Source organism: Sporosarcina sp. SAFN-015, from assembly GCF_059415085.1.
The window spans coordinates 376,997-434,667 of sequence record NZ_JBPFDR010000001.1 but is presented as its reverse complement, the minus strand read 5'-3'; the positions used below and the strand labels follow the sequence as shown (position 1 = coordinate 434,667).

53 protein-coding genes (2 of these 53 running past the window's edge) are annotated in these 57,671 nt (G+C 46.9%); 42 read left to right on the top strand and 11 right to left on the bottom strand.

Annotation, left to right across the window (positions count from 1 at the left end; all coding sequences use genetic code 11):
* The 6 genes from ACR65H_RS01980 to ACR65H_RS01955 form a co-directional block, all read left to right on the top strand.
* A protein-coding gene (locus tag ACR65H_RS01980) for a sensor histidine kinase (protein WP_440498379.1) crosses the window boundary here: on the top strand, positions 1 to 499 show its 3' end. The gene continues 569 nt to the left of window position 1, outside the view; only the last 499 of its 1,068 coding nucleotides appear in the window; the start codon falls outside the window, past its left edge; it ends in the stop codon at positions 497 to 499.
* On the top strand, positions 496 to 1,143 hold the full coding sequence (locus ACR65H_RS01975) for a response regulator (protein ID WP_440498378.1): 648 nt from the start codon (positions 496 to 498) through the stop codon (positions 1,141 to 1,143). The genes ACR65H_RS01980 and ACR65H_RS01975 overlap by 4 nt, the downstream gene beginning before the upstream one ends.
* 15 nt (positions 1,144 to 1,158) lie before the next feature.
* Positions 1,159 to 1,686 carry a hemerythrin domain-containing protein gene (locus ACR65H_RS01970; RefSeq protein WP_440498377.1) on the top strand — a complete coding sequence of 176 codons (528 nt, stop codon included), beginning with the start codon at positions 1,159 to 1,161 and terminating at the stop codon, positions 1,684 to 1,686.
* A 65-nt stretch (positions 1,687 to 1,751) separates the two neighbouring features.
* Complete coding sequence (locus ACR65H_RS01965) at positions 1,752 to 3,242, top strand: nitrate/nitrite transporter (protein ID WP_440498376.1); 1,491 nt, start codon at positions 1,752 to 1,754, stop codon at positions 3,240 to 3,242.
* 68 nt (positions 3,243 to 3,310) lie between these two features.
* The gene (locus ACR65H_RS01960) at positions 3,311 to 4,330 is read left to right on the top strand and encodes a ThiF family adenylyltransferase (protein WP_440498375.1); all 1,020 of its coding nucleotides are present in this window, start codon (positions 3,311 to 3,313) and stop codon (positions 4,328 to 4,330) included.
* 15 nt (positions 4,331 to 4,345) lie between these two features.
* Complete coding sequence (locus tag ACR65H_RS01955; RefSeq protein ID WP_440498374.1) at positions 4,346 to 4,858, top strand: MogA/MoaB family molybdenum cofactor biosynthesis protein; 513 nt, start codon at positions 4,346 to 4,348, stop codon at positions 4,856 to 4,858.
* Between the two features lie 11 nt (positions 4,859 to 4,869).
* Here the strand turns inward: ACR65H_RS01955 and moaC are convergent, their stop codons facing one another.
* Positions 4,870 to 5,367: a cyclic pyranopterin monophosphate synthase MoaC gene (gene moaC, locus ACR65H_RS01950; RefSeq protein ID WP_440498373.1), complete on the bottom strand. Its 498-nt coding sequence runs from the start codon at positions 5,365 to 5,367 to the stop codon at positions 4,870 to 4,872.
* 61 nt (positions 5,368 to 5,428) lie between these two features.
* Between moaC and ACR65H_RS01945 the strand changes: the two genes are divergently transcribed.
* The 11 genes from ACR65H_RS01945 (at position 5,429) to ACR65H_RS01895 (ending at position 13,806) form a co-directional block, all read left to right on the top strand.
* Complete coding sequence (locus ACR65H_RS01945; protein WP_440498372.1) at positions 5,429 to 6,685, top strand: molybdopterin molybdotransferase MoeA; 1,257 nt, start codon at positions 5,429 to 5,431, stop codon at positions 6,683 to 6,685.
* On the top strand, positions 6,673 to 7,194 hold the full coding sequence (gene mobB, locus ACR65H_RS01940; RefSeq protein WP_440498371.1) for a molybdopterin-guanine dinucleotide biosynthesis protein B: 522 nt from the start codon (positions 6,673 to 6,675) through the stop codon (positions 7,192 to 7,194). The genes ACR65H_RS01945 and mobB overlap by 13 nt, the downstream gene beginning before the upstream one ends.
* Positions 7,181 to 7,627, top strand: a complete 447-nt coding sequence (locus tag ACR65H_RS01935; protein WP_440498370.1) for a molybdenum cofactor biosynthesis protein MoaE — start codon at positions 7,181 to 7,183, stop codon at positions 7,625 to 7,627. Before mobB ends, ACR65H_RS01935 begins: the two co-directional genes overlap by 14 nt.
* A complete protein-coding gene (moaD, locus tag ACR65H_RS01930) occupies positions 7,624 to 7,857 on the top strand; it encodes a molybdopterin converting factor subunit 1 (RefSeq protein WP_440498369.1) in 234 nt (77 codons plus the stop codon). The genes ACR65H_RS01935 and moaD overlap by 4 nt, the downstream gene beginning before the upstream one ends.
* Positions 7,857 to 8,429, top strand: coding sequence for a molybdenum cofactor guanylyltransferase (gene mobA, locus ACR65H_RS01925; RefSeq protein WP_440498368.1), 573 nt, complete (start codon positions 7,857 to 7,859; stop codon positions 8,427 to 8,429). The genes moaD and mobA overlap by 1 nt, the downstream gene beginning before the upstream one ends.
* A 5-nt stretch (positions 8,430 to 8,434) precedes the next feature.
* Entirely contained in the window at positions 8,435 to 9,445 is a 1,011-nt protein-coding gene (moaA, locus tag ACR65H_RS01920; protein WP_440498367.1) for a GTP 3',8-cyclase MoaA, read from the top strand.
* Between the two features lie 85 nt (positions 9,446 to 9,530).
* On the top strand, positions 9,531 to 9,665 hold the full coding sequence (locus ACR65H_RS01915; RefSeq protein ID WP_440498366.1) for a hypothetical protein: 135 nt from the start codon (positions 9,531 to 9,533) through the stop codon (positions 9,663 to 9,665).
* 25 nt (positions 9,666 to 9,690) lie between these two features.
* Complete coding sequence (locus ACR65H_RS01910) at positions 9,691 to 10,653, top strand: 2-hydroxyacid dehydrogenase (RefSeq protein ID WP_440498365.1); 963 nt, start codon at positions 9,691 to 9,693, stop codon at positions 10,651 to 10,653.
* A gap of 193 nt (positions 10,654 to 10,846) precedes the next feature.
* On the top strand, positions 10,847 to 12,589 hold the full coding sequence (locus ACR65H_RS01905; protein WP_440498364.1) for a carbon starvation CstA family protein: 1,743 nt from the start codon (positions 10,847 to 10,849) through the stop codon (positions 12,587 to 12,589).
* 18 nt (positions 12,590 to 12,607) lie between these two features.
* Positions 12,608 to 12,865 (top strand): cory-CC-star protein, encoded by a 258-nt coding sequence (locus ACR65H_RS01900; RefSeq protein ID WP_440498363.1) that lies wholly within the window; start codon positions 12,608 to 12,610, stop codon positions 12,863 to 12,865.
* Positions 12,866 to 12,879: 14 nt separating this feature from the next.
* Complete coding sequence (locus ACR65H_RS01895) at positions 12,880 to 13,806, top strand: ArsA family ATPase (protein ID WP_440498362.1); 927 nt, start codon at positions 12,880 to 12,882, stop codon at positions 13,804 to 13,806.
* 58 nt (positions 13,807 to 13,864) lie between these two features.
* Here the strand turns inward: ACR65H_RS01895 and hutG are convergent, their stop codons facing one another.
* Positions 13,865 to 14,797, bottom strand: a complete 933-nt coding sequence (gene hutG, locus ACR65H_RS01890; RefSeq protein ID WP_440498361.1) for a formimidoylglutamase — start codon at positions 14,795 to 14,797, stop codon at positions 13,865 to 13,867.
* 29 nt (positions 14,798 to 14,826) lie between these two features.
* On the opposite strand from hutG, the gene ACR65H_RS01885 reads away from it, so the two are divergent.
* Complete coding sequence (locus ACR65H_RS01885) at positions 14,827 to 16,314, top strand: helix-turn-helix transcriptional regulator (RefSeq protein WP_440498360.1); 1,488 nt, start codon at positions 14,827 to 14,829, stop codon at positions 16,312 to 16,314.
* A gap of 53 nt (positions 16,315 to 16,367) precedes the next feature.
* Here the strand turns inward: ACR65H_RS01885 and ACR65H_RS01880 are convergent, their stop codons facing one another.
* Positions 16,368 to 16,943 carry an ECF transporter S component gene (locus tag ACR65H_RS01880; RefSeq protein WP_440498359.1) on the bottom strand — a complete coding sequence of 192 codons (576 nt, stop codon included), beginning with the start codon at positions 16,941 to 16,943 and terminating at the stop codon, positions 16,368 to 16,370.
* A 203-nt stretch (positions 16,944 to 17,146) separates the two neighbouring features.
* On the opposite strand from ACR65H_RS01880, the gene ACR65H_RS01875 reads away from it, so the two are divergent.
* The 5 genes from ACR65H_RS01875 to ACR65H_RS01855 all read left to right on the top strand — a co-directional run bounded on the left by ACR65H_RS01875 (position 17,147) and on the right by ACR65H_RS01855 (position 24,593).
* Positions 17,147 to 17,992 carry a pyridoxamine kinase gene (locus ACR65H_RS01875; RefSeq protein ID WP_440498358.1) on the top strand — a complete coding sequence of 282 codons (846 nt, stop codon included), beginning with the start codon at positions 17,147 to 17,149 and terminating at the stop codon, positions 17,990 to 17,992.
* Between the two features lie 196 nt (positions 17,993 to 18,188).
* Positions 18,189 to 19,853, top strand: a complete 1,665-nt coding sequence (gene hutU, locus ACR65H_RS01870) for a urocanate hydratase (RefSeq protein WP_440498357.1) — start codon at positions 18,189 to 18,191, stop codon at positions 19,851 to 19,853.
* Positions 19,854 to 19,858: 5 nt separating this feature from the next.
* Positions 19,859 to 21,112 carry an imidazolonepropionase gene (gene hutI / locus ACR65H_RS01865; RefSeq protein ID WP_440498356.1) on the top strand — a complete coding sequence of 418 codons (1,254 nt, stop codon included), beginning with the start codon at positions 19,859 to 19,861 and terminating at the stop codon, positions 21,110 to 21,112.
* A gap of 89 nt (positions 21,113 to 21,201) precedes the next feature.
* Positions 21,202 to 22,521 (top strand): YjiH family protein, encoded by a 1,320-nt coding sequence (locus tag ACR65H_RS01860; protein ID WP_440498355.1) that lies wholly within the window; start codon positions 21,202 to 21,204, stop codon positions 22,519 to 22,521.
* A gap of 248 nt (positions 22,522 to 22,769) precedes the next feature.
* Positions 22,770 to 24,593 (top strand): tetratricopeptide repeat protein, encoded by a 1,824-nt coding sequence (locus ACR65H_RS01855; RefSeq protein WP_440498354.1) that lies wholly within the window; start codon positions 22,770 to 22,772, stop codon positions 24,591 to 24,593.
* A gap of 152 nt (positions 24,594 to 24,745) precedes the next feature.
* Here ACR65H_RS01855 and ACR65H_RS01850 read toward each other — a convergent pair whose 3' ends face one another.
* Both ACR65H_RS01850 and ACR65H_RS01845 read right to left on the bottom strand, forming a co-directional pair.
* Positions 24,746 to 25,543: a TIGR00266 family protein gene (locus tag ACR65H_RS01850; protein WP_440498353.1), complete on the bottom strand. Its 798-nt coding sequence runs from the start codon at positions 25,541 to 25,543 to the stop codon at positions 24,746 to 24,748.
* Positions 25,544 to 25,604: 61 nt separating this feature from the next.
* Entirely contained in the window at positions 25,605 to 26,480 is an 876-nt protein-coding gene (locus tag ACR65H_RS01845; RefSeq protein WP_440498352.1) for a TetR/AcrR family transcriptional regulator, read from the bottom strand.
* 197 nt (positions 26,481 to 26,677) lie between these two features.
* Here ACR65H_RS01845 and ACR65H_RS01840 point away from each other — a divergent pair, with 197 nt between their 5' ends.
* From ACR65H_RS01840 to ACR65H_RS01785, 12 genes are all read left to right on the top strand, one after another.
* A complete protein-coding gene (locus tag ACR65H_RS01840; protein WP_440498584.1) occupies positions 26,678 to 28,207 on the top strand; it encodes a DHA2 family efflux MFS transporter permease subunit in 1,530 nt (509 codons plus the stop codon).
* Positions 28,208 to 28,377: 170 nt separating this feature from the next.
* Positions 28,378 to 29,856 (top strand): aldehyde dehydrogenase family protein, encoded by a 1,479-nt coding sequence (locus ACR65H_RS01835; protein ID WP_440498351.1) that lies wholly within the window; start codon positions 28,378 to 28,380, stop codon positions 29,854 to 29,856.
* A gap of 136 nt (positions 29,857 to 29,992) precedes the next feature.
* Positions 29,993 to 31,159 (top strand): saccharopine dehydrogenase family protein, encoded by a 1,167-nt coding sequence (locus ACR65H_RS01830; protein WP_440498350.1) that lies wholly within the window; start codon positions 29,993 to 29,995, stop codon positions 31,157 to 31,159.
* Positions 31,160 to 31,187: 28 nt separating this feature from the next.
* Positions 31,188 to 32,378: an acyl-CoA dehydrogenase family protein gene (locus tag ACR65H_RS01825; protein WP_440498349.1), complete on the top strand. Its 1,191-nt coding sequence runs from the start codon at positions 31,188 to 31,190 to the stop codon at positions 32,376 to 32,378.
* A 513-nt stretch (positions 32,379 to 32,891) separates the two neighbouring features.
* Positions 32,892 to 34,139 (top strand): serpin family protein, encoded by a 1,248-nt coding sequence (locus ACR65H_RS01820; RefSeq protein WP_440498348.1) that lies wholly within the window; start codon positions 32,892 to 32,894, stop codon positions 34,137 to 34,139.
* A 70-nt stretch (positions 34,140 to 34,209) separates the two neighbouring features.
* A complete protein-coding gene (locus ACR65H_RS01815) occupies positions 34,210 to 34,332 on the top strand; it encodes an RAxF-45 family protein (protein WP_440498347.1) in 123 nt (40 codons plus the stop codon).
* 113 nt (positions 34,333 to 34,445) lie between these two features.
* Positions 34,446 to 36,308 (top strand): ribosomal protection-like ABC-F family protein, encoded by a 1,863-nt coding sequence (gene abc-f, locus ACR65H_RS01810; RefSeq protein WP_440498346.1) that lies wholly within the window; start codon positions 34,446 to 34,448, stop codon positions 36,306 to 36,308.
* A 196-nt stretch (positions 36,309 to 36,504) separates the two neighbouring features.
* On the top strand, positions 36,505 to 36,870 hold the full coding sequence (locus ACR65H_RS01805; RefSeq protein ID WP_440498345.1) for a DUF2089 domain-containing protein: 366 nt from the start codon (positions 36,505 to 36,507) through the stop codon (positions 36,868 to 36,870).
* A gap of 12 nt (positions 36,871 to 36,882) precedes the next feature.
* The gene (locus ACR65H_RS01800; RefSeq protein WP_440498344.1) at positions 36,883 to 37,266 is read left to right on the top strand and encodes an SHOCT-like domain-containing protein; all 384 of its coding nucleotides are present in this window, start codon (positions 36,883 to 36,885) and stop codon (positions 37,264 to 37,266) included.
* A gap of 15 nt (positions 37,267 to 37,281) precedes the next feature.
* Positions 37,282 to 37,548 (top strand): hypothetical protein, encoded by a 267-nt coding sequence (locus ACR65H_RS01795; RefSeq protein ID WP_440498343.1) that lies wholly within the window; start codon positions 37,282 to 37,284, stop codon positions 37,546 to 37,548.
* A 95-nt stretch (positions 37,549 to 37,643) separates the two neighbouring features.
* Positions 37,644 to 38,216, top strand: a complete 573-nt coding sequence (locus ACR65H_RS01790; RefSeq protein ID WP_440498342.1) for a TetR/AcrR family transcriptional regulator — start codon at positions 37,644 to 37,646, stop codon at positions 38,214 to 38,216.
* A 70-nt stretch (positions 38,217 to 38,286) separates the two neighbouring features.
* Positions 38,287 to 40,488: a YhgE/Pip family protein gene (locus ACR65H_RS01785; RefSeq protein WP_440498341.1), complete on the top strand. Its 2,202-nt coding sequence runs from the start codon at positions 38,287 to 38,289 to the stop codon at positions 40,486 to 40,488.
* Positions 40,489 to 40,858: 370 nt separating this feature from the next.
* On the opposite strand, the gene ACR65H_RS01780 is transcribed toward ACR65H_RS01785, so the two are convergent.
* The gene (locus tag ACR65H_RS01780; RefSeq protein WP_440498340.1) at positions 40,859 to 41,737 is read right to left on the bottom strand and encodes an SDR family oxidoreductase; all 879 of its coding nucleotides are present in this window, start codon (positions 41,735 to 41,737) and stop codon (positions 40,859 to 40,861) included.
* 130 nt (positions 41,738 to 41,867) lie between these two features.
* Here ACR65H_RS01780 and ACR65H_RS01775 point away from each other — a divergent pair, with 130 nt between their 5' ends.
* From ACR65H_RS01775 to ACR65H_RS01765, 3 genes are read left to right on the top strand one after another with little or no spacing between them, the layout of a single operon-like run.
* Positions 41,868 to 42,647, top strand: a complete 780-nt coding sequence (locus ACR65H_RS01775; RefSeq protein WP_440498339.1) for a hypothetical protein — start codon at positions 41,868 to 41,870, stop codon at positions 42,645 to 42,647.
* Positions 42,644 to 43,951: a glycosyltransferase family 2 protein gene (locus ACR65H_RS01770; RefSeq protein WP_440498338.1), complete on the top strand. Its 1,308-nt coding sequence runs from the start codon at positions 42,644 to 42,646 to the stop codon at positions 43,949 to 43,951. Before ACR65H_RS01775 ends, ACR65H_RS01770 begins: the two co-directional genes overlap by 4 nt.
* A 36-nt stretch (positions 43,952 to 43,987) precedes the next feature.
* On the top strand, positions 43,988 to 44,590 hold the full coding sequence (locus tag ACR65H_RS01765; RefSeq protein WP_440498337.1) for a pyroglutamyl-peptidase I: 603 nt from the start codon (positions 43,988 to 43,990) through the stop codon (positions 44,588 to 44,590).
* Between the two features lie 46 nt (positions 44,591 to 44,636).
* Here the strand turns inward: ACR65H_RS01765 and ACR65H_RS01760 are convergent, their stop codons facing one another.
* Entirely contained in the window at positions 44,637 to 46,121 is a 1,485-nt protein-coding gene (locus ACR65H_RS01760; RefSeq protein WP_440498336.1) for a DASS family sodium-coupled anion symporter, read from the bottom strand.
* A gap of 162 nt (positions 46,122 to 46,283) precedes the next feature.
* The gene (locus ACR65H_RS01755; RefSeq protein WP_440498335.1) at positions 46,284 to 47,597 is read right to left on the bottom strand and encodes a short-chain fatty acid transporter; all 1,314 of its coding nucleotides are present in this window, start codon (positions 47,595 to 47,597) and stop codon (positions 46,284 to 46,286) included.
* Between the two features lie 138 nt (positions 47,598 to 47,735).
* Between ACR65H_RS01755 and ACR65H_RS01750 the strand changes: the two genes are divergently transcribed.
* Positions 47,736 to 49,892 carry a beta-propeller domain-containing protein gene (locus ACR65H_RS01750; RefSeq protein ID WP_440498334.1) on the top strand — a complete coding sequence of 719 codons (2,157 nt, stop codon included), beginning with the start codon at positions 47,736 to 47,738 and terminating at the stop codon, positions 49,890 to 49,892.
* Between the two features lie 181 nt (positions 49,893 to 50,073).
* On the opposite strand, the gene ACR65H_RS01745 is transcribed toward ACR65H_RS01750, so the two are convergent.
* Positions 50,074 to 51,726, bottom strand: coding sequence for a sensor domain-containing protein (locus ACR65H_RS01745; RefSeq protein WP_440498333.1), 1,653 nt, complete (start codon positions 51,724 to 51,726; stop codon positions 50,074 to 50,076).
* A gap of 131 nt (positions 51,727 to 51,857) precedes the next feature.
* On the opposite strand from ACR65H_RS01745, the gene ACR65H_RS01740 reads away from it, so the two are divergent.
* From ACR65H_RS01740 to ACR65H_RS01730, 3 genes are all read left to right on the top strand, one after another.
* Entirely contained in the window at positions 51,858 to 52,778 is a 921-nt protein-coding gene (locus tag ACR65H_RS01740) for a DMT family transporter (protein WP_440498332.1), read from the top strand.
* Positions 52,779 to 52,923: 145 nt separating this feature from the next.
* Complete coding sequence (locus ACR65H_RS01735) at positions 52,924 to 54,666, top strand: ABC transporter ATP-binding protein (RefSeq protein ID WP_440498331.1); 1,743 nt, start codon at positions 52,924 to 52,926, stop codon at positions 54,664 to 54,666.
* Positions 54,647 to 56,476 (top strand): ABC transporter ATP-binding protein, encoded by a 1,830-nt coding sequence (locus ACR65H_RS01730; protein WP_440498330.1) that lies wholly within the window; start codon positions 54,647 to 54,649, stop codon positions 56,474 to 56,476. Before ACR65H_RS01735 ends, ACR65H_RS01730 begins: the two co-directional genes overlap by 20 nt.
* Positions 56,477 to 56,525: 49 nt before the next feature.
* Here the strand turns inward: ACR65H_RS01730 and ACR65H_RS01725 are convergent, their stop codons facing one another.
* Positions 56,526 to 56,996: a YusW family protein gene (locus tag ACR65H_RS01725; RefSeq protein ID WP_440498329.1), complete on the bottom strand. Its 471-nt coding sequence runs from the start codon at positions 56,994 to 56,996 to the stop codon at positions 56,526 to 56,528.
* Between the two features lie 301 nt (positions 56,997 to 57,297).
* Positions 57,298 to 57,671: the 3' portion of a DUF2804 domain-containing protein gene (locus ACR65H_RS01720; RefSeq protein WP_440498328.1), read on the bottom strand. 646 nt of this gene lie beyond the right edge of the window; the window shows 374 of its 1,020 coding nt (coding positions 647-1,020); its start codon lies off the right edge, out of view — the gene reads right to left on this strand; the stop codon is at positions 57,298 to 57,300.

The window sequence follows — 57,671 nt, the reverse complement described above, 5'->3', positions numbered from 1 at the left end:
AGTGCAGCAAACAGAAGGTTCGCTCATGCGGTTATTGGATGACATTCGCCACCTATCCGTCGAGCTGCGTCCTGCCACTCTGGATGATTTAGGGCTGGAGGCGGCTTTCCGTACTCATTTCAAATGGGTGGAAAAAAATTACGGACTCGTCATCCATTTTAATCCGGAGCTCGAATCAAAACGGTATGAAGGCGAAATCGAGACGGTCGTCTACCGGATCTGCCAGGAAGCTGTATTCAATGCGTTAAAATATGCAGATGTCGATGAAATGGTTGTCCGCTTGTACGAAACGGAAGGGTTGCTTCATTTATTGATCATGGATGAAGGAAAAGGATTCGAGCTGAAAAATACGGATCCGAAAGGTACGGGTTTAGGTCTCTATAGCATGAATGAGCGTGCAGAACTTGTTGAAGGGCGCCTTCAAATCCGTTCCGAGATCGGGAAAGGGACGGTCATCCAATTGGAAGTCCCGATTGCTAAAGGAGGGGTTGACGATTGAAGATCATCATTGCAGATGATCATGCGGTCGTCCGCAGCGGGTTCATGCACATTTTGAATTATCAAGACGATATGGAAGTCGTAGCGACCGCCGCTGATGGATTGGAAGCGTATGAACTAGTGGCGAAGCATCGCCCAGACATTTTGCTCATGGATTTGAGCATGCCTCCCGGGGAGAGTGGTTTGATTGCCACAGGGAAAATTAAAGAGGATTTTCCTGAAACGAAAGTCGTCATTCTGACAATGCACGATGACGAAGAATATCTTTTCCATGTATTGAAAAACGGAGCTTCCGGGTATGTATTAAAAAACTCTCCCGACGAAGAACTGCTTTCCGCGTTACGAACTGTATATGACGGGGGGACTTACATCCATCCTTCGATGGCGACCTCTCTCGTGCGTCAATTCGTAACAAAGGATTTCAATGAAGCCGAAACGGATCCTTATAAAATCCTTTCGAGAAGGGAAATCGAAGTCCTTCCGTTAGTCGCGAAAGGCTATGGGAATAAGGAGATTGCAGAAATGCTGTATATCTCCGTCAAGACAGTTGAGGCGCATAAATCGAAGATCATGGAAAAATTGGATTTGAAGAGCAGGCCGGAGCTTGTGGAATATGCATTACGCAAGAAGTTCCTGAACTTCTAACAGGAGGTGCAAAGTTTGACGACAGCGAAACAATTCAAATTTGAACTGCCTGCATTGCGGGTGCTCGAAAACGAACATAATTATTTGTCTTATTTAATGGATGGCTGGCATGCAATCGTCCTTGGTTTCGAGAGGGATATTTACAATGCGGAAGAAGCGAGGGAAGCTTTGCAGACGTTGCGAAAACTTATCATTGAATTTATCGATCCGCTAAAAAATCATACGGAGAAAGAAGAGGAGTTCCTTTTTCCGATGCTATCAAAATATATCGGAGATGAGCAAGGCCCAATCCTGGCGCTAGAAGAGGAACATGAAGAGATCGATGCGTATATCGGCCATTTCCTCCATCATACACGCGGGAATCTTGAAGAATTGTCCTTGCAGGAAATGAAGGACGTCGTCAAGGATGCCGGTGAAGCGTTTGAAGTGATTACGATCCACTTCGTAAAGGAACAGTCGATCGTCTTCCCGATGGTTATCAACACGCTTCGGATTACGGAGCAGGATCAGCTATTCAATGAACTGTACACATCCATCATTTGATTGTCGGTAAGCCTATGAGCCAATGGTTAAAGTAGTTCACTACTTTCAGAAATGGACTGATTTACATGAATAAAAAAATCCAATTACCTTTACAAACAGCTAACTTAGTAGTCGGTTTCATGGTATGGGTATTGATTTCCTCCCTCTTGCCATTCATTACAGAGGATATCTCCATTCCGCCTGAAAGACTGGCAATCGTAACAGCCGTCCCAGTAGTGTTGGGATCCATTTTACGGATTCCTCTAGGATACTATGCAAATATTTTCGGAGCAAGAATCATCTTCATGATCAGCTTCATCCTCCTTCTGTTCCCGGTGTTTTACATAAGTGAAACGTCTTCATTCACCGGGCTCATTATCGGGGGAACTTTCCTCGGAATCGGGGGAGCCGTATTCTCGGTAGGTGTAACATCCTTGCCGAAATATTATCCGAAAGAGAAGCACGGACTCGTCAACGGAATTTACGGGATGGGGAATATCGGTACAGCAGTATCGACGTTTGCCGCTCCCGTCATTGCGACGCAAATCGGATGGTCAATGACCGTTAAACTCTATTTGGTGCTATTGCTCATTTTTGCCGTCTTGAACTTCATTTTCGGCGATAAGCAAGAAACAAAGATTAAAACTCCGATTGTTGAACAGATCAAAGGCGTCTATAAGAATGAAAAGCTATGGTTCTTCTCTTTGTTCTACTTCATCACATTTGGCTCGTTCGTTGCATTTACAGTGTTCCTGCCGAATTTCCTTGTAACGTATTTTGGATTGGAAAAAGTCGATGCAGGTATGCGGACAGCAGGTTTCATTGTCGTGGCGACATTGCTTCGTCCTGTAGGCGGTTGGCTTGCGGATAGATTCCAGCCGTTGTTCCTATTGATGGGCGCTTTCGCAGGACTGACGTTGGCGGCGATCGTCTTGGCATTCTCGCCTGGCATCGGTCTCTATACAGTCGGCAGCATCTTAATTGCGGCTATGGCGGGGATCGGCAACGGTGTCATCTTCAAGCTCGTCCCATTCTATTTCAATAAACAAGCAGGGATTGTGAACGGGATTGTTTCCATGATGGGTGGACTCGGCGGATTTTTCCCTCCACTCTTGCTTGCAACAATCCATTCCATCACAGGTTCCTATTCGATCGGATTCATGGCTTTTTCCCAAGTCGCGCTAGTGAGCCTTGTCCTCGTCATCTGGCTGTATTATATGGATCGGTTGACGCTTGCAAAGGAAGTTTTTGATTCGACAGGACAAGGGATTCTTGTTACGAGTCCGAATGGTACAATATTGTCAGTAAATCCTGCATTTACACAACTTACAGGCTATACTGAAGAAGAGGTGATCGGCAGCAATCCGAATGTCCTCAGTTCCGGAAGGCAATCCAAGCAATTTTACACTACTATGTGGAGCATCATTGGTGAAGAGGGGTCTTGGCAAGGTGAAATTTGGAACAAGCGAAAAGACGGAACGGAATATTTGGAACTGTTGACAATCAATGCCGTTAAAAACGATGCGGGTGAAGTCGAGCGGTATGTCGGTACTTTCAGTGATATTACACCTTCATGATAAAAGGGCCGCCAAAGAAGGCGGCCTGCTTAAATTAGATATAGAGAATGTAAGGGAGTGAAGGGGAAGTGGGAACGAGATATTCACGCCAGACGCTTTTTAAGCCGATTGGCGAAGAAGGGCAAGAACGTTTGAAACATGCACACGTCATAGTCATCGGCTGCGGGGCGCTCGGATCCCCTATTTCCGAGACGCTAGTCAGAGCCGGAGTCGGCAAGCTGACGATAGCTGACCGCGATTATGTGGAAATGTCCAATTTGCAAAGGCAGCAAATGTTCACTGAACAGGACGCGCTAGACGGTGTCCCGAAAGTCGTCGCTGCGAAACGCAGATTAAAAGAGATTCGGCAAGACTGCGAAATACGGACTGTGCTTGATCATGTCGACGGTCCGTTGCTTGAACAGCTTACGGAAGATGCCGATTTGATCATGGATGCAACAGATAACTTTGAAACGAGACTACTTATGAATGATGTAGCCTGGAAGAAGGGAATTCCTTGGATTCATGGCGCGTGTGTCGGCAGTTCGGGAACTGTATTTCCATTCGTCCCGGGACGGTCGGCTTGTTTCCGTTGTCTGCTGCCAGTCCTCCCTTCGGTAAATGAAACTTGCGATACTGCTGGCATTATTGCACCTGCTGTCCAAATTGTAGCCGCTAGGCAGACCGCGGAGGCACTGAAGTGGCTGACGGGCAATAAGAATGCGATGATGACGAAACTGCTGCATTTCGATGTTTGGAATAACACACAAGTGGAAGCAGGCATTTCGCGGATCCGCAACGAACATTGCGAAACTTGCGGAGAATCACCTACATATCCTTCATTGAATCAACCGGAAGGAACGCATTATGCCATCCTATGCGGTAGAGAGACAGTCCAAATCATACCCGACAGCAGCCGGACGTTGTCTGTCGCGGACGGAGTGCAAGTGGCGGAACGACTGGGTTCAACATATCGGACAACGCCATTCTTCGTGGAATTCCATGCGGAAGGGTATCGATGTGTTTTATTCCAAAACGGTCGTTTGCTCATTCACGGGCTTAAAGATATGAAGCAAGGACGGAAGCTATACCATCAATTTTTCGGCTAATAGGGGGTGGATTGGATGTCGAATCTTACGGATAATGAAAAAAAGAAATCGATCGCCATCGCCGTCTTGACGGTGAGCGATACGCGGGATAAAGATACGGATAAAAGCGGGGGGACGATCATCCAGATGGCTGAGGATGCAGGTCACCATATTGAGGATTACCGGATTTGTACGGATGAATCGGTGGAAATCGCTCGAAACGTGGAGGAATGGCTAGGCAATTCCTCAATTGAAGCAATCATTATAACGGGTGGTTCAGGAATCGGCTTCCGCGATGTCACAATTGAGACGGTGACGCCGTATTTCACGAAGACGATCGATGGATTCGGGGAATTGTTCAGGTTCTTGAGCTACACGGAAGACGTGGGGTCAAAGGCGTTGCTGAGCCGAGCGACTGCGGGGTCGATCGACGAACATGTTTTATTCGCATTGCCGGGATCGTCGAAAGCGGTGAAATTGGCGATGGAAAAACTGATCCTTCCGGAGCTTCATCATATCGTGCATGAACTGACGAAGCATCGGAAGTAACCTAAAAGTTCTCATTCCATCGGAGATCGTTCGAAATCGCCGTTTTTTCCGCCGGTCTTTTTCAAAAGCATCGTCTGGCCGATGACCATCTCTTTGCCGGCCGCTTTACACATATCGTAAATCGTGAGGGCTGCTGCAGAAGCGGCGGTCAATGCTTCCATTTCAACGCCGGTCAGGCCTTTCGTCTTCACTTCGGCTTCGATGAGCACTTCGTAATGCGCCTTTGCTTCGTCGATTTGCCATTCAAAGCGGACGTCGACGCCGGTAAGGGCGAGCGGGTGGCACATCGGAATGATGGAAGATGTATTTTTCGCAGCCATAATTGCAGCGACTTGGGCGACGGCGAAGACATCGCCTTTTTTATTCGTCCCTTCCGTAATTTGGGAGTGGATCGTTTCATTCACGATGATGGAAGAAGCGGCGATGGCGGTTCTTGTCGTCACCGACTTATCGGAAACGTCAACCATCTTAGCGCGTCCCTGCTCGTTGAAATGCGTCAATTCGGACATTGGATTCAATCCCTTCAAACATAGTACATTTAGTATAGCAGAAGATAGGAGAGGAAACGTAATGGTGGAAATGAGAAAACCGATCCCCGTGGCAGAAGCTGTCAGGCTCGTAATGGAGCACGCAACACCTGTAGGGACAGAAATGATCGACCTCGAGCACGCATACGGAAGGATACTAGCTGAACCGATAATTGCAAAACACGATGTACCTCCTTTTGACCGATCACCTTATGATGGATTTGCAATTCGGTCGACCGATTCTGAAGGAGCATCTGGCGACAACCGGATTTCATTCAAAGTCATCGGGGAAATCGGCGCCGGTTATGTCGGAGACAAGCCGATCGGTGAAAAGGAAGCATATCGAATTATGACAGGCGCAAAAATTCCAGAAAATGCGGATGCTGTCATCATGCTTGAGCAGACAGTCGAAATGGAAGACGGATTTACGCTGCGGAAACCATTTGAGGCTGGCGAAAACATTTCGTACAAAGGCGAGGATGCGAAGGAAGGGGAGCTGCTAATCGAAGCAGGCTCACTCATCCATCCGGGGACTGTCGCATTGCTAGCAACGTTCGGGTATGCAAAAGTGGAAGTGGCGAAAAAGCCGGTTGCAGGAATATTGTCGACAGGGACAGAATTGTTAGAGGTGACGGATGAACTAGTGCCAGGAAAAATTCGGAATTCAAACGGTCCAATGATCCGCGCACAATTAACACGGATGGGCATCGAATGCCGCTCATATGGCATGATGGCGGACGACTTGGATGCATGTACGGCTGTCGTCGAGAAGGCGATTGCTGAAACCGATCTTCTGATTACGACGGGCGGTGTGTCGGTCGGTGATTATGATTATTTGCCCGCCATTTATGAACGGCTCGGCGCGAAGGTTTTATTCAACAAAGTCGCAATGCGTCCGGGCAGTGTAACGACTGTCGCAGTGCTTGGAAATAAATACTTATTCGGTCTTTCGGGCAATCCATCCGCTTGCTTCACAGGGTTTGAACTGTTTACTAGGCCTGCAATTCTTGGGATGATGGGAGGAGCAGCCCCTTATATGCCGAGAATGACGGCGAAATTGGGCGAGGACTTTACGAAGCCGAATCCATTTACGCGCTTCATCCGTGCGACTTGGAAATTGATGCCGGACGGAGTTGTTGCGGTGCCTGCGGGATTCAATAAATCAAATGCTGTATCGTCGATTGCACGAGGAAATTGCCTGATTGTCTTGCCTAGTGGAACGAGAGGATTTTCCGAAGGCGATGAAGTCGATATCCTGTTAATCGGCAGCGAACAAGGCGTCAGCGAATGGACGCTATGAAGACGTTGCACGTCGTCGGCTATAAAAATAGCGGAAAGACGACGTTGATTGCGAGATGGGTTTGTTTATTGAAAAAGAACGGTTTGTCTGTCGCGGTGCTGAAGCATCATGGGCATGGCGGGAAGCCGGATATGAGTGATTCCACAACCGACACAGCTCAGTTTTTAGCAAACGGAGCGGATGCGACGCTCGTAGCGGGTGGCGGAGCGATTCAATTCAGTTGGAATGAAGAGCCCGATTTTGAAAAACTTAAAGAATTAGCGACGATCGGAAAGCCGGATGTGTTATTAATTGAAGGATATAAAGGCGAGGTTGGAGATAAAGTAGTTTTGCTGCGGGATGAGGAAGATTGGGATACGCTCTGTCATTTGCAAGGGCGGCAGCTCGTGGTCGGGTGTCCGGAAATTTTAACGGATTACCCCCATATTCATTCGCGAGAGCAGATTGAACAGATTGACGAATGGTTTGTGAAGTGGATAGAAAGGGGAGATGGCGATGAAACAATATGAAATCGTAGAAACTCCGATAGAGGTTCAAAAATATATGGATTATGTGCTTCATCCTTCAGCCGGCGCAGTCACAGTTTTCACAGGCAATGTTCGGGAGTGGACGCACGGGGTAAAGACGCTTTACCTGTCGTATGAAGCCTACGTCCCGATGGCTGAAAAGAAAATGGCGGAAATCGGGGCGGAGATGGAAGAGAAATGGCCAGGTGTACGTGTCGCAATCGCACATCGAATCGGAGAACTACAAATATCAGATATTGCTGTCGTCATTGCTGTTTCTTCACCACACAGAAAAGCCGCTTACGAGGCGAATGAATATGCTATCGATCGCATCAAAGAAGTCGTGCCTATATGGAAGAAAGAAATTTGGGAAGACGGGGAAGAATGGATCGGTGCTCAGAAGAAATATCCTGAAAAGGGGGTAGAACAGTTATGATCAAAGTGAACTATTTTGCAAGGCTGCGGGAACTGACGGGAAAAGGTGAAGAGATGCTTAACCGTGATTCGATGACGGTATCTGAGTTGCTTGATTGGGCAGAAACGACTTACCCTGGCTTCGGAGCGGATAATGTCCAAGTGGCAGTGAATGAAGAATATGCATTGAAAGATGATGTCATAGAGTCAGGTGATGTTTGTGCATTCATTCCTCCGGTGAGCGGTGGCTGATGAAGACGGCTGGAATTGTTCTTGCTGGAGGTTTGTCAAGACGATTCGGTTCTCCAAAGGCATTTGCCGAGTGGGAGGGGCGTCCTTTCTATGAGTGGTCTCTGGAGGCTTTGTCTCCGTTTTGCGAAGATTGCATTGTCGTGACGCGCCCTGAATTGGTGGATCGTTTCCCTGAAAGCCTGCTTGTCACGACAGATAGGGAGCCTTTTGTGGGGCAAGGTCCGATTGCAGGAATTTTGTCTGGGATGGAAAGGCTGCCCGCCGAACGCTATCTCGTTCTTCCATGTGATATGCCTTTCATGACAGCTGACGTGATCAGGAGGTTGCTTGACTGTCATAGTTCTGGTGTGACTGCCGTCGTATTGGATGGAAAGCTTCACCCGCTCGTATCGGTGTGGGACGCTGTTGTCCTCCCGGATCTGCGCGAAGCGCTTGAAAATGGGAGGCGACGGGTAATGGATGTTCAAGAGAAACACGGTGTCCGGTGGATTGAAGGTGGATTGTTGACAGAAGACGACGCTAGTAAGGTTTTCATGAATGCGAACACTCCGGATGTCTTGGAAAGGAGTTGACGAGGATGAATCCGATTGTAGATAAATTAGGCCGGCCGATTCGAGATTTGCGAATTTCGGTGACAGACCGTTGTAATTTTAGATGCACATATTGCATGCCAAAAGAGATTTTCGGTGATGATTATATGTTCTTGCCAAAAAATGAGCTGTTATCATTTGAAGAAATGGAGCGATTCGCAAGGTTATTTGCGTCGCTCGGTGTGAAAAAGCTTCGATTAACAGGCGGAGAGCCTTTAATGCGGCGCGACCTTCCCGACTTGATTGGGAAGCTGACGAAGATTGAAGGAATCGAAGACATCGGATTGACGACGAATGGTGTTCTGCTCGGTCAATATGGGCAACCATTGTATGACGCGGGACTCCGTCGGTTGAATATGAGCCTTGACGCGATGGACCCCGAGCTGTTCGGGAAAATGAATGGGCGCGGCATTAAACCTGAGCTTATCTTAAAGAATATCGATCGCGCGAAGGAAATCGGCTTCACGATTAAAATGAATATGGTCGTGCAAAAAGGTGTGAATGAAAGCGAAATCCTTCCGATGGCGGCATATTTCAAGGAACGTGGCATTACATTGCGTTTCATCGAGTTCATGGACGTCGGCAATGACAACGGCTGGAGCTTCGAAAAGGTCGTGACGAAGAAGGAAATTTACGAAATGTTGCGCGTGGAATACGAAATGGAACCTGCCGAAGAGGAGTATTACGGCGAAGTGGCGAAACGGTACCGCTATTTGGACAACGGGGCTGAAGTCGGCTTTATTACATCGGTCTCGGAATCATTCTGCTCAACTTGTACGCGGGCACGGCTTTCATCGGATGGAAAGCTGTACACTTGCTTGTTCGCTTCATCCGGTTTTGATCTTCGGGAATTGATCCGCAGCGGCATGTCAGACGAAGAGTTGCTCGAAGCGATTACCGGCGTTTGGCAAGGCCGCGGCGACCGTTATTCTGACGAACGTACGGAACAGACGGTGAAAAATCGGAAGAAGATCAATATGAGTTATATTGGTGGATAAATGTAGGTGCTTCGCTGACGGCGGAGCACTTTTTGATTGTTTTCAAGTAGGTCTTAGGTCATGAAATGACAATAACTCTAGGGAAATGATCGATAACTGTTGGGAAATGAACGATAAGTCGGCTGAAATGACCGATAAAGATGTGAAAATGACCGATATCCGTCAAGAAATGACCGATAACTTTATGCAAGGCAAAAAAGAACTGACTGAATTATGCTAATATAAGTGAAAAAGGAGGGTTTGCGATGAAACCTACTATATTTATTACAAGAAAGCTGCCCGATGAGCTCGTGGCACCATTAAAAGAAAAGTTCACTGTCCGGATGTGGGATTCGGAAGATGTGGCGGTGCCTGCCGAGGTATTACGAGAAGAGATCGTGCAAGCCGATGCGCTTTGGACGATGCTTTCAGATACGATTGATCGCGATATGCTGGAAAGCGCAACTAACTTAAAAGTAATTTCCAACTTGGCGGTGGGCTTCAATAATATTGATATAAAAGCGGCTGAGGAGAAGGGCATCATCGTGACGAATACGCCTGATGTATTGACGGAAACGACTGCAGACCTTGCATTCGGCTTACTGCTTGCCACAGCGCGCCGCTTCAATTCAGCGGAAAAGGAATTGCGGGAAGGCGGCTGGCTTTCGTGGACGCCGATGGGCTATACCGGTATGGATGTGTACGGGACAACCATCGGCATTATCGGAATGGGGCGGATTGGCGAAGCGGTCGCACGCAGGGCAAAAGGGTTCAATATGCATGTGCTCTATCATAACCGTAGCCGAAAGCATGAAACTGAAGACAAGTTTGGCGTCAAATATGCTGAATTGGACGACCTATTAAAACGGGCCGATCATGTTGTGATTCTCGTGCCTCTTACCGAAGAGACGAAAGGGATGATCGGCGAACGGGAGCTGTCGCTTATGAAGAAAACGGCGACTCTCATCAGCGTCTCACGCGGAGGCATCGTCGATGAAATCGCCCTCTATGACGCGTTGAAAAATAATACGATCTTCGCAGCGGGGCTGGACGTTTTTGAAAAGGAGCCGATTCCTCTCGAGCATCCACTGCTCACCTTAGCGAATGTCACGGCAGTCCCCCATATTGGAAGCGCAAGCGTGCAGACGAGGCGGGCGATGATGGCATTGAACGCACAGGCGATCATTGATGTTTTGGAGGGAAATGAACCGAAGAACCGTGTAAATTGAATACAGTTCTGCAAGGCAGCTCGTTCCTGCCAACCATCCGTTACGTATATGCATTCCCGTCACAATCTTTTTGGAATGGTCATAAGCAGTTGTCCCTGACAATAGATTGTACTAGCTGATAATAAGGGAAATACCTTCGTTTTGAGCTACTCGGAACGAAGTGCAAATAGAAACGGAATGGAGGAAAGGGAAATTGAGTGCAATTGTAGTTGCAGTGGCAGGGATGATTGTTTTTGCGTTGGGATACCGGTTTTATTCAAAATTTGTCGCTGAAAAGATCTTCAGGTTAGATCCGAATTATGTGACGCCAGCGCATCGGTACAAAGATGGGGTCGACTTTGTGCCGACGAATAAGTTTGTCCTATGGGGGCATCATTTCACATCAGTCGCAGGTGCAGCTCCGATACTGGGGCCTGCAATCGCCGTCTATTGGGGCTGGTTGCCGGCTTTGCTATGGGTCGTTCTCGGAACTGTATTCGCTGCTGGTGTCCATGACTTCGGAACTTTGGTGTTATCCGTTCGCCATAAAGGCCAATCGGTTGGTACGTTAGCGAACCGCCTCATTGGACAACGGGCAAAAATTCTGTTCTTGTTCATTATCCTCATTTTAGTGTTGATGGTGAATGCGGTATTTGCTTGGGTCATCTCTAATTTGTTCATTAAATTCCCAGCAAGCGTTTTACCGGTTTTCATTCAAATTCCTCTGGCGATTTGGATTGGCACTGTCGTTTATAAGCGGCAGAAAAAGATGCTTGTTCCTTCGCTCATCGCTTTGGCTGTTATGTATATTGCAGCAGTTGTCTCCAGTAAAGTGGGATTCTTGCAGATTGATCTTGTGAAGTACATGGGCGGGGCGGAAGGAGCCGGTCTGTTCGGACTTGGTGCTGTATCAACGGCCTTCTTCATTTGGATTGTCATTTTGATGGTGTATGTCTATTTCGCTTCCACACTGCCGGTTTGGCGACTGTTGCAGCCGCGTGATTTCATCAACTCACACCAATTGGTAGTCGGACTTGGCATTCTCTACTTAGGCTTGCTTTTCGCAAATCCTACGATCACGGCTCCAATGACGAATGCAACATCTGACGTATCATGGTTCCCGCTTCTGTTCATTACAATTGCATGCGGAGCGATATCAGGTTTCCACGGACTCGTTTCGTCAGGAACTTCATCGAAGCAGTTGAATAAAGAGACGGATGCCCGATTTGTCGGCTATCTTGGAGCAGTCGGCGAAGGTATTTTAGCACTTGTCTCTATTATTGCGGTCATCACCTTCTTCCCGAACAAAGATGCATTCCTCGCAACCTACAGCAGCTTCGGTGCGGCAAATGGCTCCGGCCTGACTGTTTTCGTACAAGGGGCCAGTAAATTGGCGACAAGTTTGTATATACCGGCTGATGTGGCAACGACGATTGTATCGATTATAGTCATTAGCTTCGCAGCAACAACATTGGATACTTCGGTCCGGTTAATGCGATACATCATTGCGGAATTGGGCATGGAATACAACATGCCGAAGCTTTCAAAGAAACATGTGGCGACATCGGTTGCGGTTTTATCAAGTGCCGCGCTTGTGCTTTTGCCAGAAGGGCCGAATGGATTCGGATCGGGCGGATATTTGCTCTGGCCTTTGTTCGGAACGGCGAACCAGTTGTTGGCAGGCATCAGCTTGCTGCTGATTGCGGTTTGGCTCAAGCGGCTTGGCAGGAACTATCTTGTGGCCATCATTCCGATGATCTTCCTGCTTTTCATGACACTGTTGGCGATGTTTAAGCAAGTGGTCTATGAATGGTCATGGTTCGGGTCAAGCTCGAACTGGCTGCTCTTCATCTTCGGCGCAATCATTTTCGTCTTTGCGGTTTGGATCATATTGACTGCATTCTCCGCCTTGTCCGGCAAAAATAATCAGCACATATCAACGGACTTGGAAGAGTAGTAGGGGGAGAGAGTTACTATGATTGATTCCCTGAAAAAGCTGATTTCGTACTACGAAGAAGTCATTAGTTTGCCACACCGCCGGGAAATTGCTTCAGAATTGAGGGATGAGGAGGATCTCTTTTTCCTCCTCCTTTATTCCGAAATGATCGGCATTCCGAATCCGGCGTATTATTACACATTGGAACTCTATCCGCATATGATTGAAAAATTCCACGAATGGCATTTGCGCATGGGCATGGAGAAGTCTCCGATGCTTGGCATCCGCTGTTGCTGAAATGAGGGGAAACGATGGACGTATTGACGAAACAAATCATTTTTGTTGGCGGAAAGGGCGGAGTAGGCAAATCGACAACAGCCGCGGCCATTGCACACCGCTTATCCGCATCCGGGAACCGCACACTTTTAGTATCAACGGATCCAGCCCATAATGTCGGTGATATATTTGGCCGGATGATCGGCGGCAAACCGGTGGAGGTGGCGGATCGGTTAGTGGCACTGGAAATCGATCCACAGCTTGAGACGGAACGGTATATTGCTGGGGTGAAGGACAATATTAAGGGCGTCGTCCATTCCAGTATGATGGAGGAAGTGCATCGCCAGTTGGACACGGCAAAAGCATCGCCAGGAGCGGACGAGGCGGCCCTTTTCGATAAACTGATCACGATTATTTTGGAGGAACGCGAGCATTTTGACAAAATTGTGTTTGACACTGCGCCAACTGGTCATACAATCCGTTTGCTGTCGCTTCCTGACCTAATGGGTGTGTGGATTCATGGCTTATTGGAAAAACGAAAAAAGGCGAATGTTAATTACTCGCGTCTGCTTAATGACGGTGAACCGGTGGAAGATCCGATTTTTGAAGTGTTATCAGTGAGGCAGCAACGCTTTACCCGAGTCCGTGAACTATTAATGGATCAGCAGACGACAGGTTTTATTTTCGTTTTGAACCCGGAGCGGCTGCCAATTTTGGAAACGGAAAAAGCGATCCAATTGTTGAACCGGCATTCACTTCAAGTGAAGTCAATTGTCGTCAATAAGATGCTCCCTGCACAGGTCGAAGGTGAGTTTTGGAATGAACGGAAAGAGCATGAGCGGAAATATGTAGAGCTGATAGAGAGGACGTTCAAGAACCAAGACATCCTTTATGTCCCTCTTTTTCAGAGAGATATTACTAGCTTTGAGGACTTGGCTCAGTTTAGTGAACAATTAGCGTAGGAAAAGAAGGCAATCTTAGTGGGGAATTAACCTAAGATTGCCTTTTTGCTTAACGAAATTAATTTTTCATGAACCCCGCAATCGCTTCATTCACAAAATAAGCGCCGAGCTTCACGGTTTTTCCATTTTCGTCCAGTGCAGGATTTACTTCACAAATGTCGAAGGAATGCGTCTTCGTATGCCCTGCGACCTTTCGGATAATCGCGCGCACGGTCGACGGCTCAATACCGAACGGGGAAGGCGCGCTTACACCAGGGGCAAACGCCGCGTTCAAGACGTCAGTACATAATGTCAACATCACAGCATCATGCTTGTCCATGAAGGCATCCAATAAATCCATCAGGTTCTCGAGCTGGCCGGGTATCATTTCATCCTCATGCACGTATGTTACGCCAAGCAGTTCTGCGCGGTCAAACAGTTCCTGCGTATTCCCGTACCGCTGGATGCCCGCGACGAAATAGCTCGCATTCTCATCACTCTCCAAAATCTGCCTGAACATTGTGCCTGAAGAAGACTGTTCGTCGTATGGTCGCAGATCGAAATGAGCATCGATGTTGACGATGCCGAGAGAGGCGTCCGGACCTAAAAATTCACGCACGCCGAGATAATGGCCGTACAGCGTTTCATGCCCGCCTCCGAGAATGATCGGCGTTGCACCGTTTGAAAGGAGCATTCCTACCGTTTTTCCGAGTTCTTGCTGGGCCGTTTCCAATTCTTCGCCTGTACAAGCAACATTGCCGACATCGAATAGCCGAGCAGTTTCCCCGAACCTCCACGGCAGATTTGCTAGCCCAGTGCGCAATGCATCCGGTGCTTTAGCAGCACCGAGCCGCCCTTTATTCCGCCGGACGCCTTCCTCGCATTCAAATCCTATGATTACGCATCCGTCCTTCGCCGTCTGCAAATCTACCGCTTCGACAATCTGATGATAACGAAAAGCCGTGCGATTTACGGCATCATCGATCCTTCCTGTCCAAATGGATTCATTCATAACCCTCATCCCTTCCCAAAGAAGACTTCTTGCCTTCAGTATATAGCTGGATTATGATTATTCCAACTATCGATTGGGAAGAAGGCGAAATTATGAACATCCAACTGCTCATCAAAGACCCTCTCGAAGCGCAAGGGCTCAAATGGCTGCTCACCTCCCAGTGGACCGACATGGAAGTGGAGATTGCAAGGAAGGCGGAAGGGCTAGCCGACACATATCTCTACATCATCGACATGGATACCATCCTGCAGGATGAAATTGAGCTGCCCCCGCAAGCCATCTGGCTCGCCATCTCATCGGAAAGAACATTCCAAACCGTCTACAAAGCGCTCTCTCTGAAAGCGGAAGACATCCTTTTCAGACCGTTTCCGCCCGAGCGGCTCCTTAAACAAGTCCAGCAAATCCGCTTCAGGTGGCGCAACGAACAGGCGCAGCTCAAAAACCCTGTCCGGCAGAAGGAAGGCCGCGTCATCTATGAAAACCTTCTCCTCGGGGATGCGCGTACAGAACACCCAGTGCTTTTGAGTTTAATCGCGCCATCGCGGCCAGAAGATCTCGACCATCTTGTCCGCGAACTTGAATTGCATGATTTTCCGACGGCTTATGACATTTTTCCGTTTTCAGATTTTGTGTTAGTCGTCCATAAATTGCAAAATCTTCATGTTCTCCAAGAAGCATACTCGATGTTTTTCGCACAATGGAAGCGCCAGTCGGATGCGCTGTTGACGATTTATTTATATACAGCTGAAATCGGAGAGGGCTACCGGGTGCTGTATAAAAAGATGCGCCGTTTTCACGAGAAGATTTTCTATGACGGCTACGATATCGTGACAATAGAAAAAGAGGATCTCCATTGGAGGGATATGGATCCTTTCCTGTCACCGCTTGAGCAGCGGAAGTGGGTGGAGATGCTCGAGAAACAGCAGGTGTCGGAAATCCGAGATTGGATGGAGCAGGATTTTCTCACACTTGAATCACCATTCCCAGACCCCGAAATGGTCCGTGTGCGGTTGACAAGCATACTGGCGCAAATCCGCCGGTACATGACTGCGAAATCATTGAAGTCGCAACCGGTGGAGCAGGCTTACCATTCCCTCTTCGAAACGGTCATCCGCGAGCCGGTTATGTACCATATCATACAATCTTTCATCGGGTTCATCGTGGAATTGCTTCAGTCTTCCGTCGGCCGATCGAATCAGGTAGGCAGCTTAGTCGACAAAGTTCGGGAAAGGATTGCAGCAAATTATTGGGATGCTTCCTGGAGCTTGGCGGCATGCGCGGACGAGCTGAAGCTTCACAAAAGCACGTTGAGCCGCAAGTTTGCGAAGGAGGCGGGGCAGCCTTTCAGTGAAGCATTGCTGAAAATGCGGATAGAGGAAGCAAAGCGTTTATTGACAGAGACTGACTTGCCCGTTGCAGAAGTTTCACGGTCTGCCGGGTTTACGCATTCCACGTATTTCAGTCGGCGGTTCAAAGAGGAGACGGGCATGACGCCCTATCAATTTAGAATGAGATAGAGATATAAAAAAAGCAGTGAGGAATGAGATAGATTTTCCTCACTGCATATTATTTAAAATTTCTTCCGGAAAAACGGTGTCTTTTTCAAAGTGAGGCAAAGCGGTATGGCAATAAGCAGACCGACGACGCTTTGAATGAGGTCACCCGGTATGGATGCAAGTGGTGCCACCCAGTTGTTGTACATAATTCCTTGCCCGATGTAGTAGACTGCAAGCATGACAGGCGTCGAAGCAACGGCAGCCCAGATGTTGAGGTTGACGTTATCACCCCGGTGACCTTTCGACCAAGCGATTTTCCCGACGATATAGCCCTGCAAGGCGCGAGCGACGATGGTCGTTGGCGCCCAAATGGCCCAACCGCCAAAGATATCAAACAAGCCCATTCCGATGGCTCCTGCAAGTGCTCCCTTTTTCGGTCCAAATAAAATGGCGACGATAAACAGCATCGCTGTTCCTAGGTGAATCAAACCGCCTTGCCCAAATGGAAGTTTTATATTGATCATCGTTGCGATAAGTACAAATGCCGACAAAATAGCGGTAAGCACTAAATCGAAAGTTTTCGTACGCGTTTGGCGTTGTATAATTACTAAATTAGTATCCGGTTGTTTTTTACGCTGTATGATTTGCATTTGCGAATCCACTTCCTCACTTCATGGAATTTTGAGTACTTTCATTTTACTGGAGATCTGACCATCACAAAAGTGCCAGTTCGATGAAAGTAATAGGGGTCAGTTGAGTGAGGCAGAAATTGTCGGTCTCTGTATTCTTGCTTTTCCCTTCTTGTGGTACGATGGAGGAAATGCTAGTACCGACGAGGTAGGTGGGAAGTGTAATGAGAAAAGTTGCGGTGATCCAAGATATGTCATCCTTCGGAAAATGCTCGCTTACAGCGGCCATCCCGGTCTTATCCGTCATGGGAGTGCAAGCAGTGCCGCTGCCGACTGCCATTTTGACGTCACAGACAGAGTATCCGAGCTATTATTGTGAGGATTTGACGTCGAAGATGCATCATTTTATAGACGAGTGGAGCAAGTTGGGCGCTGCTTTTGACGGTATTCATACGGGGTTCGTGACAGGAAAAGAGCAGATTGAAAATATTTTTTCGTTTTTAGATACGTTTTACAAAGAAGAGACAACGTTGCTTGTCGACCCTGTCATGGGCGATCGGGGAGAGATGTATGAGGCTTTGTCAGGTGAGCTGATTGATTATATGAAAGAGCTGGCGAGGCGCGCGGATATTATCACGCCGAACGTTACGGAGTGCTGTCTACTGACGGGAGTGCCGTTTGAAAAGCTGCAAAGTTATCGGGCGAACGAAGATTATTTATCCGCGATTGAGGAGGCGGGCCGACAGTTGCAGTCAATGACCGGCGCGAAAGTCATCGTTACCGGCTTAAATCCGCCAGCCATATCGGAAACAAGACAAGTTGGCAATATGTATATCGACGATTTCCGAACGTTTCACAGTCTTCAGGAATATAACGGTATGAGCTATTCGGGGACAGGTGATTTATTTGCATCGGTCATCATGGGCGGAATGATGCGCGGCCAAGACGTTGCAGAGACAATGGAGCTTGCAGAGAAGTTTTTATCTTCCGCAATCGAAGCGACCGTGAAGGAACGAATTATAAGCCAGGACGGCGTGAATTTTGAAACATTTTTAGGGATGTTGCTTTAAAAGGGTGAACTGTTTCTTGATGCAGTCAAGGAATGGTTCGCTCTTTTATTTGGTAGCAACAGGAGTTATATTCATCAAAATTATTCAAAAGTTTATTATTTATTAGTCAATAAAGTGTAATATTATTATCATTTCATAAACAATTATCTGAAACTTCCCTATAGAATGATAGTAACGAAAGGGAGGTTGTTATAAAATGAAAGCGGATACAGTGGAGAAGGTCGTTCAATATACAGGTACAGAATTGAATACGAAGGGGTGGCAGCAGGAGGCGGCACTTCGGATGCTCATGAACAATTTGCATCCTGACGTAGCGGAGCATCCTGAGAAGCTCGTCGTTTATGGGGGAATTGGGAAGGCGGCGCGTAACTGGGAAAGCTTTGACGCCATCGTTCGTTCTTTGAAGGAACTTGAAAATGATGAAACATTATTGATTCAATCGGGTAAACCGGTTGCAATTTTCAAATCACATACAGATGCACCTCGCGTATTGATTGCCAATTCGAATATTGTCCCGGCTTACGCCAATTGGGACACATTCCATGAGCTCGACAAGAAGGGCTTGATGATGTATGGGCAAATGACAGCGGGCAGCTGGATTTATATCGGATCGCAAGGAATTGTGCAAGGGACGTATGAAACATTTGCGGAGCTTGCAAAGCAACATTTCGGGGATTCGTTGAAAGGGACGATCACATTGACGGCTGGCCTCGGCGGCATGGGCGGTGCGCAGCCATTGGCAGTTACGATGGCGGGTGGCGTGTGCATCGGCATCGAAGTCGATGAAACACGGATCGATCGCCGTATTGAAACACGTTATACGGATGTAAAAACGGACTCCTTGGATGAAGCGATTCGTCTGGCGGAAGAGGCGAAGGCGGAAGGGAAGGCGCTGTCGATCGGTCTTCTAGGGAATGCGGCGGATTTATTGCCAGAAATGATTGCACGTGGATTCAATCCGGATGTATTGACAGATCAGACATCTGCGCATGACCCACTGAATGGTTATATTCCATCCGGCATGTCGCTTGAGGAAGCTGCGGATCTTCGCGCTACAAATCCGGATGAGTACGTGAAACGGTCGAAAGCTTCCATGGCGAAGCATGTCGCGGCAATGATCGAGATGATGGATAAAGGCGCCATCACATTCGACTACGGAAACAACATCCGTCAAGTGGCGAAGGATGAAGGCGTTGAACGGGCATTTGAATTCCCGGGATTCGTTCCAGCGTATATCCGTCCGCAATTCTGCGAAGGGAAAGGACCTTTCCGCTGGGTGGCGCTTTCGGGAGACCCGGAAGATATCCGGAAGACGGACGAAGTCATCTTGCGTGAATTCAGCTATAATACACATCTTTGCAATTGGATCAGAATGGCGCAGGAGAAAATCCAATTCCAAGGGCTTCCTTCACGGATTTGCTGGTTAGGATACGGCGAGCGTGCGCGTTTTGGAAAAATCATCAATGATATGGTCGCAAGCGGTGAATTGAGTGCGCCGATCGTCATCGGACGCGATCACCTCGATTCAGGTTCAGTTGCATCTCCTAACCGTGAGACGGAAGCGATGAAGGATGGCTCGGATGTTGTTTCTGACTGGCCGATCTTAAATGCAATGATCAATGCGGTCGGCGGGGCGACTTGGGTATCTGTCCATCATGGCGGCGGCGTCGGGATGGGGTATTCACAGCATGCGGGCATGGTTATTGTCGCGGACGGAACGAAGGAAGCGGAAGCGCGTCTTGAGCGTGTGTTGACTTCGGATCCTGGAATGGGCATCGCTCGTCACGTCGACGCGGGCTATGATCTCGCTATTCAGACAGCGAAGGAAAAAGGGGTTAACATCCCGATGATGGAAGGATGAGATTCTTGAAACCAATTTGGATCAAACATGCAGCACAACTTGCGACAATCGCGGGCAAAAACGAGCCGCGTAAGCGTAAGGAAATGTCTGACCTAGGTATTATCGAAGACGGCAGTGTTTGGATTGAAAATGGCGTCATTGCAGCAATTGGGGCGACTGAGGAATTGGAGCGCGAGTACGGAGACCGGGCTTCAGAAGCGGACATCATTGATGCGACAGGACGACTCGTGACGCCTGGCCTCGTCGATCCGCATACGCATGTTGCTTATGGCGGAAGCCGCGAACGGGAATTCGAAATGCGTCTCGAAGGTGCGACGTATATGGAAATCATGAATGCGGGAGGCGGCATTCATGCGACGACACGAATGACGCGTGAAGCGACGGAAGATGAACTCGTGGAGCAGACGTTGCGCAGATTGGATTCATTCCTGAAGCATGGTGTGACGACAGTTGAAGGGAAAAGCGGTTATGGGCTCGATCTTGAAACGGAGCTGAAGCAGCTTCGGGCGATGAAGCGGTTGAATGACATCCATCCGATCGACCTTGTGCCGACATTCATGGGTGCGCATGCCGTCCCGCAAGAATATAAAGGCAATGAAGATGAATATATTGATAGCATTATTAATGACATGCTTCCTGTCGTGGCAGAAGAGAAGCTTGCAGTTTTCAACGATGTGTTCTGCGAAGTGGGCGTGTTTACCCCCGAGCAGTCCGAACGCATTTTGGAGGCGGGGAAGAAGTTTGGGTTGATTCCGAAAATCCATGCTGACGAAATTGAGTCATACGGAGGGGCGGAGCTTGCGGCGAAAGTCGGTGCCATATCGGCGGAGCATCTATTAAAGGCATCTGACGAAGGCATCAAACAGATGGCGGAAGCAGGCGTGATCGCTTGTTTATTGCCGGCAACTGCTTTGTACTTACGTGAGGAAGCTGCCAAGGGACGTCAAATGGTCGATGAAGGCGTAGCTGTCGCTATTTCGACGGACTGCAATCCAGGCTCGTCACCGACGACTTCAATGCCTCTCGTCATGAACTTGGCGTGCATTTCGATGCGTTTGACGCCTGCCGAAGCGCTTGTCGCGGCAACGATGAATGCAGCTTGCGCGATCAAGATGGAGGACAAAGTCGGGTCGCTCGAAGTCGGGAAGCAAGGGGATGTCGTCATATGGAACATCTCGAACTATCAGGAGCTTCAATATTTATTTGGCGTGAATCACGTCGATAAGGTTTGGAAAAAGGGAGAACAGGTCGTAGGGTAATGCTTTGCCGTGAATGAACAGATAGGGGCTTCATTCACGGTTTTCTTTCAATTGAAGTTATTGGAACATTAGGAGAAGGGGGAAAGTTTATGGCGCAAGTAGGGGAGAAAGTGAAAGCGCAATCAAATCCTGGCATGTGGAAGTTTTTTGTCTTTAGCGCAATCGGGGCATTCATGTTTTTCGTTCCGGTCACAATCGGCGGAAAGAATTCGATCATGCTGGATCATATTGTCACGTGGATTCAAACGTATGGCAGCGGGGCGCTGCCGTATTATGCGTTGCTCGTCATTTTAGCCGGTGCGGTCTATCCGTTCGTTTCAGGTACTTGGAAAAAATCGACCGTCAATATGGTTTTTTCGTTTTTTAAAGTAATCGGCTTGGTTGTCGGAATCATGCTTGTCTTCAATGTAGGACCTGGATGGCTTTTTGATCCAAGCATGGGGCCGTTCCTGTTGAATAAACTCGTTATACCTGTCGGGTTGTTAGTCCCGATCGGTGCAGTGTTTTTAGCTTTATTAGTCGGATACGGCCTATTGGAATTCATCGGCGTTCTCGTGCAGCCGATCATGCGCCCGATTTGGAAGACGCCGGGAAGGTCTGCAATCGATGCCGTCGCTTCATTTGTCGGTTCGTATTCGTTAGGACTGTTAATTACAAACCGTGTATATAAAGAAGGGAAATATACGGCGAAGGAAGCCGCTATCATCGCGACGGGATTCTCAACGGTTTCTGCGACTTTCATGGTTGTCGTTGCGAAGACGCTCGACTTAATGAGCATGTGGAATTTGTATTTCTGGGTGACGTTACTTGTCACGTTTATCGTCACGGCAATTACGGTGCATTTATGGCCGTTGCGTTCGATTAAAAATGAGTATTATGAAGGGTCGACGCCGCAGCCTGAAGTGAAACCGGAAGGGAAGCGCATCGCGACTGCGTGGGAAGAAGCAATGGAGACGGTTTCGAAAGCGCCGACGCTCGGACAAAATATCGTAATGAATGTTAAAGACGGACTCCTCATGGCAATGGCAATCCTGCCATCGATTTTATCCATCGGACTGTTAGGCCTTGTGTTGGCAGAGTTTACGCCTGTATTTGATTGGATCGGATATATTTTCTATCCGTTCACATGGGCATTGCAGCTGCCAGAGCCGATGTTAGTCGCAAAAGCGAGTGCGCTCGGTATCGCGGAGATGTTCTTGCCAGCATTGCTCGTTGTGGAATCGGCATTAGTCGTCAAGTTCGTCATCGCAGTCGTATCGGTTTCGTCGATCATCTTCTTCTCGGCGGTTGTGCCGTGTATCGTTTCGACGGAAATTCCTATTTCCATTCCGCAACTCATTGCAATTTGGGTGCAACGTGTCATTTTGACAATCATCATCGTGACGCCAATCGCGTATTTATTGCTATAGTTTGTGTGGAAACACCCGGGGGAGCCCTGGGTGTTTTTCTTATCGGTCATTTCCGGAGGTTTATCGGTCAGTTGGAACAAGTTATCGGTCACTTCTGAGAAGTTATCGTTCAGTTGGGGCGAGTTATCGATCGATTTCACAAAGTTATCGTCATTTCAGGACTTTCGACCCCTACAGAAGTAGAGCAAAGCGACAGCCACTCACCGTATTTGTTATGATGAAGGAAAGCATCAATAGGGGGTTGTATGATGATTGGCAGAAATGATCCTTGTACATGCGGAAGCGGGAAGAAATATAAGAAATGCTGTGGAAAGAAGGGTCCTGATTTAGTCGGTCTGCTTGTGAATGAAGAGCTGGATCAAATCCTTGGCAATTTCTTTGAGCTCTATCCAAAAGGGGAAGACCGGAAAGAGATGATCCGGATAATGCGGGAGTGGCTTCTTCGTCTTTCGGACAGCTGGACGAAGGACGATATTGAAGAGGCAGCAGGTGAATTTTATTTATTCGTATATAATCCGACAGGCTGGCATGAATACATAGAGGAGCAGATAAGGATAGCGAAGCGTGAAGCGGTCGTTTCAGTTTTGAAGGCGTGGGACGAGCCGTTTATGCTGCTCGCGGAAGTGGTTGGCGCAGAAACGAGCATGCTGAAAGTCCGTCAGCTGTTCACTGGAGAAGAATATTATGTCACCCGCAATGAAGGAATGCCGGTCGATGAAGGGACATTACTGTTCGGGGCGGTGCTGCGTGATCCGAGAAAAAGGGAAGACGCAATCGCGCCTGTTTCTTCGATGATGTTCCTCGCAAAGTGGAGCAAGCAGACGAAGCGGTCGTTGATGGAATTGCGCGAAGCTAATGAAGGGAAGACGTTGGAGGAATTTGTGCGTGCACATGCGCTCGATATTTATGAGCTTTTCATTAAACGGAGCCTAGCTTCACTGAATGAATTGGTTGAGGAAGTACTCGTCCCTTCGCAATTGGATGCATTGAAAGCGTTGGAAGTGGCGTTGCGCGAACTCGGACAAGACACGGATACAAGGGAAATTATGCATAAATTAGCGGTCGCGTACTTCATGAATATTCAGCAGGAGATTCCGTCGGTGAATGATTTTGTCTCGGCAGCCGTTTGGACGGGGGCGAAACACGGCGTCGTAAGAAATCTTAAAGATAGCGAGGAGGAAATTGCGTCCCGATACGAAGCATCTCTTGAAGGGATGAAACCGTTTGTGGATGATTTATCCTCTCTATATGAAGAAATGATGGGCAGCTTCGACGAACCGATGGCGAATGTTGTATTCGATATCGGAACGGATCCGCGGCCGACAGAAAAAGGACTTTGGGAAACGGCGATGACGACGGCTGGTGTCGTTGAGCCGGAACGGAAGCCTGATGTCGATGAAGGAAGGGCGCAAATGCTAGCGTATGAAGCGTATGCGGCGGAAAGCGAAGAGGAACGGCGGGACCTCGCTGAGAGAGCGTCAGCAATTTCATCCGAGCTTCCGGATGCGCTATTGCTTGAGGCGGAAGTAGAAGGCGATGTGAAGAATGCGTCCGCTCTATACGAAAAGGCAATTCGCAATGCAAGCAAGATGTTCGAGCCGGGTGAAAATCCGTGGATGAACCTCCCAAACCGGCCATTCATGCGTGCGGCTTTCGCGTATGGCGTCCATTTGTTCAAACAAAGAGAATTTGACGAAGCGGCAGATGTATTCAAGGATCTTGTCCGAATGAACCCGACGGATAATCAAGGTGCACGTTTTGAAGCGGTTGCTTGTTTGATTCATGCCGAGCGATTTAACGAAGCTGCTGAACTGATGGTTCGCTATGAAAAAGGTTCGCAAAATGATGCGACGTATTTATATCTTGACTGGAAATTGGAGCATGAAGCATCTGGCGGGAAATCGGAAGATGCTAGAGAAATGCTTGATAAAGCGGCGAAAGCGAATGGCCATGTCATGCATTTGATGACGTTCAAGGCGAAAACGATCGATTATCCGAAACAGATGAATATCCACCCGGGAAGTGAAGAGGAAGCGCGTTATATATGGCTGTTGTTGAATGGCGCAAATTAAGGTAATATGTCCGTTTATGCGCGAATAACGGCATTTATGAGCGATATGGGCGGTTTATGTTTCAATTTGGGGATTTATGCGTGATTTTACAACTTTATGAGTGGTTCGAGCATGAAAAAACCGGGACGCCGAGGCGTTCCGGTTTTACTTTCTTATTTTCCACCAAGCATATTGAACAATCCGCCTGCGATGCTTCCTTCGTCACGTGAACCGCCGCCTGGAGTTTGCGGTGCTGCTGCAAAGACGCGGCTTGCAAGTCTTGAGAACGGCAATGATTGGATCCATACTTTTCCCGGACCTTTCAATGTTGCGAAGAATAATCCCTCGCCGCCGAATAAAGCGGTTTTTACGCCTTTTACCATTTCAATATTGTAGTCGACGTCCTGTGTCATGGCGACGAGACATCCCGTATCGACGCGTAATGTTTCACCTGGAGAAAGAGTCTTCTCAATAATTGTTCCGCCGGCATGTACGAAAGCCATGCCATCCCCTTCAAGTTTCTGCATAATGAAGCCTTCGCCGCCGAAAAAGCCTACGCCGACTTTCCTTTGGAATTCAACCCCTACGGAAACGCCTTTTGCGGCTGCTAAAAATGCATCTTTCTGGCAGATGATCTTGCCGTTATATTCACTTAAATCCATCGGAATGATTTTGCCGGGATACGGAGCTGCGAAGGAAGCGTGCTTTTTACCTGAACCTTCATTCGTGAACGTCGTCATGAAGAGACTTTCCCCAGTTAATAGACGTTTGCCGGCCCCCATTAATTTGCCCATAATTCCACCGCCTGAGCTGCCTGAGCCGTCTCCGAAAATCGTCTCCATTTCAATTCCGTCCTCCATCATCATTAAGGAACCGGCCTCAGCGACGACTGTTTCGCCTGGATCGAGTTCGACCTCTACAAATTGCATATCGTCTCCGTACAGTTTGAAATCGATTTCGTGGTTGTTCATAAATAGCCTCCTCCAATTTAGTTGCTGATTAATTGTACGGCGGACGTCTTCAAAAGTTTCATTACTTTGTATTAATTGAATCGATATATTTCCATAGAAGATATAAGACTTCGTTCACACGATCAGCAAGCTTCGTGCCGTTGCCAGCTTCTCGGAATGAACGGCTGACAGCTTCCAAAAGGTACACCCTTGGTTTATCGGATTGCAATTCCGTTAATAGGAAGGTTGTATATTCCAAACTGCTGTCATCCAGCTCGGGCTCCTTTTTCAGTGCGAGAAGTTCGTCTTGAATTTTTACTTTCAGTTCTTTGGAAGAGAGCCTTAAAGGTGTAATCATATGATTTTCAAGTAAGACATCGTTCTGTTCAATCAAGTCGGACATAAGGGCGTCCATCCTCCGAAACGTGAAGTGGACAAGTTTTCCAATGTCCGGTTCCTTGGAGGAGCCAACTTTCCAAAAATGGTTCAGTTGTTGGATCATCCCAAGGGTCATGACCGAGCAGTCGAAAGCGTGGGGCTCCGCTTCCTTGCCATAAACATCGATGAGCCGACTGGCAATCCATTTCAACTCGTCAAGATGGTACCCCTTCACGAAATTACGGAGCTCTTCATCATTGGAATAGAAAACTGCCTCGTAAATCGGAAGTAAATTTAACTCGCGGTTTACTTGCATCCTGACGAGGATTTGCTCTGCCAATATGTCTTTATCTTTTTTATTCCGCCCGGCGAGAAGTTCGCGTCTCCGAATGACAGACTCGTTATGTGCAACTTCCAATATGGCCATGAGACACTCGTTTTTGGAAGTGAAATAATTATAAAATGTCCCTTTGGAGATTTTCGCCTCTTCTAGGATGTCTTGGATGGAAGTGGATGTGAATCCCTTCTCAATAAACAGCTTTTTCGCAGTCAACATGACTTGGTGTTTACGGTCATTCATCTATATCACCCTATATCATTATTTAATATTGGACTGTAAGTACAAATTTATTTTATCAAACAAAGAGCTGATATAACAGTGTTTAAAACTTTTTTTGTATGAAAACGTTTTCCTTCGTTGCGTATTTTGAACTAAGAGTATAAAATGTTTAATTGTGTATGGGAGATTAGAAATTGAATGGAGGAATTCTATTGGAAATGGATATAAAGAAAATGCACGAAAAGCCTCCTTATGGAATGATAGCGATTTTATTCTTCGGGGCGTTCGTCGCGATTTTAAACAATACATTATTGAATATTGCCTTGCCTTCTATTATGAATGAGTTTGCGGTGAAGCCGTCTGCGGTTCAATGGCTGACGACTGGTTATATGCTCGTGAACGGCATCATGATTCCGGCAAGTGCTTTCTTTGTCCAAAAGTTTACGAACCGTAGACTATTTTTAACGGCGATGACGTTATTTACGATTGGAACGGCTTTAGCCATCTTTGCGCCGACGTTCGGTCTGCTCGTTGCGTCGCGTATGATTCAAGCATCGGGTTCCGCATTGATGATGCCGTTATTAATGAACGTTATGCTTGTCGCGTTTCCGATTGAGAAAAGAGGATCGGCGATGGGGATGTTCGGGCTTGTCATGTTTACGGCGCCTGCAATCGGGCCGACATTGTCGGGTTGGATTGTCGAACATTATTCATGGCGTACACTTTTTGAAATCGTGTTGCCGTTTGCGATTGTTACGATCCTCTTTGCGCTTTGGAAGTTGAAAGATATTACGCCGAATACGTCTGTGAAACTAGATGTTTTCTCCCTCGCTTTGTCGAGCATCGGTTTCGGCGGTCTGCTGTATGGATTCAGCTCAGCGGGAGATAAAGGATGGGGCGCTCCTGTTGTTTACGGAACAATTGCAATTGGAGCGATCTCACTAATTGTCTTCATCCTTCGGCAATTACGTATGGAAGAACCTATGTTGGATTTTAGAATTTATAAGTACCCGATGTTTGCACTTGCATCGGTCATTTCGATTGTTTTGTCAGTAGCGATGTTCTCAGGGATGATCCTTACGCCGCTTTACGTTCAGGAAGTTCGAGGGATTTCGCCGTTTGAAGCAGGAATTTTGATGCTTCCTGGTGCGGTGCTCATGGGAATCATGTCGCCGATTACTGGCCGCTTGTTCGATAAATATGGTGCTCGAATCCTTGCGATCGTTGGACTGCTCATTACGGTTGTTACGACGTTTTATTTGAGCAAACTTGAATTGCATTCAGGATATTACTATTTGATGGCGCTTTATACAATCCGGATGTTCGGGATGTCCATGGTCATGATGCCGATTATGACAAACGGTTTGAATCAGTTACCGATGAAATCAAACCCGCACGGAACAGCGATGAATAATACGTTGCAACAAGTTTCCGGCGCGATCGGTTCGGCGATTCTGCTTACAATTATGACGAAGCGGATGGAAAAATCGGGGGAATCCCTATTTAAAGATGCAGCGGCAAGCGGAAACATACCTACGGATAAAGGCGGAATGGCGGCATTGGAGCATGAAATCGGCTTGAAGGCGATGCTGGACGGCATCAATTATTCCTTCTTCGTTGCTACCATTATTGCTGTTGTTGCCCTGATTCTCACATTGTTCATTAAAAGAGTACTACCTCCGAAATATGAAGACATGAATCCACCGACTGCGGAAAGTTCAATTGAAACGAAGACTGTAAAAGAATAAAAAAGGTGTAGACAACTCGTCTACGCTTTTTTTCATATTTTAAAAGCTTAGTTTTAGTGGATTTTTCCATATTTAATTTTAATAAAAGAAGGAATTCGGAAGGATAATGTCGAAATAGATAGACTGTAAGCGGTTTCAAAAAGTACGTGTTGGAAAGGGGAAATGAGGACATGCAATTAAACAACTTTATCGGAGGTTCCTGGCAAGATAGCGGGGGTGCGAAATATACGGCTGTCACGAATCCGGCAAATGGAGAAGAGCTGGCGCAAGTGCGTTTATCGACGAGTGAAGACGTGGATCTGGCTGTGAAGGCGGCGAAGGAAGCGCAAAAGAAGTGGGCGCTTGTACCGGCTCCGAAACGGGCGGATTACTTATATGCAATCGGCAATCTTATGAAGGAACGAAAAGAGCATTTGGCTCAAGTATTGACACGTGAAATGGGGAAAGTGATCGAAGAAGGCCGCGGCGAAGTGCAGGAAGGGATTGACATGGCTTTCTATATGGCGGGAGAAGGTCGGAGGCTGTTTGGGGAAACAGTTCCTTCTGAGCTGCAGGATAAATTCGCGATGAGCGTCCGTGCACCGATCGGGGTTGTCGGATTGATCACGCCTTGGAACTTCCCGGTGGCAATTGCGACGTGGAAGTCATTCCCGGCAATTGTCGCGGGGAATACATTCGTTTGGAAGCCAGCTACGGAAACACCGATGATGGCGTATGAAATGGCGAAAATCTTTGAAGAAGTAGGGCTTCCGGCAGGCGTTGCCAACATCGTTTTCGGCTCGGGGTCTGAAGTCGGGACGGCAATGATCGAGCATCCGGATGTCCGTGTCATTTCATTCACGGGATCGACGGAAACGGGCCGTCACGTAGCTGAAACAGGCGGGCGTCATTTGAAGAAAGTGTCGCTTGAAATGGGTGGAAAGAACGCGGTCATCGTCATGGATGATGCGGATATCGACTTGGCAGTGGAAGGGATCCTTTGGAGTGCATTTGGAACGGCGGGCCAACGATGCACCGCATGCAGCCGGGTCATCGTGCATAAAGATGTAAAGGAAGAGTTGGAAACGAAATTATTGGCGTCGATGAAGCATTTGACAATCGGGGACGGGTTGGACGAGTCTGTGAAAATCGGACCGGTTATCAACGGAAAGGCATTGGAGAAAATCCAAAGTTATGTTGAAATCGGGAAAGAGGAAGGCGCGAAACTGTTGGCAGGGGGAAGTGTGCGGACAGATGGCGACTTTGAGAAAGGTCATTACTTCGAGCCGACTTTATTCACAGACGTGAAATGGGATAGCCGATTGGCGCAGGAGGAAATCTTCGGCCCGGTCGTGTCGCTCATTGAAGTCGAAAGCTTGGACGAGGCGATTGAAGTGAACAACAGCGTCGTTTATGGCTTGTCCAGCTCCATCTTCTCGCAGGATGTGAATAAAGTATTCCGGGCTCAACGGGATCTTGATACGGGAATCGTTTATGTGAACGCTGGAACGACGGGAGCGGAAATCCATCTTCCATTCGGGGGGACGAAGGGAACTGGCAATGGACACCGCGATTCAGGTGTTGCTGCGCTTGACGTATTCACAGAGTGGAAGAGCATTTACGTCGATTTCAGTGGAAAACTGCAACGGGCACAAATCGACACGGACTAAAGTGCAACTTCAATCAGTGACGTTTTTCCACTGATTGTTAGTTGAACCAATCGGGCAATTACTGGCTGTTGCCCCCTAGCAGGGGGGCTTACAGCCAGTTAATGCGGGATAATCTTGGGTAAAAGGGGATGTTCATATGAAAGTGGTTGTACTTGGAGCAGGTTTAATGGGGAAAGAGGCAGTACGCGATCTAGTGAAAAGTGATGACGTGACAAAAGTGTATTTGGCGGACTTGCATCTAAGAGCGGCTGAAGATTTTGCAGAGCAGCTCATGTCCGACAAATTGGATCTGTTGCAGCTAGATGCGACGAATGACCTTCAGCTGCAGGAAGTGATGGCACTTGGGGATGTCGTCATCAATGCGCTGTTCTATACATTCAATGAAAAGGTTGCGAAAACTGCTGTTGATATCGGCGTCCATTCCATCGACCTTGGCGGACATATCGGCGGTGCGACTGATGCAGTATTGGAGTTGGCAGAAAAAGCTGAAGCGAAAGGCGTAACGATCATTCCGGATCTTGGAGTGGCGCCGGGAATGATCAATATTTTGTCAGGCTACGGGGCGAGCAAACTTGATAAGGTGGAAAGCATCAAGCTTTACGTAGGAGGGATACCTGTAAAGCCGGAGCCTCCGCTTAATTACAACGTAGTGTTCTCGTTGGAAGGGGTATTCGACCATTATACTGACCCGTCCCACGTAATTCGTGATGGACAGCTGCTGGAGGTTCCATCATTATCCGAAGTGGAAACGATCCATTTCGATGAATTCGGTGAACTCGAGGCATTCCATACATCAGGCGGCACATCTACATTGACGAAGACATTCCCGAACGTCCAAACATTGGAATATAAGACGATCCGTTATAAAGGACACGCCGAAAAGTTCCAACTGCTTGTCGATCTCGGCCTGTTGTCGCGCGACAATAAAGTAACAGTCGGCGATAAGCAAGTGAAAGTCCGTGATGTCATGCGCGAACAGCTTTCCCCGCAATTGCGACTGGGCGACAAGTCTGATGCCGTCCTTCTTCGAGTCATTGTGAGCGGCGAAGCGCACGGAATGCCAGCGACGTATGAATATAACTTAGTGACGAAAAAGGATCTGTCGGTGAATGAAACGGCGATGGCTCGGGCGACAGCAAATACAATCTCAATCGTCGCTCAAATGATTGGTAACGGGACAATTACGAAACGCGGTGTTCATCCGCCGGAAAAAATCGTTCCTGGGGCTGAATACATTGAAGAGATGAAAAAACGCGGAGTTGTCATTGAAGAAACAGTAAAAACACAGGAAGCACACGTGTAATAGCTAGTTAGGGAAAGGGGTTGGGGAAGTGGATTTTATGTTCACAGAAGAACAGCAAATGCTGCGCAAGACGGCACGCCAATTCGTAGATGAGGAGATCATGCCTCATATCCAGCGATGGGACGCAGAGGGCGGATTCGATCCGGCCATTTGGAAAAAGCTCGCGGACTTAGGGTTCATGGGTGTCTGCGTTCCTGAACAATACGGCGGCAGCGGGATGGATTATAACTCGCTCGCCATTCTTTGCGAGGAACTGGAACGCGGGGATACGGCATTCCGGACGGCGGTTTCTGTCCATATCGGCTTGAATTCCATGACGCTCATGCAATGGGGGACGGAAGAGCAGAAGCAGAAATATTTGGTTCCACAAGCGAAAGGCGAGAAAATCGGTGCATTCGGATTGACAGAACCTGGTGCGGGCTCTGATGTTGCAGCGATGGCAACAACTGCAGTGCGCGATGGGGATGAATATGTCATTAACGGACAAAAGACTTGGATTTCTCTTTGCGACGTTGCGGACCATTTCCTTGTGTTTGCTTACACGGATAAATCGAAGAAGCACCATGGCATCAGTGCGTTCATCGTCGAGCGAACGACGCCTGGCTTTTCATCAAAAGCGATCAAAGGGAAATACGGCATCCGTGCGGGCAATACGGGCGAATTGTTTTTCGAAGATATGCGCATCCCTGCAGAAAACTTGTTAGGCCAGGAAGGCGAAGGCTTTAAAATCGCGATGTCTGCGCTCGATAACGGTCGTTTCACCGTGGCGGCAGGCGCAGTCGGCTTGATAATGGGTTGCATCGAAGAAAGCGTAAAGTATTGCCACGAACGCGAAACGTTCGGCAAGCCGATCGGCAAGCACCAGCTCGTCCAGCAAATGCTCGCCAATATGGAAGCGGGATACCAAATGAGCCGCCTCCTCGTCTACCGAGCGGGTGAGTTGAAGAATAAAGGATTGCGTAACACGCGCGAAACATCCCTTGCTAAGTGGCAAGCATGCGATTTTGCCAATAAAGCTGCAGATGACGCTTTCCAAATCCACGGCGCGTACGGCTATTCGGATGAATATCCGGTCGCACGCTTCCTGCGTAACTCGAAAGCGCCGGTCATCTACGAAGGAACACGTGAAATCCATACGATCATGCAAGCGGAATATGTATTAGGCTACCGTGAAGATAAAAAGTTAAGCCATATGCTGCCGGAATGGCCGTTTGATTAATAAGGTAATGGGAAACGCCAAGAGCCATTGAGCTCTTGGCGTTTTTCGTAGGGAGGCGGATTTCGAGATTTATGAGCGGATTTCGAGATTTATGAGCGGATTTCGAGATTTATGAGCGGATTTCGAGATTTATGAGCGGTTTTCGAGATTTATGAGCGGTTTTCAGGATTTATGAGCGGATTTCGAGATTTATGAGCGGTTATCGAGATTTATGAGCGGTTATCGAGATTTATGAGCGGTTATCGAGATTTATGAGCGGTTTTCAGGATTTATGAGCGGTTCGTCAAATTTATGATCACATCCGATGTTCCATAAGCGAACTTGTAGAAGTTGAATTAGGTCAAGAGTCACGAGGTAATCATAACTAGGTCAAACTCGCGCATATCTCCCTCCAACTTGCTCATAACTCACAACTCGCGCAAATCACCGCTCAACTCGCGCATAACTCGCAAAACATTCGACTGTAACTTTTCCAATCGGATAAAGTCTAATGACCAAAGGATGGTGATCATCTTGAAACGAAAAATTACTGCCTCTCTTATGGGAATGAGCCTTCTGCTTCCTTTGACCGGCTGTGGAACGAGTACCCATCAAAACAATCTTCAAATTTCTGAAGGAGTTGAATTCGGAGAAATGGATTATGAAACAATCGTTGAACCGAATAATGAATTGGGATTCAAATTAATAAATGAAATTACCCCGGATGATAACGGAAATCTATTCATTTCCCCGACTAGTCTTTTAATGGCATTGGCAATGGTTTATAACGGAGCGGATGGCGTGACGAAGGAAGAAATCGCGCAAGCCTTGCAAATGGAAGGAGTCGACCCGTTGGATTTGAATAAAGCGAGCGCCTCCCTTATGACGATGTTAAATAAAGACACAAACGAAATCGAGCTTCAAGTCGCCAACTCTATATGGCTGAACGATCAATATAAGTTCCAAGATGAATTCGCCAATCAATCAAAGGATTATTTCAACGCAGAAATCGAGGAAATCAACATCACGAGCAATGATTCGCCGAAACGGATCAATGACTGGGTGGAAAAGGCGACAAACGGTAAAATCGATAAAATGGTTAACGGGCCGTTGGACGAAGATCTTGTAGCCATGCTGTTGAACGCTATTTATTTCAAAGGGGATTGGCAGCATCCGTTTAAAAAGAAAGATACGGAGAAGAAGGCTTTCCATCTCGATAATGGAAATGAAATAGACATTCCGTTCATGAAATTACAGGAGGAGTTGGCGTATACAGCAACGGACGACTATCAAGCCATCGGGCTGCCATATGCAGACGGCGAAATGAGCATGACGATCGTACTTCCGAATGAAGGACGTGGCGTAAAGAAATTTCAAGCCACCCTTTCCAATGACAAATGGAAAGCTATTCATTCGGAAATGAAGACCCAAAGAGGCACTATCCTTCTGCCGAAATTTAAACTTTCCTATGAAACAGAGCTAAACGGGGCGTTAAAAGCGCTCGGCATGACGGGCGCATTCAACGCGGACGCAGATTTCAGCAAGATGATTGAAGAAGACGAGCCCCTTCTGATCAACAAAGTAAAGCAAAAAACATACATCGATGTGAATGAAGAAGGAACCGAGGCAGCTGCAGTGACTGGCGTGCAAATGGATGCCGGGTCCGCCCCTCCTGACGACCCATTCGTCATGGAGGTGAACCGCCCATTTTTCTTTGCGATTACGGATGAGGAAACCGGGGCTGTCCTGTTCATGGGCCTTATCGCAAAACCTGAAATGTAGAAAAAATCAATTGTGGAAATGAACTAACCATGCTACACTATTCTTACTATTAATCGGACGGAGGTGAGGAATGATGTTGGACACTGTGAATGCACGTGAAGTTTTATTAGAATATTTAGCCACTTCATGTGCGATTACTCATGAAATTGCCGTCAACGGGATACGTATGCCCTTTTTTAGACAATTTCAGTAATCACACAGCTGTTTAGCACATCATTCCTTACATTATTTTTGGGGAAGGCTGCTTAAACGCAGTCTTTTTTTGTGCGCTTCTAGCTGTGAAATCAGAGAGGAAGCGGAAAAATTATGATTTGTACAATACAACAAGTAAGCAAAATGTTAGGTGGCAACACCATATTTGAAAATTTTTCATTGGAAATTAAAACAGGTGACAAGCTCGGCGTCGTCGGACGGAATGGAAGCGGGAAAACAACATTATTCAAACTCATTGCGGCTGTCGAACAACCGGATGCTGGACGCATTCATTTTAAAAAGGGAACCAAAATCGGATATTTATCGCAAATTCCTTCATTCGAACAGCCGATGACCGGATATGAAGTGCTCCGGAGCGCATTCGATGAACTAAGATCTATTCAGAAGCAGCTTTCCGAAATGGAACTGCAATTATCGAATCCGGATACTACGGATATGGATCGCCTGCTTCACCAATACGGCCAATTGCAAGATGAATTCGTCCGTCGTGACGGTTACGCGATGGATTCGGAAATTGAAAAGATCATCAACGGTCTTCAATTACGATCGTTTGTCGAACAGGAATTCAGCCAGATGAGCGGCGGTGAACAGACGAAAATTATGCTAGGCAAACTTCTGCTAACCCAACCTGATTTGCTTCTTTTGGATGAACCGACGAACCATTTGGACTTATTCGCTGTCGAGTGGCTAGAGGCCTATTTGATGGATTATTCAGGGACAGTCGTCATCATTTCGCATGATCGCTATTTTCTCGATAATGTCGTGAAAAGGATAGCGGATCTTGAAGATGGGGAGCTCTATTTGTATTTCGGTAATTACAGTTCATTTGTTCAACAAAAGGAAGAACGGCTACTGCGCGAATTCCAAGATTATGAAGAACAGCAGAAGAAGATCAAGAAGATGAAGGAAGCGATCAAACGGCTACGGATATGGGCGAATGAAGCAAATCCGCCGAATGCTGGTCTGCACCGGCAAGCAACAAATATGGAGCGGGCACTGGAGCGGATGGAGAAGCTTCGGAAGCCATTGATTGATCCACGGAAAATGGCATTGTCGTTTGAGGCGGCTCCGCGAAGCGGCAAGGAAGTCGTCATCATGCAAGAAGCTGTAAAATCATTCGGTGGAAATGAATTATTGCGCAGTGCGAATCTCCAAGTTCTTTGGAAAGACAGGGCGGCGATTGTCGGACGGAATGGAAGTGGGAAAACGACCGTACTGAAAATGCTTCTAGGCGAACTTACCCCCGACGAAGGTGTATGCAAATTGGGTGCAAGTGTAAAAGTGGGCTTCTTGTCGCAACACTTCGCGATTGATGAACCTAAAGCCCGTCTGATTGACGTTTTTCGTAAAGATATTGGCGTCGAGGAAGGCGAAGCACGGCATATACTCGCGAAATTCATGTTTTACGGACCGGATGTATTCAAAAGGATTGGCGATTTGAGCGGAGGAGAGCGTACAAGACTGCGGCTTGCGCAGCTAATGCATCAGGACGTGAACTTCCTCGTATTGGACGAACCGACGAATCATTTGGACATCGAATCACGGGAAGTGCTCGAAGACGCATTGGAAGATTTTCCAGGAACGCTTCTTGCTGTTTCACATGACCGGTATTTCCTGAATAAATTATTTTCCCGTACCGCGTGGCTTGAGGACGGAACGATAACAATGTTCGAAGGTCCTTTCGACTGGGCTCGGCAAAAATGGGTTGAAATGCAGGAGTCATTAGTCGCTGAATCTCCAAAGCAAATACCTGTTAATAAGAAGCCGAAGCTGAGTAAGGAAACAAACATAGAAGAGGAAATCGCTTCTTTGGAAATTCAAATAGATCGTTTGGAAAAGAATATAGCTATTGAAACCGACTGGAGTGATTACGAATCCAAGACGGCGAAAATTACTGCATTGCAGAAAAAGTTGGATGAGTACTATGAACAATGGCTGATTGAAAGCGAATCGTAAGCATAGATTTATCGACAAAGCAGGTGAAGGAGCTCGAGCTCCTTCACCTTTTTAAATACAGGATTAAAAATAACGGAGAAATCAAAGTTCGTGATTAACATTATTAATATTATAATTGAAATAATTAATTTTAAACTTGCTATTTGGAAATAGATGAGATATGATGAATTCAAATGAAAGGGGAATTCAGATAATTATGGCATATCCCGTTATAAGTCATTGTCCTGTTTGCGACGAAACGCTGAAAGTTACAAAACTTCATTGCAACCGATGCCATACGTCTATTGAAAATGAATTTGAGCTTTCCAAATTGGCTGCGTTGTCTGGGGAACAACTCCATTTTGTCGAAGTGTTTTTGGCATGCAGGGGCAATATTAAAGAAGTTGAAAAAGAGCTTGGAATTTCGTATCCGACTGTCCGAGGCAAGTTGAATGAAGTTGTCAGCTCGCTCGGCTATGAGATAAAAAAGAAAAGTGAGGTGGATGAGAAGAAAGTCGTTGCCATGCTAGAAAGCGGAGAAATCACTCCGGAAGAAGCGATTAAACTGTTAAAAGATGAATAGGGGGAATTCGTGATGAAAACGGAAATTGAAAAAGTGTTGACGCTTGTACAAGAGGGGAAAGTGGACGCGGAGAAAGCGTCAGAGCTAATTGAAGTATTGAAAAATAGGGATTCAGGAAGCGCATCATCTAAGCCGACTGCATATACAGATAAGACATTGAAAATCCGGGTCGTATCAGCGGATAACGACAATGTTTCTGTCAACTTGCCAATCAAGCTGATCAAAGTCCTCTTAAAGGCGGGACATAATATTGCGGGGAACATTCCTCAATCAGAGAAATACGTGAAAGACATTGATATCGAAGTGCTGATCGAAGCGATTGACAATGAATTGGACGGACAAATCGTTGACGTCAAATCGGCGGACGGCGATACGGTTTCCGTGTTTATCGAATAAATGATGCGAGTCAAAGTGAAGGCAGATAAGGTGCGCTTGTTCATCCCGATCCCGTATGTATTCCTGACAATCGGCATCATGATCCTATCTTCAGAACGGTTTCAGCAGCTCATTAATAAATGGATTGTCGATCATTCTGAAGACAAGGAAAAAGCGTTTGCAATTCCACCGTTGGATAAAAATGAACTAAGAAGTATTGTGTCAGAGTTGAAGAAACATAGAGGACTTGGATTAGTGAACGTCAAAGCGAAGGATGGCACAGAAGTTATCGTGAAACTATGATAACTTCTTTTTTTGTTGCAATCCGGCATACATGGGTGTAATATAATGACTGGATGACCAAAAGTGTATTTTGGTCAATGAAGCGAGGTGGGGAAGTGGATCGCAGACAAGAAATTTTGGAGGCAGCTGCCAAATCATTTTCGTTATTCGGCTATAAAGCGACGACGATGGACCAAGTCGCCAAAATAGCGAATGTAGGAAAAGGGACGATCTATACATTTTTCGCAAACAAAGAAGAACTGTTCAATGCAATCGTCCTGCAAATGGTCGAAGAAATGCGAGCGGCATCTGACGCGGCAACCGTCGAAGGTGCGTCCTTTGAACGAAATGCCCATGCACGGCTTATGCAAATGTTGAAATTCCGAGAGACGCATCAATTGTACGCCAAATTGATCGATGAAGGAAAAGAATTGCGCACACCTGCCGTCATTGAAGTGCTTGCTCAAATTGAAAATGAAATCGTCTCTTATATTAAAGCGAAAATTGAGCGGGCAGTCGACAAAGGCGAATTAAAGCCATGCGACAGTGAGCTTATCGCATTCCTTCTATTCAAATCGTATTTGGCGCTTGTCGTCGATTGGGGGAAAACCCATGAGGACGAAGAGTTGTCCGAAGAACGGATTGCAGGATTATTAAGCAACACTATTTTTACAAGTCTCTTAGCTTGAGACTCTTTTTTTATTCACGATTGACCATATGAGGATTTTGGTCAATTAGTACAAATGGAGGAATGAATGGATGAAAAAATCAATGATATTCGCGGAATGGAAACAGCTTCTCCGTACAAGAAAATTACTTGTACCGATGATCGCTATTCTTTTCATTCCAGTTTTATATGCAGGAATGTTCTTATGGGCATTTTGGGATCCATATGCCAATATGGATGCATTGCCTGTAGCGATCGTCAATTTGGATGAAGGTGCAGAGTTGGAAGGAAAACAGCTTGCGCTAGGCGATGAATTAGTCGATAAACTGTTGGATGGAAATAATTTTAACATCCAGGAAGTTTCCAAGGCGGACGCGGAAGCCGGCTTGAAAAATCAAGACTACTATATCGCGATTGAAATACCGGAGAACTTTTCGCAGCACGCTACGACATTGCTGGATGAAAATCCGGAAAAGTTGACGATCGTGTATAAGCCGAATGAGGGCTTTAACTTCTTGTCTGCCCAAATTGGGGAGACGGCGATGGAACGGATTCGTGCGGAAGTGAATGATAAAGTTGCTTCTACTTATGCTGAGCAGTTGTTTGACTCCATCAATGAGATGGGTACAGGCTTCGGCGATGCTGCGGATGGTGCGGGTGAATTGCATGATGGTGCAAGTGAGCTGGCAAAAGGCGCGGATGATTTGAAAGGGTATTTGGAAACGTTGGCGTCCAGCACAATCACGTTGAAGGACGGTTCCGACAAGTTGGCGCAAGGGACTACGGAAGCCGCGAAAGGTGCTGCGGATTTGAATAAAGGAATCGGTGCGCTTTCAACTGGTGTCGAAGATCTTCGCACGGGTGCAAGTAAAGCGAGTACGGGCGCATCCGATTTGCAGTCGGGGATCACAGATTATACGGCTGGTGTTGAGAAATTGAGAGCTAGCTATGCGCAAATTGCGGAAAAAGAAGCCGAGTTTGGAAAAGCGGTTGGAACAATCAAAGAAAAAACAGCTGCATTGAATGGGTCTGCTCAAAAACTTGCAGATGCTTCGAAAAATGTAAATGCGGGCATCAATGATCTATCCGAAAAATTGGCACCTGTATTAGCTTCATTGCCGGAGGATCAACAGGCCGGTTTGAAAGTGGCATTAAGCCAATTGCAACAAGGAAGTGCTGAACTATCGGGCGGTATGAGTGAGCTTTCCTCTGGAACTGCGGCGCTTAGCGATGGAACTGCCCAATTGAACAGCTCAGCTAGTCAGTTGCGCGACGGCCATGCGCAAGCACTTACAGGTCTGAATGAATTAAATGGATCTTCCGCTAAGCTCGTTGCAGGGTCTTCAGCTCTTACAGAAGGGAACGGTGCGTTAGCAGCCGGTCTTGATCAGCTGTCTGAAGGCGTTGTAAAAGCACAGAAAGGATCTTCTGATTTGGCTTCTGGCTTGAATGAATTGAATGCCGGCACGGGAACGTTGAAAGAAGGAACCGGTACGCTTGCTTCGAAATCGAAAGAGCTTGCGGACGGCTCGGCGAAGTTGACAGACGGCATGAATGAGTTGAATGAAGGAACAGTGACATTGCAAGAAAAACTAGCGGAGGCCAATGCAACCGCGGGCGAAGTGAATCCAAACGAGAAGACGTATGAAATGGCGGCATCTCCAGTTGATGTCCAAAAAGAGGGCATCAATGAAGTGCCGAACTATGGTACAGGATTCGCGCCGTACTTCCTGTCACTCGGCTTGTTTGTCGGGGCATTGTTAGTGTCAATTGTCTTCCCGCTCGTCGAACCGGCGATCAAACCGACAGGCGCATTCGGATGGATGGCGAGCAAGGTATCCGTCTTGGCGATCGTTGGACTTGTGCAAGCCTTAGTCGCAGTCGGCATCATTAAAGGAGCACTTGGAATGGAAACGGTCAATTTGCCGTTGTTCATTTTGACAGCGATTATTACGAGCTACACGTACATCGCAATCGTTCAGATGTTGGTGTCGTTGCTCGGAGATCCAGGCCGCTTCGTTGCGATTCTTGTATTGATATTGCAGTTGACAACGAGTGCAGGAACGTTCCCGTTGGAATTAATTCCTGAACCTCTTCAAGTGTTTAATACGTTGTTGCCGATGACATATTCCGTCCAAGCTTTCAAGGCGGCGATCTCCACTGGTGACATCGCGCATCTGTGGGCAAGCAACGGTGTGTTGATCGGCTTCATGGTCGCATGTTTGGCAATTACGTTCGGTTATTTTGCATTGGTGTTCAAAAAACGGTATTCAAGAGATACTGTAGAAGCATAAGAAAAAGCGATTTGCAGATGAATTTCTGCAAATCGCTTTTTTAATATGTGAGAGACTTTGGGCGCGCTCAAGAAATGAGTTTGGCGCTCAAGAATCGAGTTTTGCGCTCAAGCATCGAGTTTTGCGCTCAAGAATCGAGTTCTACGCTCAAGAATCGGAATCTGCGCTCAAGAATCAGGTTCTACGCTCAAGAATCAGGTTTCTGCGCTCAAGAATCAGGTTTGGCGCTCAAGAATCAGGTTTCGCGCCCAAGAATCGGGTTTGGCGCTCATGAAATGAGTTTTGCGCTCAAGAATTGGATTTCGCGCCCAAGAATCCGAATTCGCGCTCAAGATTCAAGCCCTGCACTCAAAGCGTCATCCCTTAACAATCAAGAACCTACATAATCCCCGCCATCAACATGGATCGTCTGGCCCGTCATATAGCTGGAATCGCTAGATGCAAGGAAGACATACGCCGGTGCGTTCTCCGCCGGCTGTCCTCGGCGCTTCACTGGTGTATCCGCTCCGTGCTGCTCTACTTTTTGTGCATCGAATGTCGCTGGAATCAATGGCGTCCATATTGGACCAGGGGCTACTGCGTTAACGCGAATGCCTTTGCCTGCCAAGTTTAATGCAAGTGAGCGGGTGAATGTTGTAATGGCGCCTTTCGTTGCCGAATAATCAATCAATCCCGGCGAGCCGTTATACGCCGTGACCGAAGATGTATTGATGATGCAATCGCCATCCTTCATATGAGCTAGCGCCGCTTTCGATAAATAGAACAAGCCGAAGAAATTGGTGTCGAACGTTTCGCGCAGTTGATCGCTTGAAATTTGAGAGATGTCGTCTTGCGGGAACTGCTTTCCGGCATTGTTCACGAGGATATTCAAACTGCCGAATTCCTGGACGACATCGTCAATCAGCTTCTCGCAATTTTCCTCTTCACTAATATCGATGCGAATTTTTTTTGCTTTTCCGCCGTATTGTTCAATCAACTCAACGGTTTTATTTGCATCGACATCTTCGGCTTCATCCAAGTATGCGATCGCCACGTTGGCGCCTTCTTTCGCAAAAGCCACGGCGACGGCGCGGCCGATTCCGCTATCCCCGCCAGTAATCAGGGCGTTTTTCCCTTTTAATTTACCGGACCCTTTATAGTTTTCATCGTCATAGAGGGGAGGTGGAGTCATTTCTGCTTCAATTCCCGGCTGATGATTTTGTGTCTGCGGTGTCACTTGTTCATCTTTTTTTTCATACTTGTCATTCATTGTCATATTCCTCCTCGAAAATATCGTTTACAATGAGATATTCCCTGTAAAGGAACCATTAAACTTTCGAGATGTGACTCGGTTTTTAATAAAAAAAACAGGGAATTAAGAGACCAGGGGGTGTGGGTATATGCACAGATCCACAATTTGGGATCAAATGAAATTGCCTGTCGTAGCAATTGTTTGGCTGATTTCAATGATTGTCCTTGTCATAGGAACCTACAATGCGATTTCAATTAGTACATATTCTATTTTTGCAGTGATTGCAATTTTATTTTTTATCGGGTCCGATCGTCTAGCCTTCTTCTTTTATATTATCTTGACTGTGGGGACGGTATTTGCCCTTTTAGTCATTGCGTTCAGGGATAATTGGAGCCCGCTTGATCAAGGGTTGGCAATTGTTTTGCATTTTCTGTTTCTTGTCCATTTATTTGCCCTATATAGCTTATCCAAGTATGTTTACCAGTTTCGAAGCGAGAATTATTTTTTGAAGGAACGGATTTTGCATTTGGAAGGTTTTATTACGGAAGAAGGTGTTTTGCCTCGGAAGGAATTTGAAAAACAGGCGGCATTCATTTTAGCGACGATGGCTAGACGGAACGAAACGGGCTATTTCGTGCAAATTGACTTGTCGGAATTGCCGAGGATGACGAAACGGACTGCATTATCGTTAGTAGGAAGCATTTTACATACGGAAAGTAGACAGCATTTTGATATTGTAGGAAAAACGGGTGAATTCAAGTTGACGATTCTTCTACAAAACACGGATGTCGACGGGGTGTCGGTTGTAAAAGGCCGAATTGAAAAGAAGTTGAAGGAGACGTTCCAAGAGAATGTGCTGGAGAAGATAGAGTGGACAGCAACACGGGTGGAGGGGCAGACGGCTTTGCCTGAAGGGGTGATGTCATGAGACGTCGAACAGTCCTCTTATTGCTAGTATTCCTCTTGTTTATAGCAGCCATTATTATAGGAGCGGTCTACAATATCGTCTACGTCTTATTGTTTACGACTGCCTTATTCTTATTGCTCCTATCCTATTATTCTCTATTGCTCGTTGCGGGTTTGTACAACCGTATTAAGATGGAAAGAGCGCCAACCCCGTCACTTGAATCCTATCCCGGAGTCGATATCCTCATTCCGGCTCATAATGAAGGGGTTGTCATGAAAGAAACGATCGAAGCGATGGTTAGCATAAAATATCCGGGTGATTTGCAAATATACGTATTGAACGATAATTCAACGGATGAAACGGCGGAAATTGCTCAAATTTTTGATGATACATATAAAAATGTGCATCATATTCAAGTGCCTCCCGGCGAACCCCGGGGCAAGTCACGAGTGCTGAACTATGGTTTAAGCATATCCTCGAATAAATATTATTGCGTCTATGATGCAGACAATCAACCAGAGCCTGATGCGCTGATCAAACTCGTTGCCACAGCCGAGCAGAACGAGCAATCGGCAGGAGCTGTTGGATATGTGCGTACGATGAATGAATCTGCAAACTGGCTGACCCGCATGATTTCAATTGAGTTTCAAGTATTCCAGCTCCTCATGCAATCAGGCAGATGGCAATTGTTTAAAACGGGTTCATTGACAGGGACAAATATGCTCGTCAAACGGTCCGTCATTGATGAGTTGGGCGGATATGACCCTTACGCCATCGCGGAAGATGCGGAATTGACGTTGCGAATCACCCAAAACGGGTATTACCTGCCGATCGTTCCCGATTCCATCACTTGGGAGCAGGAGCCTGAGACACTATCCGTTTACGTCAAACAACGTACACGCTGGCTACAGGGGAATCTGTATATCGTTGAGAAGACGCTATTGGAGCCAGGCTATTTCCGTGGGAAGTTGATTGTCCATTCCGTCCATCAGCTAATGGTTTACGTGATTTTTTGGCTATTTTTGATTGTGTCATATGTCTGGTTCATTCTCGGTATTCTCGATATTTTTGCTGTGCAATATAGCTATCCATTGCTGTTTATCTGGTATCTTTCCTATATTATCTATACGGCGCAGCTGTTTGCCGCACAGGCAACCCAACGGACATTTACGCCGATCAATGTATTTATTAGCGTCATCATGTATTTCACATATGCCCAACTGTTCACGTATTTATTTATACGAAGCTCGATTCGATATATAAAGGCGAAGAAAAATCAGCAAGTTATCGGCTGGGACAAAACTGCTAGATTTAAATCGAAATGATGTGCGTTATAATGGGGAAAAGGGGGATGTGTAGAAATGAAGAGATTGCTGTTAACGGGCTTTGAGCCATTTTTGAATTATCCCGTCAATCCAACCGCGCGGATTGTCGAAGAATTGCACGGGCTGGAAATCGGGAAATACCAGATTCATAGTGAAGTGCTGCCGGTCGATTTCAGTGTATCAGGCGATCGCATCATTTCTCATATTAAAAATGTGAAACCTGACGCAGTCCTGTCGCTCGGTTTATCCGGCGGTCGATTCAAAATTACGCCCGAACGGATCGCCATTAATGTGAACGATGGAGCGAAGGACAATAGTGGCCATGCCCCTGTTGATGAGCCAATTGTTGATGGAGGAGCGGACGGTTATTTCACGAATATGCCAATTAGGAAAATGGTCGATGCATTGAAGGGAGCCGGACTGCCTGCGGAAATTTCCAACACGGCTGGCGCTTATTTATGCAACCATGTCATGTACCGCGTCCTTCATTTTGTAAATGCACAACGTCCGGACATGCTTGCGGGTTTTATTCATATTCCTGCTTCCCATGAGCTCGCCGTCGAGCACGGACGAGTGCCAAGCTGGTCGCATGAAGACTTGAAACGGGCTATTGTGATGTGTATTGAAACGTTGGATTGAATGAAAAATGCTGGGAGAATGGATCTCCCAGCATTTTTTTGACACTTTACAATAATCCTATCCATTTCCAATACGTTGCACTGAACAAAAGAATGAGCAAATAGCCGATGACGGTGAGCGGTATGCCAGACTTCAGAAAATCCTTCACCGTAAATGCGCCTGTCCCATAAGCGAGCATGTTTTGCGGAGCGCTCACAGGGAGAAGGAAGCCAAAGCTAATGACGAATTGCTGGATCAGGACAAAACCAACATTGTTAGCATCAATTGCGATTGTCGTCGTCAAAGCGATGAAAATCGGGATGAGGGCGGACGACAAGCTTGTCGCGCTAGCAAATCCGAGATGTATTAAAATATTGAACAACGACAATAAAGCGATCGTCGCAAGCAGTGGCATATTTTCAAGCCCCATTGCGCCGAATACTTTGTCTGACAGCCATTGAGCACCGGTCGTATCGAGTAGGATCGTTCCAAGGGCGATGCCGACCGCAAAAACGATAATTGTCCCCCAAGGAATGAGTCGTTCAACCGTTTTCCAGTCGAAGACGCCGATTTTCGGCGATAATAGAATGGCGATCGCAACAAGTGTCACTGTTGTCGTATCAAGTGGATGCAGCTTTTCTTCTGTAGCCCACAGGAAAAGGAGAGCGACGGAAACGATGATGAGCCGTAGTTCCGAAGATTTCATCGGACCGAGTTCTTTCAACTGGTCTTTGATCAATTCCTTCCCGCCTTCAATTACTTGTGTTTCGGGTTTAATTAATTTCATCATGACGAAGTAAAGGACGACTGACATGATGATAGACCATGGTGCCGCGTATAAGAACCATGAGCTCCATGCCACAGAGACGCCGAATTCTTTTTCGATGAACCCTAAAGCGACCATATTTTGTGCAGCCCCGGTTTTGATACCGATATTCCAGATGGAGACGGATTGCACGGCAGTGATGACCAGTAGTGCGCCGAGGCGGCTGTTTGGCTGCAGACCGAATGCCGCCACCATTCCGAGTAAGATTGGTACAACCGCCCCTGCCCGGGCTGTTGCGCTCGGTACGAAAAAGGCGAGCACGATGGAAACAAGAATTGCTCCAAACACGATTGCCCCCGTTTTCACCCCGACTTTCGATAATATAAAGAGTGCGAGCCGCTTATGCAAATTGGTCGCCTGCATGGCAGATGCAAGGAACAAGGCGGCCGCAACGAGTGCCACGGCTGAATTGGAAAAGCCGCCAAGCGCCATCTTCAGCGCGGCTTTTGTACCAACAATCGTATCGGGATTCACCATATCCGGTGCAAAGCCGACCAGCAAGGCGACAAGTCCAATAATCATCGCAGCGCTGACAGGATAGGAAACCGCCTCCGTCACCCAAAGGATGACCGCAAAAGCCAATATGGCCAATGCCCGTTGACCTATCACAGGCAAGTCGTCCGGAGTCGGAAGTAGGACGATGGCAATCATAACGATAAAAGCTAACGCAATCCAAATAGGCTTTAAATTGCGTTTCGGAGTTTCCGCTTCAGATGCTTTAACCATTCCGATTCAATTCCTTCCTAGGTAATCTAGTTTTCCTTCATACTAGATTACCCCCGTGCCAAGCCCGCCAAACGGCCAAGAAAGATTGTCTAGCAAGGAGTGAAAAGGAGAAAAAAATATCCGGAGCCGCCAAATTGGCACTCCGGATGCTGCTTGTAGCAATTAGAAGAAAAAGAGCCCGATACTGACAACAATTCCGCTCAATATTAATACGAACACACAGTAGCCCATAATATCCTTTGCGCGCAATCCGGCAATCGCTAGCGCCGGCAATGCCCAGAATGGCTGAATCATATTCGTCCACGCGTCGCCCCATGCGATCGCCATAGCAGTTTTTGAGTAGCTGACGCCTAGTTCTTGAGCCGCTCCAAGCATGACCGGCGCTTGAACTGCCCATTGCCCTCCGCCTGACGGTACGAAGAAGTTAACGAGCCCCGCCGCATAGAAAGTGAAAAGTGGGAAAGTCGATTCAGTTGAAATGCTAACAAACCATTGGGACATAACCTTCGCTAATTCTGAATCCACCATCATGCCCATGATTCCTGCGTAAAACGGAAACTGGATAATAATCCCGCCCGACGTCTTCACAGCATTTGCAACTGCCGCAAGAAAACGCTTTGGAGTTCCGTGGAAAATGATGCCTAGAATAAAGAAAATCAGGTTGACAATATTCAAATTCAAATCGAAGCCTTTGCTGACAAAGTGCTGCACAAGATAAACGACACCTAATGCACCAATGAGCATTGATAAAATCACACTGTTTTCAAGGCGTGCCGCAGGCGTTTTTTCTTGTGCCTCGTCTACTTCAAATTCCTCTTCCAACAGCTTAGGGTCGACGGTGACCGTATCCTCCGGTTTTGGCATCATAAAACGATTCAACAACGGTAAAGTTATAAAAATGACAGCGATAATAAATAGATTATACGTTGAAAAAATCGTTTCGGACGTTGGAACGACACCCATCATTTTTTCGTATGGATGACCCTCCGTTGCAATTGACAACGGAATTGACCCGCCTAGCCCTCCGTGCCAAATGATAAATCCGGAATAAGCGCTTGCGATTAACAGCCGATAATCGACCGTCGTCACTTTCTTTGCAATCTCTTTAGCAAACAATGCTCCGATGACTAGACCAAATCCCCAGTTGATCCAACAAGCAATCAGCGATACGACTGTGACGAGTAGAATAGCCGTACCCGGTGACTTCGCCAATCCTGCCAGCGAACTTAATAATTTCTTGAAGAAAGGACTGCTTGCCAATACATGTCCTGCGACTAATACGATAACCATCTGCATCGTAAATGCAAGAAGACCCCAGAAACCATTCCCCCAGTGGGCCGTCATTTCGAGCGGACCCGAATCCGTTAGACCGATACCGAGCAAAAAGACGACAAGAGTCAGAATGGCAACGAATATGTATGGATCCGGCAAGTACCTTTCCATGATCGTGTTCGACCATCTTGTAAGTGTTTTCATTCCCATTACCCCCTATTTTTTCTCACACCCTATTAGACTACCATATTCAAATTAATGTGCAAAAATGTTTTTTCCGAAAAGTGAAACGTAATTGATTCCAAGAAGTCTACTTTGTAAAGAGGAATTTGAGGAAAGGTGATGAAATTGAGGAAACCGGTTATATGGTTTGCTGTTGCTATGATTATGGTCATGGTCGTTGCAGGAGTCACAATGTTCATGGAGAAGGTGAATGTTTTCGCAGCAGGTACAGCTCTTAGTGACAATGGATGGAAAGCGCATTTTTCCGAACCTTTGGCGAAAGGGGCCATTCATGATGGTTATGTTTATGTAACCGATCAAAATGGCGCGAAGGTGGAAGTGGGGTTGGAATTAATGAACGATGGCAGGACATTGCAAGTAGCAGGGCTTCAACCGGGCAACTATGCATTGCGGATGGAGCAAAAAGCGGTGAGCAGCCAATTCAAGTCGCTCAAGCGTAATAAAATCGAATTCACAATTTATGATTCAATTGAATCAATCAGCTCTGCAGCTGACTTGAAAGCGTATTTTGAGAGAGCGAAGGATATGCAGTCTGTAGCGGTATCCTATGAAGCGGTTGAAGAAGAATCATCTGCAAAAGCTTCGATGGATAGTGCGAAAACATCGAATGCGGTTGGCGGTGGCGACCATTCATCGACAAATATTCAAGTCGAAGGCGTGGACGAATCGGATATCGTAAAGACGGACGGCGATTATGTGTACTCCATTTTCGAGGGGACGTCCGTAAAAATCGTCGATATCCGAAATCCTAAAAAGATGAAAATCGCTGCTGAAATTAATCCGAAAGACGATTATTATCCATCACAGCTATTTTTACATGATGACTTGCTCATAGTGCTTGGCGAAAAAATGCAGCGCTATCCGGATAAAACGAATATGATGGATAAAATCATGCCGATGAACAGCTTGACGACTGTCCGTCTATACAATATTGCGAAGCCGGAAAAGCCGGTTTTCGTCCGCGAGCTTGGTGTGGAAGGCTATTTAAAGAGTGCGCGAAAGACAGATGGCATGCTGTATCTCGTGACAAATGTGTTTCCGGATTTCTGGGCGATGGAAGAAATCGAAGGGGATGCACTGCGTCCACGCGTGTTTGATTCGAATGAAAAAGAGAAGAAATTCATGGAATTCGGAGACATTGCCATTTTACCTGGCGCAACCGACCCTTCCTACTCCGTCATTACGGCAATCGACTTGACGTCTCCAAAAACTTCCGAACTTAAAACGAAAGGGTTTCTTGGAAGCAGCGACCAAATGTACATGACGAAGGACCATCTCTATTTGACGGCATTGAAATACGAAACAACAACAAATTCACGCAGTGCCGAAATTATGATTTGGAATCCGGGTAAAGCAAATACTGAAATCTTCAAGTTTACGCTCGACGGGGCTGATATCGAGTTTTACCGTTCGGCTGAGCTGGGCGGGACGATTTTGAATCAATTCTCCATGGATGAATACAAAGGGAATTTCCGCGTTGTCATGACGGAAGGAAATATGTGGGATGAGAAAAACCCTTCTAAAAACCATCTGTATATTTTGAATGAAAACATGAAAACGACTGGCTCGGTGAAAGGCCTCGCGAAAGGGGAACGCATCTATTCGGCGCGCTTCATGGGAGATAAAGCATATATGGTGACATTCAGGGAAACTGACCCGCTATTCGTTATAGATGTCGCTGATCCTGCCAAGCCGAAAGTGTTAGGCGAGTTGAAAATCCCAGGTTTCTCGAATTATTTGCATCCATTAGATGAAAATCATTTGATCGGCTTCGGATATGATACAGTGGCGAGGAAGAATCCGTCGGGAGGCGAGCCGCTGATTTTGACGCAAGGTATGAAAATCTCGTTGTTCGATGTAACGGATTTTCATAATCCGAAAGAGAAATTCACGGAAATCATTGGAGGGCGGGGAACGTATTCACCTCTCCAATACGATCATAAGGCGCTGTTCCAGCATAAACAGAGGAATCTCTACGGTTTCCCGATAAGCATCTATGAAGAGGGAAAAAAGGAGTTTGATGTGGACTATAAAGGTTCCGGAGCTCTCGTTTATGAAATCACTCCAGAAAGCGGAATTGTGCTGAAAGGCGATTTGGTGAATAAGAAAGCTTCTGGCGAACAGTATGAAGATTGGGAGAAGCAGATCCAGCGGCTGCTGTACAGCGGAGATAGCTTGTTTACATTGTCTATGAATGAAATGAAAAGCTATAAGCTCGACTCCTTTAAGGAAATCGACACGTTGAAGATGAAATAAAAAAGGAGCCGCACCCGTGCGGCTCCTTTCAGCCTGTTGACAAACGCTCGCATCCGTTGTTGCTCGTCTCGCTCGTCCGCTCATGAACTTTAGTTCTATTCGCGTCTTCGCTCGACTTCGCGCCTAGGCTGGCAAGCGTTTTCAATCAGTCTGAGGAAATTCCTGTCCATTGCCACTTGCTTTAAAATGAAATCTCATTCCCTTTTACAGGTTCTCCGATATAATAGCCTTGGATGGCATCAATGCCCATTTCTTTCAATGCCTCGAACTGCTCCTCAGTCTCGACGCCTTCCGCAATGACGTAGAGGCCCATCGATTTCCCGAAAAGAATCATCCCTTCGACGAGCTGCCGTGTTTTCGGCATCGTCAGCAAGGAATTAATGAACACTTTATCAATTTTCACTTTGGAAATTGGCAATTGCTGCATGTATCGGAAAGAGGCATATCCCGTACCGAAATCATCGAGGATGAATCGAATGCCTGTCTCTTCAAACGCTTTCATTTGTTTAATGATTGTCTGTTCCTGTTCAGCTTGGAACGCGAATTTTTCCGTTATCTCCAATTCAATCTTATCCGCAGGGCACTTCGTTTTCTCTAAAATGCCTGTCAGCTTTTCCTTCATCTGCGAAGAGTCGCCGAATTCCCGTACCGATGAATTGACGGAAATGCGGATATCGGGTTTATCGGCCATCAGCTTGACTGCAAGAGTAGCAGCTTCTTCGAGCACGTAAGCTCCGATAGCATGAATCAACCCATTCTCCTCCGCAATCGGTATCAGTTCATCCGGCTGAATATGCCCGATTTCTTCGTCCTCCCAACGGACAAGCGCTTCATACACAAGAACGTTGCCCGTCGCTATATCCAACTGCGGCTGATAGACGACTTGCAAGTTATTACGATCTAGCGCTGTCAGCATTTTCTTGTCGATGAGGGAACGACGATTCAATATTTTATGGGACTCTGCGGATAAGGAGGAAATACGCCCTCCGCCTTGCTCGGTAATCGCTTTCATCGCTGCTAACGCTGCTTTGTAAAGATGTGAATAGGAAAGCTGGTCTTCCGGATATCGGACGATGCCTCCACTTACCGATAACGGTAATGAATGGTTCTCGATGTAGATAGGCTGCTCTTTCAAAAACTCTAGAAAGCCTTGGACGAACCAATCCCCGAAAGACGTCAGAACGACAAATTGGCTGACGCCGACTCTTGCGATTGAGTCTCCTTGGAAATACCGTTTCAATCTGTTCGTAAATTCCTGGATCAAAACTGATTCTGAATCATACGATTGGAGATCTTTCAGTGTATAATAGTGATCGATTGCTATGTACACGAACGAAAAATGCCTATTCTCTTCAATATATTCATTGACAAGCGTCTCTAATTTGTGCCGACTCATCAGTCCGGTCTCAAAATCGATGAAGGCAATTTGCTGGAGCTTCTCCTTTAACTCGACGTCTTCTGTAATATCAAGCTCTAAAAAAGTACTAGATTCAAGCGTTCCGTTCGCATCTAACGTAGGGATAGCCATCATTTTTACATAATAAGGTTCGCCATGCCGTGTCATTTTTTCGGCTGTTCCGAACCAAGATTTCCCGCTTGATAGACGGTTCCAAATCGCGTGTGCTTGCGCCTGGCTATGTTCATCCTCGGAAAACATTTGCCAAAAGGATTTTCCGAGAATTCGTTTTGGTGTCCAATTGCTTGAAGCTAAGAAGTTATGATTCGTGTAAGTTATCAAGCCTTCACCATCCGTACGGGTCACCATTAAGAACTCTACAAGACTGTCCATGACAATCGGTAGTTCGGTTCTATCTGTTTGGTTTGCCGGTTTCATCTTTTTGTCCCCTTTCGGATGTCATATGTATTTTATTATATAGGAAGTTCAGTAAATATACAGTACATCTTTTATGACATAACAAGCACATCTAAGAAGTTATTACACAAAACAAAAGGTCGTGGATTAATATGGAAAGAGCAAAAGGGATTTTCATGATTATCACAGGAGCTATGCTCTGGGGTGCGACGGGACCGATGATGGAATGGATTCTGGATACTGGTAAAATGTCCGTCTCCTTCATGCTTATCGTCCGGCTGGTGCTAGCAGGACTCGGGCTCCTTCTCGTCTTAAAAATAAAAGGCGTACATATTACGCGCCCGCTCCGCCAAAAAGTATGGCTTCGTCAAATGGTCATTTTCGGCATCATTGGCATGCTCGGCGTGCAATTTTCATTCGCTGGATCGATTCATACGAGCAACGCAGTCATCGCGACACTATTTCAATTTCTAGCGCCAATTTATATCATCCTATTCGTCTCAATTAGGCAAAAGGAATACCCGCCAGCTGCTCAAGTGATCGGAATGGCTGTCACGATGGCGGGCCTTTATCTTCTTCTGACGAACGGAACGCTATCCGGCTTCGCTTTGACGAAGGAAGCACTTTTCTTCGGGCTTGCCGTCGGATTCACATTTGCCTTTTACACACTGTATCCTGTTCGGCTTATGAATGAATGGGGAGTCCTCCTCGTCGTCGGATGGGGCATGCTGATTGGGGGATTTACGCTTCTCTTTTTAAATATCTTGACGTTCAGACAAGAAATCGATGTACTTGCTGAGGTGAAATTATCCTCCATGCTGCTGCTAGTCATTATTGTCGGGACGGTCGCATTCCTTCTATTCCTCGGCAGCATGAAATATATTTCCCCGGTCGAAACGAGCATTCTTTCAAGCTTCGAACCGCTGACAGCGATGATTATTTCCGTCATCTGGTTCGGCAGTGTATTGGGCTTATGGCAAATAGTCGGCGGTGCCATTATGCTTGTTGGCGTCACGGGCCTTTCGATAGCGGGAAGCAAGGCGAAAGAAGAAGGTATACCACCGGAATCCTGAAGAAGGTTCCGGTTTTTTGACGTTCATCGATGTCAGAACTTCCGAACTACTCAATATACGCCCTATACAGAGATAGCGACCTGTGTCATAATGGTGACAATAAAAAATAATTCGTAAAACGAAACAGTTTTTGGGGGTCCGTAAGATGAAGACAGTTTTTTCATATGCAAAGCCGTATAAATGGCCGATTCTCATTGCCTTGTTCCTCATGCTGACAGAGCTGATGGTAGAGTTGATTCAGCCATTATTGATAGCGAAAATCATCGACGACGGCATATTAGCGGAAGATGTCAGTGTCATTTGGACATGGGGAAGTGTCATGATGGGTCTGGCGTTCGTCGCATTCTTTTCAGGTGCGATTAATTCTTACTTTGCTGCTCATGCCGCGCAAAGCTTTGCGTTTGACTTGCGCCAGGCGCTATTCCGCCAAGTGCAGTCATTCTCCATGGCTACCTTTTTACGATTTCCGACAGCGGGATTGATTACCCGCTTGACGAGTGACGTGACAATGGCGCAAAACGTCCTGTTCATGTCGCTCCGGATTATGCTACGGGCACCTTTGCTAGTGCTCGGCAGCTTGATTATGGCATTTCTCGTCAATGTGAAGCTAGCGCTCTACCTCGTCATCGGGGCACCGATCCTGTTAATTTTCCTGTTTATTATGGCGAGAAAAGGGGTCGGCTATTTTGCAACCGTGCAACGTAGGCTTGACCGGGTGAACCGTGTCATTCAAGAAAACTTGCAGGCGGTTCGTCTTATTAAAGCTTATTTACGTGGAATGTACGAAGCAAGCCGGTTTTCAAAAGTAGCAGGGGCACTCCGCAAGGATACCGTCAAGGCAATGCGCATGATGGAGCTCATTTTGCCCGTTCTGCTATTCGTCATGAATGTCAGTCTTATGGCTGTCCTTTGGTTTGGTTCCGTCGAGATTGGGAATGGAAACGCACAAGTCGGCGAGCTTGTCGCGATTGTCAACTATGCGATGCGGATGACAGGCGCATTTTCGATGTTTGCCTTCATTATAAGTGCATTCTCCCGCGCGAAAGCATCCTCTGAGCGGATGGAGGAAGTGCTGCTTGCGGATGAGGATTTGGAAAACCACGACATGGAAAGCTCGGGGCTGGGCAGCCTGGAAGGTGATCTCCGTTTCGAAAACGTTTCCTTCCATTATCCAGGGAAGCCGGAACCGATTTTGGATAAAGTGTCTTTCCACGTGTCTCCTGGCGAAAAGCTCGCCATCATGGGGGCGACCGGATCAGGAAAATCGACGCTTCTCAATCTTATACCAAGGATGTTCGAACCGACGGAGGGGAAAATCTACGTCGGCGGAATCGATGTGAAGGAGTGGGCGCTGAAAGATTTGCGTGATACGATCGGGCTCGTCCCTCAGCAGTCGATTCTTTTCACGGGGTCCATTTTGGAAAACCTTTCATGGGGAGACAGCGATGCGGAGCCGGATGAACTGATCGAAGCGGCTATGAAAGCACAAATCCACGAATCAATCGATTTATTCCCGCAGAAGTACGGAACGCGGGTCGGACAAAAAGGAGTCAACTTGTCGGGCGGACAAAAGCAACGGTTATCCATTGCGCGGGCGCTCGTCCGGAAACCTTCGATCCTCATCCTTGACGACAGTACGAGTGCATTGGACGTCAAAACGGAAAATGCCTTATGGGAAGCGCTGAAAGGAGAAGCGGCGACGATGCTTGTCGTTACGCAGAAAGTGCAGACGGCGAAAGGTGCGGATCAAATTCTTCTATTAGATGAAGGGAAGGTCGTCGGATACGGCAACCATGCAGATCTCATGAAGCAATCAGCATTGTACCGGAAAATAGCCGAATCCCAATCGGAAGAGGAGGTGGACGCTGATGTTGCGAACAATTCGTAAGCCATTCGGATATGAACCGATTATCAAGAAAGAAGACATTAAAGGTCCTGGCAGAAAGAAAGTAGAGCGGGCAAATGATTGGAAATCGGTATTGCTAAGAATTTGGAAGCTTGTCGATGAACAACGGGGGCTGCTTATACTCGTGCTCGCCCTCGTACTCGTCAGCTCGGGTCTCGCATTGCTCGGCCCATTCCTGATCGGGCAAATAATTGATACGCATATTATTCCGATGCAGTTTGACGGATTGGGATCCAAGATCGGCTTGCTGATCGCAATCTACGCGGGATTATCGCTTGCGACTTATTTCCAAAGCTTTTGGATGGTCGGCATCGCGCAACAAACGATTTTCAGGTTGCGGACGAGTCTGTTTACTCATCTTCAGAAGCTGCCTGTCACATTTTTCGATAAAAGGCAGCATGGAGAATTAATGAGCCGTGTGACGAATGACATTGAAAACGTCAGCCAGACGTTGAATTCATCATTCATCCAAGTGTTCTCAAGTATTTTGACATTGTCAGGAACACTTGCGGTCATGCTATATCTCAGCCCGATTTTGACATTGCTGACGATGATCATCGTTCCGGTCATGTTCATCGCAATTCGGTGGATTACCCGACGAACGGGATTGCTGTTCAAGGAGCAGCAGCAAGCGGTCGGACAATTGAATGGGATGATTGAAGAAACGATTTCAGGACAACGGATCATTAAAGCGTTCTCGCAAGAAGAGCGTGTCATGGAGGAATTCGCGGAAAAGAGCGATCGACTGCGCAGAACGGGGTTCTGGGCATTGACGTATTCCGGATTCATTCCCAAAGTGATGAATATGTTGAACAACGCGGCGTTTGCGATTGTCGCAGGTGTCGGCGGATTGCTTGCACTTAAAGGGGATGGCATTGTTACTATTGGAACAATCGTCATCTTCTCCGAGTATGCACGCCAATTCACACGACCGCTCAATGATCTGTCAAACCAATTCAATACCGTCCTTTCCGCGATTGCGGGGGCGGAACGGGTATTCAATATTATGAATGAGCCGATCGAGCAGGATGATGCGGTCGGACATAAGGACACCGTCTTAACAGGTGATGTCCAATTCAAAAATGTCTCATTTGGCTATGCGGTCGGTACGGACGGTTATACGGTTGAAGACATTTCCTTTCACGTAAAACCTGGCGAAACAGCGGCATTCGTCGGAGCGACCGGAGCAGGGAAGACGACGATTATGCAGCTGCTTGCCCGCTTCTATGAGGCGAATGAAGGGCAGATCCTCATTGACGGAATTCCGATTAAGGAACTGCCGCGCCAAACATTGCGGAGCCAGACAGCATTCGTCCTCCAAGATCCGTTTTTATTCGAAGCCACCGTCATGGAAAACATTCGGTACGGCAAGCTCGACGCCACGGATGAAGAAGTGATCGAGGCGGCGAAAAAGGCGAATGCACATAGCTTCATTTTGAGGCTTGAAAACGGATATGACACCGTTCTGACAGCGGATGGCGGCGAAATTTCACAAGGACAGAAACAGTTGCTCTCAATTGCAAGGGCACTCGTCGCAGACCCTGTATTGCTTCTACTCGATGAGGCGACAAGCAGCATCGATACCGTCACTGAACTCGAAATCCAAGAAGCGCTAGACCGGTTAATGGAAGGAAGAACGAGCTTCGTTATCGCCCATAGGCTGAATACGGTTCGAAAAGCCGACATCGTCTACGTCATGGGGCAAGGCAAGCTCATCGAATCCGGCAGCCAAGAGGAATTGATTGAAAAACAAGGGGTTTATTATACGATGTTGAAGGATTCGAAAATATAAGCACAAAAACAGGCGAGGAAAATGTTCCTCGCCTGTTTTATTCAAATCGTTATTTTCGATCTTCAATATCCAACTTCGTACCATCGTCGAAGTTCACTTCCAAATCGAACTTCGTATATGAGTCGAGTCCAAACCATTCCATAATTCTATTAGTAACATCTTCGTTCGACATATCATGCGTCAGCATAATTTTCGTGAAGAACTCATCCAGCTTATCGAACGCTTCCTGATCCTTCAAATTTAAATTCGCTAATCTATTCACATACTTTGCATCACTGGCTTCATTCACATCATACTCTGCATCAACGGCATCTTTCCCATCGACCTCAATCTCCAAATCGAACTCATTGAAGCCATAGCCGTCGCCCGTATTCATCGTGCCGCCTTCTTTTTCATCCTCGTAAATAATCGTCGCATCTTCCCGCGCCGGATCATCTGCATTTTTGCTTGCATTTCCACAAGCGCCAAGGACGAGAACAGCCATTAAAAGAAGCATGACGACCTTCATATTATCCCTCATGTTCGCAAACCTCCTGTTGTAGTCTCTATTTATTGATTTCCTACATTCTGCGAAATTAAACACAAAGACCATTTTTGGGAATCGCGTCAGCGAAAGTGGTAGGAATGGAATTGGCCCGCATTCATTTTATCGGGGAACGCGGGAATTTGTGCGAGTCGGTGATAACGGTCAGAGAGTCGGTGATAAACTCGTTTAAGTCGGTGATAAAGTGTCAAGAGCCGGTGATAACATCCACTAAGTCGGTGATAACAACATATTTGCGGCTAATAAAAAACAACCGGGCGCTTGCACCGGTTGTTTCTTACCATTTCGCGCGGTGATCTTCCGCGCTGCCAAGCATTTGACGGATTCGTAAAATCGAGCCGTCGTTCAGCTTGACACGGCCGTTGAAATAGCCGACGAGCTGATTGACGTTCGTTTGGACGAGCTGCGCATTCGTCTTGGAAACCCGCTCAAAGAAAGGGGAAAACGTCAAGTCGACTTGGTCAGAAAACTTTGTTCCGATATGCCAAGGATGCATGAAATTGTCCTTGTCATACGTGAAGATGACATCTTCATGCAGCTTCGTCATGACACCGTCTACGAATACTGCATTTTCCGTCATTCCCGTACCATCCGTCCATTTTCCGCCGAAATTCAGACCGATTCTCCGACCACCTAAACGTTGGGAAGCCA

Bases quoted from the DNA above. Each gene is read 5' to 3' on its own strand.
- ACR65H_RS01965 (WP_440498376.1), top strand. From the start codon at position 1,752: ATGAATAAAAAAATCCAATTACCTTTACAAACAGCTAACTTAGTAGTC.
- ACR65H_RS01955 (WP_440498374.1), top strand. From the start codon at position 4,346: ATGTCGAATCTTACGGATAATGAAAAAAAGAAATCGATCGCCATCGCC.
- moaC (WP_440498373.1), bottom strand. From the start codon at position 5,367: ATGTCCGAATTGACGCATTTCAACGAGCAGGGACGCGCTAAGATGGTT.
- ACR65H_RS01945 (WP_440498372.1), top strand. From the start codon at position 5,429: ATGGTGGAAATGAGAAAACCGATCCCCGTGGCAGAAGCTGTCAGGCTC.
- mobB (WP_440498371.1), top strand. From the start codon at position 6,673: ATGGACGCTATGAAGACGTTGCACGTCGTCGGCTATAAAAATAGCGGA.
- ACR65H_RS01935 (WP_440498370.1), top strand. From the start codon at position 7,181: ATGAAACAATATGAAATCGTAGAAACTCCGATAGAGGTTCAAAAATAT.
- moaD (WP_440498369.1), top strand. From the start codon at position 7,624: ATGATCAAAGTGAACTATTTTGCAAGGCTGCGGGAACTGACGGGAAAA.
- mobA (WP_440498368.1), top strand. From the start codon at position 7,857: ATGAAGACGGCTGGAATTGTTCTTGCTGGAGGTTTGTCAAGACGATTC.
- moaA (WP_440498367.1), top strand. From the start codon at position 8,435: ATGAATCCGATTGTAGATAAATTAGGCCGGCCGATTCGAGATTTGCGA.
- ACR65H_RS01915 (WP_440498366.1), top strand. From the start codon at position 9,531: ATGATCGATAACTGTTGGGAAATGAACGATAAGTCGGCTGAAATGACC.
- ACR65H_RS01910 (WP_440498365.1), top strand. From the start codon at position 9,691: ATGAAACCTACTATATTTATTACAAGAAAGCTGCCCGATGAGCTCGTG.
- ACR65H_RS01900 (WP_440498363.1), top strand. From the start codon at position 12,608: ATGATTGATTCCCTGAAAAAGCTGATTTCGTACTACGAAGAAGTCATT.
- ACR65H_RS01895 (WP_440498362.1), top strand. From the start codon at position 12,880: ATGGACGTATTGACGAAACAAATCATTTTTGTTGGCGGAAAGGGCGGA.
- hutG (WP_440498361.1), bottom strand. From the start codon at position 14,797: ATGAATGAATCCATTTGGACAGGAAGGATCGATGATGCCGTAAATCGC.
- ACR65H_RS01880 (WP_440498359.1), bottom strand. From the start codon at position 16,943: ATGCAAATCATACAGCGTAAAAAACAACCGGATACTAATTTAGTAATT.
- ACR65H_RS01875 (WP_440498358.1), top strand. From the start codon at position 17,147: ATGAGAAAAGTTGCGGTGATCCAAGATATGTCATCCTTCGGAAAATGC.
- hutU (WP_440498357.1), top strand. From the start codon at position 18,189: ATGAAAGCGGATACAGTGGAGAAGGTCGTTCAATATACAGGTACAGAA.
- ACR65H_RS01860 (WP_440498355.1), top strand. From the start codon at position 21,202: ATGGCGCAAGTAGGGGAGAAAGTGAAAGCGCAATCAAATCCTGGCATG.
- ACR65H_RS01855 (WP_440498354.1), top strand. From the start codon at position 22,770: ATGATTGGCAGAAATGATCCTTGTACATGCGGAAGCGGGAAGAAATAT.
- ACR65H_RS01850 (WP_440498353.1), bottom strand. From the start codon at position 25,543: ATGAACAACCACGAAATCGATTTCAAACTGTACGGAGACGATATGCAA.
- ACR65H_RS01845 (WP_440498352.1), bottom strand. From the start codon at position 26,480: ATGAATGACCGTAAACACCAAGTCATGTTGACTGCGAAAAAGCTGTTT.
- ACR65H_RS01840 (WP_440498584.1), top strand. From the start codon at position 26,678: ATGGATATAAAGAAAATGCACGAAAAGCCTCCTTATGGAATGATAGCG.
- ACR65H_RS01835 (WP_440498351.1), top strand. From the start codon at position 28,378: ATGCAATTAAACAACTTTATCGGAGGTTCCTGGCAAGATAGCGGGGGT.
- ACR65H_RS01830 (WP_440498350.1), top strand. From the start codon at position 29,993: ATGAAAGTGGTTGTACTTGGAGCAGGTTTAATGGGGAAAGAGGCAGTA.
- ACR65H_RS01815 (WP_440498347.1), top strand. From the start codon at position 34,210: ATGATGTTGGACACTGTGAATGCACGTGAAGTTTTATTAGAATATTTA.
- abc-f (WP_440498346.1), top strand. From the start codon at position 34,446: ATGATTTGTACAATACAACAAGTAAGCAAAATGTTAGGTGGCAACACC.
- ACR65H_RS01805 (WP_440498345.1), top strand. From the start codon at position 36,505: ATGGCATATCCCGTTATAAGTCATTGTCCTGTTTGCGACGAAACGCTG.
- ACR65H_RS01800 (WP_440498344.1), top strand. From the start codon at position 36,883: ATGAAAACGGAAATTGAAAAAGTGTTGACGCTTGTACAAGAGGGGAAA.
- ACR65H_RS01785 (WP_440498341.1), top strand. From the start codon at position 38,287: ATGAAAAAATCAATGATATTCGCGGAATGGAAACAGCTTCTCCGTACA.
- ACR65H_RS01780 (WP_440498340.1), bottom strand. From the start codon at position 41,737: ATGAATGACAAGTATGAAAAAAAAGATGAACAAGTGACACCGCAGACA.
- ACR65H_RS01775 (WP_440498339.1), top strand. From the start codon at position 41,868: ATGCACAGATCCACAATTTGGGATCAAATGAAATTGCCTGTCGTAGCA.
- ACR65H_RS01770 (WP_440498338.1), top strand. From the start codon at position 42,644: ATGAGACGTCGAACAGTCCTCTTATTGCTAGTATTCCTCTTGTTTATA.
- ACR65H_RS01765 (WP_440498337.1), top strand. From the start codon at position 43,988: ATGAAGAGATTGCTGTTAACGGGCTTTGAGCCATTTTTGAATTATCCC.
- ACR65H_RS01760 (WP_440498336.1), bottom strand. From the start codon at position 46,121: ATGGTTAAAGCATCTGAAGCGGAAACTCCGAAACGCAATTTAAAGCCT.
- ACR65H_RS01755 (WP_440498335.1), bottom strand. From the start codon at position 47,597: ATGAAAACACTTACAAGATGGTCGAACACGATCATGGAAAGGTACTTG.
- ACR65H_RS01750 (WP_440498334.1), top strand. From the start codon at position 47,736: ATGAAATTGAGGAAACCGGTTATATGGTTTGCTGTTGCTATGATTATG.
- ACR65H_RS01745 (WP_440498333.1), bottom strand. From the start codon at position 51,726: ATGAAACCGGCAAACCAAACAGATAGAACCGAACTACCGATTGTCATG.
- ACR65H_RS01740 (WP_440498332.1), top strand. From the start codon at position 51,858: ATGGAAAGAGCAAAAGGGATTTTCATGATTATCACAGGAGCTATGCTC.
- ACR65H_RS01735 (WP_440498331.1), top strand. From the start codon at position 52,924: ATGAAGACAGTTTTTTCATATGCAAAGCCGTATAAATGGCCGATTCTC.
- ACR65H_RS01730 (WP_440498330.1), top strand. From the start codon at position 54,647: ATGTTGCGAACAATTCGTAAGCCATTCGGATATGAACCGATTATCAAG.
- ACR65H_RS01725 (WP_440498329.1), bottom strand. From the start codon at position 56,996: ATGAGGGATAATATGAAGGTCGTCATGCTTCTTTTAATGGCTGTTCTC.